This is a genomic window from Kaistella antarctica (assembly GCF_900109615.1).
GTDB lineage: Bacteria > Bacteroidota > Bacteroidia > Flavobacteriales > Weeksellaceae > Kaistella > Kaistella antarctica.
On record NZ_FOIX01000004.1, the window covers coordinates 576,716 to 623,167 of the forward strand.

General features: G+C 36.5%; 36 protein-coding genes and 2 tRNA genes (1 of these 38 running past the window's edge). 18 read left to right on the forward strand and 20 right to left on the reverse strand.

Annotated elements, in window-relative coordinates; translation table 11 throughout:
• Together BMX49_RS14230 and smpB are read right to left on the reverse strand one after the other, a co-directional pair.
• Nucleotides 1-125, reverse strand: partial view of an OmpA family protein gene (locus BMX49_RS14230; protein WP_034719017.1) — the beginning only. It extends 1,357 nt beyond the left edge of the window; the window shows 125 of its 1,482 coding nt (coding positions 1-125); the start codon lies at nt 123-125; its stop codon lies off the left edge, out of view.
• Between the two features lie 77 nt (nt 126-202).
• Entirely contained in the window at nt 203-661 is a 459-nt protein-coding gene (gene smpB, locus BMX49_RS14235; protein WP_034719015.1) for an SsrA-binding protein SmpB, read from the reverse strand.
• Nucleotides 662-837: 176 nt separating this feature from the next.
• Between smpB and BMX49_RS14240 the strand changes: the two genes are divergently transcribed.
• Nucleotides 838-2,460, forward strand: a complete 1,623-nt coding sequence (locus BMX49_RS14240; RefSeq protein ID WP_034719013.1) for an ABC-F family ATP-binding cassette domain-containing protein — start codon at nt 838-840, stop codon at nt 2,458-2,460.
• A 116-nt stretch (nt 2,461-2,576) separates the two neighbouring features.
• On the opposite strand, the gene BMX49_RS14245 is transcribed toward BMX49_RS14240, so the two are convergent.
• Together BMX49_RS14245 and BMX49_RS14250 are read right to left on the reverse strand one after the other, a co-directional pair.
• Entirely contained in the window at nt 2,577-3,386 is an 810-nt protein-coding gene (locus BMX49_RS14245) for a ferritin-like domain-containing protein (RefSeq protein WP_034719011.1), read from the reverse strand.
• Between the two features lie 38 nt (nt 3,387-3,424).
• On the reverse strand, nt 3,425-4,132 hold the full coding sequence (locus tag BMX49_RS14250; RefSeq protein ID WP_034719010.1) for a ferritin-like domain-containing protein: 708 nt from the start codon (nt 4,130-4,132) through the stop codon (nt 3,425-3,427).
• Nucleotides 4,133-4,438: 306 nt separating this feature from the next.
• On the opposite strand from BMX49_RS14250, the gene recJ reads away from it, so the two are divergent.
• Nucleotides 4,439-6,148, forward strand: coding sequence for a single-stranded-DNA-specific exonuclease RecJ (recJ, locus tag BMX49_RS14255; protein ID WP_034719009.1), 1,710 nt, complete (start codon nt 4,439-4,441; stop codon nt 6,146-6,148).
• A gap of 20 nt (nt 6,149-6,168) precedes the next feature.
• Here recJ and BMX49_RS14260 read toward each other — a convergent pair whose 3' ends face one another.
• A complete protein-coding gene (locus BMX49_RS14260; protein WP_034719008.1) occupies nt 6,169-7,320 on the reverse strand; it encodes a hypothetical protein in 1,152 nt (383 codons plus the stop codon).
• Nucleotides 7,321-7,401: 81 nt separating this feature from the next.
• Here BMX49_RS14260 and BMX49_RS14265 point away from each other — a divergent pair, with 81 nt between their 5' ends.
• Nucleotides 7,402-7,923: an NAD(P)H-dependent oxidoreductase gene (locus BMX49_RS14265; RefSeq protein WP_034719007.1), complete on the forward strand. Its 522-nt coding sequence runs from the start codon at nt 7,402-7,404 to the stop codon at nt 7,921-7,923.
• The gene (locus BMX49_RS14270) at nt 7,920-9,761 is read left to right on the forward strand and encodes a cation:proton antiporter domain-containing protein (RefSeq protein ID WP_034719005.1); all 1,842 of its coding nucleotides are present in this window, start codon (nt 7,920-7,922) and stop codon (nt 9,759-9,761) included. Before BMX49_RS14265 ends, BMX49_RS14270 begins: the two co-directional genes overlap by 4 nt.
• A gap of 10 nt (nt 9,762-9,771) precedes the next feature.
• On the opposite strand, the gene BMX49_RS14275 is transcribed toward BMX49_RS14270, so the two are convergent.
• Together BMX49_RS14275 and aroQ are read right to left on the reverse strand one after the other, a co-directional pair.
• Nucleotides 9,772-11,139 (reverse strand): alpha-amylase family glycosyl hydrolase, encoded by a 1,368-nt coding sequence (locus tag BMX49_RS14275; protein ID WP_081864357.1) that lies wholly within the window; start codon nt 11,137-11,139, stop codon nt 9,772-9,774.
• An 11-nt stretch (nt 11,140-11,150) separates the two neighbouring features.
• The gene (gene aroQ, locus BMX49_RS14280) at nt 11,151-11,558 is read right to left on the reverse strand and encodes a type II 3-dehydroquinate dehydratase (protein WP_034719003.1); all 408 of its coding nucleotides are present in this window, start codon (nt 11,556-11,558) and stop codon (nt 11,151-11,153) included.
• A 173-nt stretch (nt 11,559-11,731) separates the two neighbouring features.
• Between aroQ and BMX49_RS14285 the strand changes: the two genes are divergently transcribed.
• From BMX49_RS14285 to BMX49_RS14295, 3 genes are read left to right on the forward strand one after another with little or no spacing between them, the layout of a single operon-like run.
• On the forward strand, nt 11,732-16,738 hold the full coding sequence (locus tag BMX49_RS14285) for a translocation/assembly module TamB domain-containing protein (RefSeq protein WP_051803710.1): 5,007 nt from the start codon (nt 11,732-11,734) through the stop codon (nt 16,736-16,738).
• Complete coding sequence (gene tamL, locus BMX49_RS14290; RefSeq protein WP_034719000.1) at nt 16,738-19,092, forward strand: translocation and assembly module lipoprotein TamL; 2,355 nt, start codon at nt 16,738-16,740, stop codon at nt 19,090-19,092. Before BMX49_RS14285 ends, tamL begins: the two co-directional genes overlap by 1 nt.
• A 16-nt stretch (nt 19,093-19,108) precedes the next feature.
• On the forward strand, nt 19,109-20,065 hold the full coding sequence (locus BMX49_RS14295; RefSeq protein WP_034721196.1) for a YihY/virulence factor BrkB family protein: 957 nt from the start codon (nt 19,109-19,111) through the stop codon (nt 20,063-20,065).
• A 215-nt stretch (nt 20,066-20,280) separates the two neighbouring features.
• Here the strand turns inward: BMX49_RS14295 and BMX49_RS14300 are convergent.
• From BMX49_RS14300 to BMX49_RS14315, 4 genes are all read right to left on the reverse strand, one after another.
• Nucleotides 20,281-20,352 (reverse strand) — tRNA-Glu (locus BMX49_RS14300).
• Nucleotides 20,353-20,374: 22 nt separating this feature from the next.
• On the reverse strand, nt 20,375-20,629 hold the full coding sequence (gene rpsT / locus BMX49_RS14305; protein WP_034718998.1) for a 30S ribosomal protein S20: 255 nt from the start codon (nt 20,627-20,629) through the stop codon (nt 20,375-20,377).
• A gap of 89 nt (nt 20,630-20,718) precedes the next feature.
• A tRNA-Glu gene (locus BMX49_RS14310) sits at nt 20,719-20,790 on the reverse strand.
• Between the two features lie 60 nt (nt 20,791-20,850).
• Complete coding sequence (locus BMX49_RS14315; protein WP_034718996.1) at nt 20,851-22,140, reverse strand: N-acetylmuramoyl-L-alanine amidase family protein; 1,290 nt, start codon at nt 22,138-22,140, stop codon at nt 20,851-20,853.
• A gap of 57 nt (nt 22,141-22,197) precedes the next feature.
• Between BMX49_RS14315 and BMX49_RS14320 the strand changes: the two genes are divergently transcribed.
• Genes BMX49_RS14320 through BMX49_RS14330 form a run of 3 tightly spaced genes read left to right on the forward strand, consistent with a single transcriptional unit; the run spans nt 22,198 to nt 25,659 of the window.
• Complete coding sequence (locus BMX49_RS14320; protein WP_034718995.1) at nt 22,198-24,783, forward strand: putative LPS assembly protein LptD; 2,586 nt, start codon at nt 22,198-22,200, stop codon at nt 24,781-24,783.
• A gap of 48 nt (nt 24,784-24,831) precedes the next feature.
• On the forward strand, nt 24,832-25,212 hold the full coding sequence (locus BMX49_RS14325; protein WP_034718993.1) for a Rid family detoxifying hydrolase: 381 nt from the start codon (nt 24,832-24,834) through the stop codon (nt 25,210-25,212).
• A complete protein-coding gene (locus tag BMX49_RS14330; protein ID WP_034718991.1) occupies nt 25,213-25,659 on the forward strand; it encodes a hypothetical protein in 447 nt (148 codons plus the stop codon). It begins immediately after the preceding gene.
• A gap of 52 nt (nt 25,660-25,711) precedes the next feature.
• Here the strand turns inward: BMX49_RS14330 and BMX49_RS14335 are convergent, their stop codons facing one another.
• A complete protein-coding gene (locus BMX49_RS14335) occupies nt 25,712-27,229 on the reverse strand; it encodes a trypsin-like peptidase domain-containing protein (RefSeq protein ID WP_034721195.1) in 1,518 nt (505 codons plus the stop codon).
• Between the two features lie 302 nt (nt 27,230-27,531).
• Between BMX49_RS14335 and BMX49_RS14340 the strand changes: the two genes are divergently transcribed.
• The gene (locus tag BMX49_RS14340; RefSeq protein ID WP_034718990.1) at nt 27,532-28,446 is read left to right on the forward strand and encodes a dimethylarginine dimethylaminohydrolase family protein; all 915 of its coding nucleotides are present in this window, start codon (nt 27,532-27,534) and stop codon (nt 28,444-28,446) included.
• Nucleotides 28,447-28,626: 180 nt separating this feature from the next.
• Here the strand turns inward: BMX49_RS14340 and BMX49_RS14345 are convergent, their stop codons facing one another.
• Nucleotides 28,627-29,289, reverse strand: coding sequence for a copper homeostasis protein CutC (locus BMX49_RS14345; RefSeq protein ID WP_034718989.1), 663 nt, complete (start codon nt 29,287-29,289; stop codon nt 28,627-28,629).
• A 73-nt stretch (nt 29,290-29,362) separates the two neighbouring features.
• Here BMX49_RS14345 and ctlX point away from each other — a divergent pair, with 73 nt between their 5' ends.
• The 3 genes from ctlX to BMX49_RS14360 are packed head-to-tail and all read left to right on the forward strand — an operon-like array spanning nt 29,363 to nt 30,814.
• On the forward strand, nt 29,363-30,286 hold the full coding sequence (ctlX, locus tag BMX49_RS14350; RefSeq protein ID WP_034718988.1) for a citrulline utilization hydrolase CtlX: 924 nt from the start codon (nt 29,363-29,365) through the stop codon (nt 30,284-30,286).
• 41 nt (nt 30,287-30,327) lie between these two features.
• Nucleotides 30,328-30,546 carry a DUF2683 family protein gene (locus BMX49_RS14355; RefSeq protein WP_034718986.1) on the forward strand — a complete coding sequence of 73 codons (219 nt, stop codon included), beginning with the start codon at nt 30,328-30,330 and terminating at the stop codon, nt 30,544-30,546.
• A 1-nt stretch (nt 30,547) separates the two neighbouring features.
• Nucleotides 30,548-30,814 carry a Txe/YoeB family addiction module toxin gene (locus BMX49_RS14360; RefSeq protein ID WP_034718984.1) on the forward strand — a complete coding sequence of 89 codons (267 nt, stop codon included), beginning with the start codon at nt 30,548-30,550 and terminating at the stop codon, nt 30,812-30,814.
• A 93-nt stretch (nt 30,815-30,907) separates the two neighbouring features.
• Here BMX49_RS14360 and BMX49_RS14365 read toward each other — a convergent pair whose 3' ends face one another.
• From BMX49_RS14365 to nadD, 3 genes are all read right to left on the reverse strand, one after another.
• Nucleotides 30,908-33,124 (reverse strand): TonB-dependent receptor domain-containing protein, encoded by a 2,217-nt coding sequence (locus tag BMX49_RS14365; protein ID WP_034718982.1) that lies wholly within the window; start codon nt 33,122-33,124, stop codon nt 30,908-30,910.
• Nucleotides 33,125-33,459: 335 nt separating this feature from the next.
• Nucleotides 33,460-33,801, reverse strand: coding sequence for a DUF3817 domain-containing protein (locus BMX49_RS14370; RefSeq protein WP_034718981.1), 342 nt, complete (start codon nt 33,799-33,801; stop codon nt 33,460-33,462).
• 77 nt (nt 33,802-33,878) lie between these two features.
• Nucleotides 33,879-34,463 (reverse strand): nicotinate (nicotinamide) nucleotide adenylyltransferase, encoded by a 585-nt coding sequence (nadD, locus tag BMX49_RS14375; protein WP_034718979.1) that lies wholly within the window; start codon nt 34,461-34,463, stop codon nt 33,879-33,881.
• Nucleotides 34,464-34,594: 131 nt separating this feature from the next.
• Between nadD and BMX49_RS14380 the strand changes: the two genes are divergently transcribed.
• The 3 genes from BMX49_RS14380 to BMX49_RS14390 all read left to right on the forward strand — a co-directional run bounded on the left by BMX49_RS14380 (nt 34,595) and on the right by BMX49_RS14390 (nt 40,921).
• The gene (locus tag BMX49_RS14380; RefSeq protein WP_311316294.1) at nt 34,595-36,199 is read left to right on the forward strand and encodes a BamA/TamA family outer membrane protein; all 1,605 of its coding nucleotides are present in this window, start codon (nt 34,595-34,597) and stop codon (nt 36,197-36,199) included.
• A gap of 75 nt (nt 36,200-36,274) precedes the next feature.
• On the forward strand, nt 36,275-38,704 hold the full coding sequence (locus BMX49_RS14385) for a PIG-L family deacetylase (protein ID WP_034718975.1): 2,430 nt from the start codon (nt 36,275-36,277) through the stop codon (nt 38,702-38,704).
• A gap of 552 nt (nt 38,705-39,256) precedes the next feature.
• The gene (locus tag BMX49_RS14390) at nt 39,257-40,921 is read left to right on the forward strand and encodes a sodium:solute symporter family protein (protein WP_034718974.1); all 1,665 of its coding nucleotides are present in this window, start codon (nt 39,257-39,259) and stop codon (nt 40,919-40,921) included.
• Between the two features lie 96 nt (nt 40,922-41,017).
• On the opposite strand, the gene BMX49_RS14395 is transcribed toward BMX49_RS14390, so the two are convergent.
• Genes BMX49_RS14395 through BMX49_RS14405 form a run of 3 tightly spaced genes read right to left on the reverse strand, consistent with a single transcriptional unit; the run spans nt 41,018 to nt 43,681 of the window.
• Nucleotides 41,018-42,157, reverse strand: a complete 1,140-nt coding sequence (locus BMX49_RS14395) for an HpaII family restriction endonuclease (RefSeq protein WP_034718973.1) — start codon at nt 42,155-42,157, stop codon at nt 41,018-41,020.
• Between the two features lie 6 nt (nt 42,158-42,163).
• Entirely contained in the window at nt 42,164-43,456 is a 1,293-nt protein-coding gene (locus BMX49_RS14400) for a DNA cytosine methyltransferase (RefSeq protein WP_246005092.1), read from the reverse strand.
• A gap of 21 nt (nt 43,457-43,477) precedes the next feature.
• Nucleotides 43,478-43,681 (reverse strand): helix-turn-helix domain-containing protein, encoded by a 204-nt coding sequence (locus tag BMX49_RS14405; RefSeq protein ID WP_034718972.1) that lies wholly within the window; start codon nt 43,679-43,681, stop codon nt 43,478-43,480.
• 400 nt (nt 43,682-44,081) lie between these two features.
• Here BMX49_RS14405 and BMX49_RS14410 point away from each other — a divergent pair, with 400 nt between their 5' ends.
• The gene (locus BMX49_RS14410; protein ID WP_034718971.1) at nt 44,082-44,813 is read left to right on the forward strand and encodes a hypothetical protein; all 732 of its coding nucleotides are present in this window, start codon (nt 44,082-44,084) and stop codon (nt 44,811-44,813) included.
• Between the two features lie 320 nt (nt 44,814-45,133).
• Here BMX49_RS14410 and BMX49_RS14420 read toward each other — a convergent pair whose 3' ends face one another.
• Nucleotides 45,134-45,982 carry a DUF2911 domain-containing protein gene (locus BMX49_RS14420; RefSeq protein WP_034718967.1) on the reverse strand — a complete coding sequence of 283 codons (849 nt, stop codon included), beginning with the start codon at nt 45,980-45,982 and terminating at the stop codon, nt 45,134-45,136.
• Between the last annotated feature and the right edge of the window lie 470 nt (nt 45,983-46,452).

The following is a 46,452-nucleotide window of genomic DNA, read 5'->3' on the forward strand; positions in this document are numbered from 1 at the left end:
GCTGCTTTGTGATTTACTCCGTGAGCACCAACACCGATTAACCACGGGTTACTGGTAGTCTGGGCGAAAACAGTAGAGGCAACTGTGAGTGCCAATGCTGAAATTCCTAATTTTAGATTTTTCATAGAATTAAATGATTAAATAATTGATAATGCAAAATAAATATAAATTTTCCTTATAAACAAAGATTTTTGGTCTTTTTTTAACTTTTCTTTAATATTCTGTCTAAATTTCGTTTATTTTCTCTTTCTTTTATGCTTTCGCGTTTATCAAAGAGTTTTTTTCCACGACCGAGTGCAATGAGAATCTTGGCTTTACCCTTATCATTAATATACAATTTTAATGGGATAATAGTATTACCAGCATCTTTCAGTTTTTTTTCAAACTTCTGCAACTCTCTTTTGTGCAGGAGCAACTTCCGTTCCCTTTTTGTTTTATGGTTATAAAAAGTTCCTAATTTATATTCATCAATCATCATATTGATGATATACAATTCACCGTCAATAAACTGGCAGAAGGATTCTGTAATACTCGCTTTTGAGGATCGTAAAGATTTAATTTCTGTCCCCGTAAGCACCATGCCCGCTTCTATTTCTTCAGAAAGCTCATATTCAAAACGCGCTCTCTTATTATAAATCGCAATTGATTTTTCAATCTTCATATTGATGAAACTTTAGTTTTATTTAATGTGTTAAAATTTATAAAATTTTAACACAACACTGTAAATTTTTGGGAGGTTATTTATTACTCTAATATACGGTTTATTTTGTAGACTTTTGGAACTGTGCCCTTAACCCGATTTCTTTTCGTAATTTTGCACCAAATTTACAAAACTATATGTTAACAGTATCTAATTTATCTTTACAATTCGGAAAAAGAGTACTTTTTGACGAGGTAAATATTATGTTTACGAAGGGAAATTGCTACGGAATTATTGGCGCCAATGGTGCCGGTAAATCTACATTCCTTAAAATATTGACCAAACAACAAGACCCTACCACAGGGACCATATCCCTTGAACCAGGTAAGAGAATGTCGGTATTAGAGCAAGATCACTTCGCTTATGACAACTATACGGTTCTTGACACGGTGTTAAGAGGGAACAAAACATTGTTCAAAATCAAAGAAGAAATGGATGCGCTTTATGCGAAAGAGGATTTTTCTGATGCAGATGGAATAAAAGCCGGCGAACTTGGTGTGGTCTATGATGAAATGGGTGGATGGAACTCAGAATCTGATGCAATGACTATGCTTTCCAATGTTGGAATTAAAGACGATATGCATTATCAAATGATGGGCGAATTGGAAAACCAGAACAAAGTAAAAGCGCTTCTTGCACAAGCTTTATTTGGTAACCCAGACGTTTTGATTTTGGATGAGCCAACCAACGATTTAGATATCGAAACCATAGCGTGGTTAGAAGATTTCTTATCGACCTACGATAATACGGTGATTGTAGTTTCTCACGACCGTCACTTCCTGGATACCGTTTGTACCCACATCGGCGATTTAGATTATTCTAAACTTAACCTTTACACAGGAAATTACTCATTCTGGTATCAGGCTTCACAGTTGGCGACAAGACAACGTCAGCAAACGAATAAGAAAGCCGAAGACAAGAAAAAAGAATTGCAAGATTTCATTGCTCGATTCTCTTCCAACGTTGCAAAAGCAAAACAAGCTACTGCTCGTAAAAAAATGATCGATAAGTTGAACATTGAAGACATTAAGCCTTCATCACGACGCTATCCAGCAATTATTTTTGATACGGAGCGTGCTGCAGGTGATCAAATTTTGGAAGTGAAAGATTTGGAAAAAACAAAAGATGGCGAGTTACTTTTCTCTAATATTGACTTGAATTTGAAGAAAGGAGATAAAGTAGCTATTATTTCTAAAAACTCCTTAGCAATTACTGAGTTTTTTCAAATCTTAAGTGGAAATACTGAAGCAGATAAAGGAACATTCAATTGGGGAATTACGACCAACCAGTCCTATATGCCACTTGACAATGCGAGCTTCTTTCAAGAAAACATCAATTTAGTAGACTGGCTAAGACAATATACAAAAAATGACGAAGAACGTCACGAAGAATACATGCGAGGATTTTTAGGAAAAATGCTTTTCTCTGGTGATGAAGCGCTAAAATCTTGTACCGTTCTTTCGGGAGGTGAGAAAATGCGTTGCATGTTCAGTAGAATGATGTTACAGCGAGCCAACATTCTTTTGATGGATGAGCCAACCAATCACTTAGACCTTGAAAGTATTACGACTCTAAACAACTCTTTGGTTAGTTTTAAAGGAAGTATCTTATTGTCTTCTCATGACCACGAAATGTTGCAAACCGTTTGTAATCGAATTATCGAGTTAACACCAAAAGGAATAATCGATAGAGAAATGACCTACGATGAATACTTAGATGATAAGAAAATTAAAGAATTACAACAGCAAATGTATTCTTAACAAATCATTTCTAAAGTAAAAATTTAAAAACCGTTCAATTTCTTGAACGGTTTTTTGTTTAATTTGATGAAGTAGAAAGCTCTGCAAAACTAACTCTCTCTGAAAATATCTTACGATTATGCTATGAATAAACCAGCAATTGCAGCAGCATCAGTTCCTGATAAAATTTCATCAAAAGAAGCTGATCCAGCGGCCGCTCCAAACAAAGTTGATGTATTGAATCCCGCTTGAGTTATATTTTCTTCGCCCGCGTAAACTGCGTCCGTTGCTGCAGGCATATTACCGCCATCTTTTAATTCAATCCAACCTTTGTTGGCTCGCATTCTTCTAACTTGAGACGCATGTCGTGCTTCCACGGAATGAATTTGTAAAGCGGCTTGTAAAACTCCTTTGTTAGAAGCTACATTTCCAGCTTGACCTTTATAAGCTCTTACACCAGTATCTTCAAAAGCTTGGGCAAGAATCATAAATTGCATGTAATTGTTGAAAGGATCGAAAGCGCCACCAACTGTAAAATCGAACATTGGTTTTGTACCTGGCGTAGTTCCTAATGAAGTTAAAGTAGCCTTTAAAAATGCAACGTGCGCAGTTTCATGCTTGCTGATTTGTTGAAAAACAACTTTATCACCTGCCGGAATAAGTCCCGCTTTATTAAGACCCTCTCTATAATACTCGTCTTCTAAATATTCTAAAGTTAAAGCAAGCTGCAGAGCATCTGTTAAAGCCGAGGCCGGCGCAAAACTAGGTGCGGCTGTAGTTTCAGCTTTTGCGGACGTTGCCATGAAAGATCCTAATCCTAAAGGAATACTCGCCAATGCAGCTTTTTTTCCAAAGTTTGCTATGCTGGAGATACCTTCTGATCGAGATGTCATTTTGGTGAAAAATTGATCATCTGACAATTTATCTAATATATTAAGTAAGTTCATAATGTTTTGTTTTAAAAATTAAGGAATTAAGTAGTCGACTAACCGATACCTTGTTCTTTCCACGTAAATGGTGTTTTGAAAAATCCACCCGCAGCTGCAACAATTTCTTTCGGTTCTTTTGCCACATCTAATCCGTTTGCATCGATCACATCATCGCCAGAAAAAGCACCAGTTCCAGGACTAATTATATTTCTAATGGCCGACGCATGTCTTGCTTCTACAGAAACAATTTTTCCGGCAATAACTAAATAATCTAAATTAGTAATATACTTACCTGCCCCATTATAAGCTGCAACGCCTGTATCCTCTAAAGCTTTTGCGGTTGCAAGAATTGAATTTCTACTATTGAAATCAACGCCATCATATTTGAATGCTAACTTTGGTAAAACTTTTGGCGTAGCTGCAGTTAATGCTGCTTTAAAGAAATCACGGTGAATTACTTCATGGTGATAAATATCGGTAAACAATTGTTTTTCATCAGCCGAAATCCCACTGTAGAAATTGTTAACGACTTTCGTGTAAAAATCAGCCTCCAACTGTTCCAGTGCATAAGCATAATTCAGGATGCCGACATCGCCAGTTCCCAAATCAAATACCTCATTCATCGGAAAATCGTAGTCATCATCTCTACAGCCTGCAACCGTAAGTCCTGCCACAAGAAGTCCTACTCCTCCTAATTTTAAAAAATTCCGTCTGTTCGTATCCAAAGTTGTTCCTTTGTTCGATACGTTAATTGTTTTTTCCATAATAAAAATTTTAAGAATTAATGATTGAACTTTTAACTACGACATGTATCCCATTTTAGATTTAGCTTTTAACAAAAAAATCGTTATTCAAAGCTAACCTCCTGATAATCAGCTGCGAAAATTTCACCTAAAATTATAATTTTCTAATCTATTGGCCGAAATATTCACTTTTCGTTATTTAAAAGCCTATATAATTACGCATACAATAATTAAACCGTAATATTTTTGATTTAAACTAAATAATTAATATTCTCAGTCATATGTACCGTTCACGACCTCGCAATTTTTTCTTATTTTTGTAGCATTATGAGTCAAAAATGGATTTACAAAGCGGAACCCGATGAAGATATTGTGGACGGAATTAGCTCGTCTCTTGGTTTTGGAACTTTTGAATCCAAAATATTAGTTCTCCGTGGAATTGATGATTATCAAAAAGCCAGAGAATTCTTTAAACCCAACCTCAACGATATTCACAATCCTTTCTTAATGAAAGACATGCAACTCGCCGTAGATCGTATTGCCACAGCGATAGAGAATGGCGAGAAAATAATGGTGTACGGTGATTATGATGTTGATGGAACAACGGCAGTGGCTTTAATGTATTTATATTTAAGTAAAATTGTTGAAAAAAAATACCTCGATTACTATATTCCAGATCGAAATATCGAAGGTTACGGAATTTCCAAAGCTGGAATAAACTACGCCAAAGAAAACGGATTTTCAGTGATAATCGCTTTGGATTGTGGAATCAAAGCTCTTGACAAAATAGATTACGCCAAAGGATTAGGAGTTGACTTTATCATTTGTGACCACCATTTACCTGGTGAAGAACTTCCGGAAGCAGTTGCTGTTTTAGATCCCAAAAGAAAAGATTGCCGCTATCCCTTCAAAGAACTTTCGGGTTGCGGTGTCGGTTTCAAATTATGTCAGGGTTTAAATACGATTTATAAAATTCCAGAAGCTGAACTTTTTGAACTAACCGATTTACTTGCAATTTCAATTGCTGCAGATATCGTTTCCATGTCTGGAGAAAACCGCGTTCTGGCCAAACAAGGATTAAAGATTTTAAGAAAATCGAGAAATCTGGGCTTACGAATGTTGATTCCGGAGGATAAATTGGCCACCTTCGAAATTTCGAATATCGTTTTTGAAATTGCGCCTAAAATTAATGCCGCCGGACGTATTTCTCAAGGAAAAGCCGCAGTAGAATTAATGGTTTCAGATAATTTGAAACATGCGACTCAAATCGTGAATGACATTGTAAACTTAAATGATTCGCGCCGTGAGCTGGATACGACCAGCACTACCGAGGCACTTCTCCAAGTAGAAACAAGCGGTCAACTTAATAATTTCTCGACCGTGGTTTATGGCCCAGATTGGAACAAAGGCGTCATCGGCATCGTTGCATCTCGCTTAACCGAAAGTTATTACAAACCAACCGTTGTATTTACTAATGGAAACGATGGTGAGTTGGTCGCTTCTGCCAGATCGGTATCTAACTTCGATGTCCATCATGCCTTGGAAACCTGCTCTGATTTATTTTTAAAATTTGGTGGCCATCCTGCAGCTGCGGGTTTATCAATGGAGAAAGACAAACTTGAAATTTTCCGGGAAAAGTTTGAAAAAACAGTTGCCGAACAAATTAAGGAACACCAAGTAGAACCTAGTATAGAAATTGATTCTGAAGTTAATATTGATAATCTCGACAAAGACTTTTTTAATTTCCACCGCAAACTAGCGCCCTTTGGCCCCAACAATATGAAACCTATTTTGGTGTTGAAAAATCAGAAAGTTTCAGGCTATGTAAAAACAATGGGGAAAGAAAACAGTCATCTAAAATTCTATATTAAACAAGATTCCACCGGTAAAAATATCGAATGTGTCGGGTTTAAGCTAGGAAAATATGCTGATGACTTCAGAAATAAAAAGTTTGATATTGCCTTTACCGCTGAAGAAAATCACTGGAAAGGAAACGTGACTTATTTCTTAAACATCAGAGACGTGAAGTTTAATTGATTGCTTTAAACGACCTGCAATTAAAGAGATACTTGTCTTTTAAACTCTTTAGTCCTGTCAAAAAGATAACGATAAGTCGCCAGTTTTCTGGTGACTTTGGTTTCTAAACTCTCCGCAATTTTAATCATTTTGGGATTGAAATCACCAACCCATTGCATTTCATAATCTTCAAAATCAGTGGCTTCACGAAAATGTTTTGTTCCTTCCCAAATCATAAATCCATCAATCCCTTTTCTTTGCCATTCGGGAACAATTCCAAAAACCAACCCAACCATTTTTTTATTCTTGCGCAATTTTTTAATAATTAAAAACAGGACTTTCTGTACCAACCCAAACTTTCCATTAAAGAATTTAATCCACTGATTCAGATCGGGAATATTCATCCACATGGCGATGGGTTTTTCATTTTCGTAGACGAACCACGATATATGTTCATTGATAATGGGTTTCAACGTTTTGAACATCTTTATCGTTTGCGTTTCACTTAACTGTTTTCCCTCACCATGACTTGCCCAGGCTTTGTTGTAAACTTCGGTAAAGTCTTGGGCGAATTTCTCAAGTGATTTCAGTTGAAGCGGCTTTGCGGTAATGTTTTCATTTCGGGAAATTCTCTGATGCATTTCTAAAAAATTATCAGCCACAGGATCATGTATTTTTCGTCCGAAACATAATTGATTGAAGAAGATTTGAAAACCATAATTTTCAAATAACGACTTGTAATAAGGTGGATTGTAATTCATGGCATAAAGTGGTTCCGAAAAACCTTCGATTAGAAGTCCCCAAAACTTATCGCGTTCCCCGAAATTGATCGGTCCGTCCATCGCTTCCATTCCTCTTTCTTGCAGCCAGGTTTTGGCAAAATCGAAAATAAAATCGGCGGTGTCTTGATTATTGATACAATCAAAAAACCCAAAACCACCTGTGGGCTGATTTTGCTTATATCTTTTATTAATGAAAACTGCTATTTTACCGATTATTCTATTTTCTTCATTTTTAAAAATAAATCGCTCACATTCGCCCGCCTTGAAAAATTTATTTTTTTTCAAATCAAAGACACTTTCAATATCTTCATCGAGTGGTCGAATATAGTTTTTATCATTAACGAAAAGAAGCTTTGGAAAGTTAAGAAACTCTGAAATCGATTCTTTTGTAACCACGGGTATTACCTTCATTTTTCAAAAATACCAAAGTTTTTTTGCAATAATTAGGTAAAATTTTATTTTTTTCACTATTTTTAAAAAAATTGAAATTCTGTGAAAAAAACGCTTGCAATCTTTGCCCATCCTTACTTTGAATATTCAACTACGAATATTGAATTGATTAAAGCGTATGAAACTTCAGGGCAATTGACTTTTAAAGATCTCTATGAAGAGTATCCTGATTTTCACATCGCCACTTTTAAAGAACGAAAAAGAATTAGGGAATATGAGCGGCTGGTTTTTCACTTTCCTTTAATTTGGTTTGGATTGCCGCCTTTGCTTCGGCTTTGGATTGATGAAGTTTTTGATATGAGTTGGAAGGCAGAAAGCGACCACCCATTAATGAATAAAGACGCCATCATCATCGTGACGATTGGAGCAACAGAAGACAATTATCAAAAAGAAGGCTTGTATAAAACCACGATAGAAGAATTAATGAAACCCTTGACTTTATCTTTAGAAGTTAACGGAATTGAGGTAACAGAAATCATCGCCATTTATGATTCAGATGATTTGGAAGAAGCAGAATTAAAAAGCACGACGGATAGAATTATAAAATCTTTACAAAAATCATGAATGAAAATTCATTAGCACAAACTGCTTTAATCTTTTTAGGCGCCGCGATTATCATGGTTCCTTTGGTGCGAAAACTAGGATTAAGCGCGGTAATTGGTTTCATCTTAGGCGGAATTATCATCGGGCCTTTTGGGCTGAAATTGACGGGAAGCGATACCAACGACATTATGCAAGCTACTGAATTCGGCGTAATAATGCTGCTATTTTTAGTCGGACTCGAAATAGAACCTCGCAAATTCTGGAAGATTCGAAAGAAAATAATCGGCATGGGTTTAGGTCAAATGGCCATCACCATTGCAATTTTATTTCTTATTTTTTACTTTACCAATTGGCGTACCGATCAAGCATTGGTTGCAGCTTTATGTTTCAGCATGTCTTCCACGGCAATTGTTTTACAAACCTTAAAAGAAAAAAATATCTTTCGAACTGAGGTGGGCGAAGCGTCTTTCTCCATACTTCTTTTCCAAGACATTGCCGTAATTCCTATTTTGGCGCTATTGCCTTTAATTGCTTTAAAACCTGAAAAAGAAGAAGACCTTTTATTGCTGCAATATCTACCAGACTGGTTACAGCCGTTTTCAATTATTTTAGGCGTCGTTGCTTTGATCATCTTAGGACGATATGTATTTGTTCCTTTCCTAAGATATGTTTCGCGATCCGGAATGAACGAATTACTCACTGCGTCTTCCTTATTCTTGGTCATTGGAGTTTCAGAACTAATGCACGCCGTTGGTTTGAGTGCCGCCTTAGGAGCTTTTATTGCCGGTGTAATGTTGGCTACGAGCGAGTTTCGCCATGAGTTAGAAAGCCAGATCGATCCTTTCAAAGGTTTACTTTTAGCAGTTTTCTTTGTGAGTGTTGGGTCCACCATTAATTTCACGGTAATTATGGGTGATCCTATGTTTATTTTCACCACAACCATGATTGTATTGATCGTAAAATTTGCAGTGCTTGTGGGAGTTCTTAAGTTCTTTAAACTAAAACTATATCAGAATTTTCTAGTTGCTTTCGGACTTTCACAAATTGGAGAATTTGCCTTTGTATTGATTAATTATTCGACCAGCCTTTATTTATTCGATCCAAAGCTCAATGCACAATTGATGGCAATTACAGCAATCACCATGTGTATCACTCCGATTCTCTTACTTTTAAACGAAAAATTCATCGAGCCACGAATCCATAAAATAAAAAATGAACCTTCAGAAATCGATCCGAATATTAAACAGCGAAGAATTATCATCGTTGGTTTCGGTCACTTTGGAAGTACGGTCGGAAGATTATTAAGAGTGAATGGAATTGGCGCAACTGTTTTGGATAATGATCCAGAACGGATTAACCTTCTTCGGTCTAAAGGATTTAAAGTTTATTTTGGCGACGCTGCGAAGCCAGGAATTCTTCGGTCGGCTGGTGCAGAAAATGCAGATTTACTCATTCTTTGCTTAGACAGTCCCGAGAAGAATAAATTTATCATGGAATATGCGCGAGAACATTTCCCGCAAATGAAAATATTTGTCCGAGCCAAAAATCGTCTGGATGCTTATGATTTCATTAATAATGGTGTTGAAAACATTTATAGAGAAACTCTTGGAACTGCAGTAAATATGGCGGTTGACATTTTGCAAGCGACGGGAATGCGTGCGTATGCGGCGAGAAGATTAGGCCAAAGATTTATGGTGATCGATAAAGCAATGACGCGGAAATTAGCCAAAGAACAATTAAACGACAAAGTGACCTTTACCATGACCGAATATCTGGACCGCGAAGCCGAACTTTTGGCAGAAGACAGCCATTCTTTCGATGAATCGCAGTGGAATGAGTATGAGGAATACCAGAATTAAAAACAATTAATTACTTTTTAACCAAAACCAAGTAAGACCAAGGCGCAAGTTTTAGTGATGTCTTTTCCGTAATTATATAAGTTTTTGCGGTAAATAATTCCTTGTACGTTCCTTTAAAGTATTTGGTGTCAAGAATAACCTCAACGGTTTTATCGGAAAAATTCAGAATCGGAAGAACAGCATCTTTATTTTTTTCACGGTAAAAAGAAATCACTTTATACTGATGATCATTCACCACGCGAATCATTTCGCCGCCATATTTCCCGTTCCATAACGCTTGATTGTCATGTTTTAAATGAAAAAGTTTGGTGAACAGTTCTTCATTTTGATCGCGTTTCCATTCGATGGGATCTTTCTCAAAGAATTTTAAACTCCGATTCAAACCCGCTTCCTGACCGCTGTAGCAAAGCATCATTCCGTTCACAACACCAGTCATTACGATGGCAGTTTTCAAACCTGGACCGAAATTCAAATGAGGATTTCCTTCCCAAGAATTTTTATCATGATTATCAGTGAACGTCATTCGATAGGCATTTCGGGGAACGGTGTTGACATCGTGCGAGAGATATTCTACCAACGGTGCTAGTTTTTGATGATTAACCGCTTGCCGAAGTTCATTCCACAAAGTCCAGGAATAGGTCATGTCAAAAGATTTTTTGTACAAATCCCGACTCTCCCATTCTGCCAGCATAAAAACAGGTTTTATTTCATCTAATTCTTTTCGTGCATTTTCCCAAAAATCGGTCGGAATAAATCCAGCAACGTCAGCACGATAACCGTCAATATTGGTTTCTTTCACCCAATACTTTAAAGCATCGGTCATGTATTTTCTAAGATCTGGGTTGTCATAATCGAAATCGATCACATCGTCCCAGTCGTACCATGGCGTAGGTTGAAAATTTCCTTCCCGTGTTTTGCTATACCAATCGGGATGTTGCGTCGCCAAAGGATTATCCCAAGCCGAATGATTACCAACCCAATCGATAATCACATACATTCCCATCGAATGGATTTTATCAACCAAATGTTGAAAGTCTTTCATGGTTCCAAACTCTGAATTGATGCCGTAAAAATCTTTGACGGAATAATAACTTCCAAGCGTACCTTTTCTATTTTTCTCACCAATTGGATGAATCGGCATGAGCCAAATAATATCCACTCCCATTTTTTTCAAACGAGGTAAGTGATTTTCGAAGGCTTTAAAAGTTCCTTCTGGGGTATATTGCCGAACATTAACTTCATAAATCGTCGCATTTTTACTCCATTCCGGATGCGTGATTTCGACATATTCTTTCGGTTGATAACGAACATCTTTGGTTTGACTTTGCATCATAACCGATGATAAAGTGATGAGCAAAACTAAAATCCAATTTTTCATCGAATGTATTTTTATATTAAACTTAAAATTGCGAGTCGATAACCTTTCATTCCAAAACCGCTTAAAATACCGTCAGCGTTTGCTGCAGTAACAGATTTTTGACGAAATTCTTCTCGTTTATATATGTTGCTGATATGGACTTCGATTTTTGGTTGAGAAATGTTTTTTAAACAATCGGCAATCGCGTACGAATAATGCGTAAATGCGCCAGGATTTATAATCAAAGCCTCAAAATCATTTTCTTGTAAACGATTGATGATTTCTCCTTCTACATTGGATTGGTAGTAAAGAATTTCATGTTCTGAAAACTCCTGTATCAGCTCGTTCAGATATTGGTCCATAGAAACACTTCCGTAGATTTCTGGTTCACGTGTTCCGAGTAAATTGAGGTTAGGTCCGTTTACAATTAAGATTTTCATATGAACATTTTTACAAAGATATCGTTTTAGTTAAAACAAGGTCTTTTAGGCTTAAAAATTGTTGATGCAATTTCCTTTTAAATTGAGTTCTGAAGCTGTGATGAAATAAAAACCGCAGATATGCTCAATGTCTAATAAAAATGTATTTTTGTTGTACGTTCAAATCCTAATTTATCCTTGTGAATATTTACAAAAAAATATTAAAATACACCGGAATCGTTATCGCTGCTCTATTGGTATTGGTGATTGTTCTGGCTTTAAGTTTACAGTTGCCCTCTGTACAGAATTTCGCCAAAGGAAAACTGGTCAATTATCTGGAGAAAAAGATAAAAACCAAAGTCACTTTAGATCGGGTTTACATCGATTTCCCCAACAGTTTAGTCATGGAAAATCTTTTTCTACAAGGCCAAAAAGTCGACACATTGCTCTTTGCACGAAAAGCAGATGTTGGTTTAAATATCCCAAAACTTCTTAAAAATACCGCTGATATTACGTCTATCGATTTAGAAGGGGTGAAAGCAAATGTCGTTCGAAATGAAAATGGTACTTTTAATTTCGATTATATTTTGGATGCTTTTGCAACTAAAGATGAAGAAGAAACGCCGTCGAAACCATTTATTATTTCTTTAGATAAAATCAAATTAAAGGATATCGGGATTTCATTTATTGACAATCAATCCCGAAATGATATTGAATTGTATTTCAAATCGTTCGACACCAGAGTAAAATCGTTCGACCTGGCAAAAAACTCCTATGCAATGAACGACATCAATATGGATGGACTTCGCTTAAAACTGCAACAGGATTTACTGGAAGAAGTTGCCGATAAAGTCGTAGAAAAAGTAGATTCTTTACAAAAACAAAGTCCTTTAAAATTAGGTTTAAATAAAATTAAACTCACCAATTTCAATATTGATTATGGCGATGACAATACCAAAACTTTTGGTAAAATTATTTTTAAAGAACTCAGCACCAAAATCAATAAACTTGATTTAGAAAACAGTGATTTTGGGATCGGAAACCTTTATTTAAAAAGTGCAGATATTAATGCGAAATTATTTTTGCCGGCCCAAAATGCAAACCCAAAGAAAGCGGCAAGTACAGAAACTTCTACCGAAAAATCTTTAGCGCTTTTACTCAATAAATTAATTCTCGATGACGTAAAAGTTGCTTACGACAACACCGCCATTGCTCCAACCCGAAGTGGAATTGATTTCAATCATTTGAATTTCTCCAAAATGAATTTGGAAATGCGAAATTTTAAAATGAAAGACGGAACCTTTGCTGGAGCCGTTCGATCTGCCGAAATAAAAGAACGTCGTGGCTTGGATATTCAGAAATTTAAAACTGATTTTATCTTTGAGGAAAAGCAGGCCTATTTAAAACAACTTTATTTGCAAACGTCGAAAACGATTCTGCGTGATGAAGTTGTTTTGAATTATAATTCAATTGAACAACTTTCAGCGAATCCGGGTGCGGTAAAAATCGCCGCAAATATTCGAAATTCCAAAGTTGGTTTTTCTGATATTTTAATGTTGGTGCCGACTTTAAGAAATACGGTTCCCTTTAATAAATATCCGAATGCTATTCTTAAAGTAGATACGAGATTGAAAGGAACAGTGAACGATTTACAAATTCAAAATCTGGAACTTTCCGGAATTGATCAATTCAAAGTCAATGCTTCTGGAAACGTTAAGAACGCCATGAATCCGGAAAATCTATATTATGATTTGAATGTTCGGGAACTTTCCTCTTCAGCGAAAACCATTTATAATTTAGTTCCAAAAAATACGATTCCGAGTAATATTACGCTTCCATCTTTTTTCAAAATCGCGGGAACTGCGAAAGGAACAACGCAGATTGTGAATACCAATTTGAAAGTTACCACCACTTTAGGTAATGCCGGAATTCGAGCGTCGGTCGATATGAAACGAAAAGATCAGGAACGCTATGATATTTTGGCCAACTTGCAAAATCTACAAATCGGCAAAATTATTCAGAATAAGGATTTGGGTTCCATCACGGGACAGGTTGCGGTAAAAGGTCAAAGTTTCGATCCGAATAAAGCCAATGCTGATATCAAAGGAAATATAAAATCGGTTGCGTATAACGGTTACACCTACCAAAATATGGCGTTGATTGGAAAAGTAAATCGCGGTGCTTATGTCATCGATCTCGATTCGAAAGATCAAAATGCAAATTTAAAAATATTGGCTTCTGGTAATTTCACCGATAAAGAACCCTCCATTAAAGTAAATGGAACGATTCGAAGATTAGATTTAAATAAACTCGGTTTCTACGAAGATCAAATGATTTTGGCTGGAGATTTAGATGGCGATTTCACCAGTTTAAATCCTGATGCACCGAATGGTTATTTGACTTTAAAGAACTTTGCGATTTCAGATACGAAAGACATTTTCCCATTACAAGAAGTTTTCTTGACGGCCGTTTCAACAGCAGATCAAAATATAATCACGTTACAATCTCAAATTGCTGATGTTGACTTAACGGGTAAATATAAATTGACACAAATTTTAGGTTCGCTTCAAAACACGATCAACGAATATTATCAATATCAAAAGCCAGGAACGAAAATCGAGAAGATAGATCCAAATCAGTTTTTCACTTTTAATGCTAAAATAAAAGATGATAATCTGCTCCGGAAATTTGTACCTGAATTAACAGAATTCGAACCAATCACCTTAACTGGAAATTACGATGCTGATTCCCGAAAACTAGAAGTGAACGGGCAGATTCCGCAGGTTAAGTATGGCGCGAACAGCATAACTGGCGGAGTGATAACCATTAACAATGAAAATGATGCTTTGGTTTATGATTTAAAACTGGCAGAATTTAAAAATGAAAGTATCGCTTTGATGAAAGTCGGTTTGAATGGTGATATTAAAGAGAACCTCATCACCTACAATGCTTCCACCAAAGACGAAAAGGATGCGACTAAATTTCTAGTTGCTGGAAATGTAAAAAAAGTGGGCGACCTCACCAAGATTAGTTTAAATCCTGATGGTCTGACTTTGAACTACGATAAATGGCAAGTTTCCGCGGATAATTTTGTGCAGATCAGTAGCCGTGGGATTCTGGCTAATAACTTTGCAATTTCGAATAGCGGAAGTGAGATCAGATTACAGTCGGAAACGAATGTTCCAAACAGTCCGCTGAATGTTTCCATTAAAGAATTTAAGATTGAAACCATTACGGAACTTGTTAAAAAAGACTCGCTTTTAGCCAAAGGAAATATCAACGGAACGGCGCAACTTCGGGATTTGAAAAACAATATGACGTTCACTTCAGACATTGATGTGACAGATTTATTCGTTTACGGAAGTCCGGTTGGGAATTTAGATATTAAAGCCAACAATCAAAGCGCCGATTTAATTCGGGCAGATATTGCTCTTTCTGGTTTTGATAATGATGTGAAACTGGGCGGAACGTACAACACGAAATCGAGCGGATTGAATATGAATTTGGATATGAATCGTTTCCAAATGAAATCAGTTCAAGGATTCTCCATGAATGCCATTGAAAATGCGGAAGGTTATCTATCAGGGAAATTAAAAATTACTGGAAATACAGACGCTCCTAATATTCTAGGCGGCATTAAATTTAATGATGTCGGTTTAGGAATTACGCAGTTAGGCAGCAGTTTTAAAAATATTAATGATGAAATTAAATTCACGAATCGTGGAATTGATTTCGATGATTTTAAAATTAAAGATGAATCAGGAAATGTAATCGTTATTGATGGCGCCGTGTTGACGAAAACATATAAAGATTTCGCCTTTAATTTAGATGTGAATGCGGATAATTTTAAAGTAGTCGATTCTGAAAAAGACAGTGATAAATTAATGTACGGAGTTTTGGCCATTGATGCGAAACTTCAAATTCGCGGGAATTTAGATTTACCTCAAGTTGATGGAGATTTGGCGGTAACCGATCAAACTGATTTCACGATCGTTCTGCCACAAACTTCACCTGCTTTAGAAGATCGCGAAGGAATTGTAGAATTCATTGATCAGGATCAAATTGCCTTGCAACAAACCATTAAAGCAGATTCTTTAACCGATCAAAGTGATATCAAAGGTTTGGATGTAAACGTGAATATCGAAGTCGTGAAAGAAGCGAAGATTTCTTTAATCATCGATCAGGCGAATGGAGATTTTGTGAAACTTCAAGGTGAAGCGCAATTGACTGGTGGAATCGATCCTTCTGGAAAGACAACTTTGGTTGGCGTTTATCAGGTTGAAAAAGGTGCTTACGAAATGTCGGTGAGTTTGTTAAAACGAAAATTTGAAATCGAAAAAGGAAGTACAATTACCTGGACTGGCGAACCGATGACGGCGAACTTAGATATCACGGCTGTTTATAAAACCGATGCGGCTCCACTCGATTTGCTTCAACAACAATTAACTGGAGTTACTGGAAATCAGTTAAATCAGTACAAACAAAGAATTCCTTTCAACACCTTATTGATTATGAAAGGAGAATTGTTGAAACCAGTTATTACGTTTGATATTACGACTTCGAAAGAGAATAATTCTGTGTCTGCAGAAGTGATTGATAATACAACCGCAAAATTAGATCAACTTCGACGCGATGAATCGGAAATGAACAAACAGGTTTTTGCCTTGTTATTGCTAAACCGATTTATTGGGGAGAATCCTTTCCAGAGTGAAACTGGTTTGTCGGCTTCTACTCTAGCGAAACAAAGTGTGAGTCGGATTTTATCGGAGCAGTTAAATAATCTAGCCTCTGATTTAATTGGTGGTGTTGAATTGAATTTCGATCTGGAATCTACAGAGGATTATTCCAGCGGAAGTAAGAATGAACGAACTGATTTAAATGTTGGTTTGACCAAAAGATTATTTGATGATCGCTTGAAAGTAACTGTTGGAAACAATTTCGCTTTAGAAGGTGACGCCAGACAAAACGAAGAAATGACCAACATCGCGGGCGACATTACGTTGGATTATAGTTTGTCAAAGGACGGACGATACATGTTGCGCGCTTACAGAAAGAACGATTATCAGGTTGCTTTGCAAGGACAGATTATCGAAACAGGAATCGGATTTATCATCACTTTGGATTACGATCAATTCCGCGAAATTTTTGAACGCCGCAAACAAAACAAAGAATTTAAGAAACAAAATACGTCTTCAAAATAATGATCAAGTTGAATACATCTTATTATAAAATATTTGCAACCCTTTCAGTTGCAGTCCTCATTTCGTCTTGTAGCAACACTAAATTTCTACAGGAAGGACAGATGCTTTATACGGGCGCAAAAATTAACATTAAAAATGATACGCTTTCTAAGAAAGAAAAGTCAAATTTAAAAGAAGCGCTTTTAGATCAATTGCGTCCAAAACCTAATTCTTCTTTTCTAGGCTTAAGACCAAAATTATACGTTTATAATATCACCAAAGAACCGACAAAAGAAAAAGGATTGCGTTACTGGCTAAAATATAAAATCGGTGAAAAGCCAGTTTTGCTACAAGACGTCGATCGCGAGTTTAATAAAAAAATCATCGTTAATTATTCGGAGAACAAAGGGTTCTTTAATGCAAAGGCTTCTTCGGATACCATTTCTAAAAATAAAAAGGCACAAGTTCTTTACACCTTAAAACCTGGCGCAAGATATTTAATTAGTCAAGTTAATTTTCCGGAAGATTCTACGGTGATCAATTCAGAAATCCAAGCCATCAAAGACAAAACATTTTTGAAAGCCGGAAATCCATTTGATTTAGACGTTATCAAAGCGGAAAGACAACGTATTGATGAGCATTTAAAAAATCGGGGTTTTTATTATTTCAGTCCTGATAATATTATTGTTCAGGCAGATAGTACCGTTTTGAAAGAGCCGAAAGTCGAACTTTTTGTGAAGTTGAAAAACAATACGCCTCAACTTTCAAAGGAACCTTTTACGATTGATAAAACGATTGTATTTGCAGATTATAACTTAGAAGATGTAAAATTAGGAAAATATGGAATTCCGTACATTACCGATTCGGTTGAGGTTTATAAGGATTTGTACGTGATTGATCCTCAACATAAATTCAAACCGAAAATTTTCGACCGAACGCTTTACTTTGACAAAGGAGATTTGTACAACCGGAAAGACCACAACCTTTCCTTGAATCGATTGATCAGTTTAGGGGTTTTCAAATTTGTGAAAAACGAATTCGTGGTTTCAGATTCGCTGAATCATACTTTTGATGCGTATTATTTATTGACGCCGCGGCCGTTTCAATCGTTGCGTTTAGAAACTTTAGGAAAAACAAATTCGGCCAATTATACGGGTGGAGAAGTCAACCTCAACTGGACACATCGTAATTTCTTTAAAGGAGCAGAACAGTTAAAGGGAGCAATTTATGGTGCAGCCGATGTTCAGGTTGGCGGACCGAAAGATGCCAATAACATTATCCGCTTTGGAGCCAACGCCCAATTGTCTATTCCCAGAATCGTGGCGCCGTTTAGATTTAATTCATCAAGTGCTTACGTTCCAAGAACGAATTTCAATCTTGGTTATGAATATTTGAGCCGAACGGAATTGTACACGCTGCATAATTTCAACACTTCTTTTGGCTATGTCTGGAAAGAGAACGAACGGAAAGAACATGATTTAAAGATTTTTGACATGACTTTGGTCGCACCACAAAAAGTGACAGAAAAGTATCAGACACAAATAGACGGAGATGATTCTGACCCGCTCAATATTATAAAACCAAATCCTTCTCTGCAAAGAGTAATTGACAAACAGTTAATTTTTGGACCGACCTATAATTACACCTACACCAATACGATGTTGCCGAAAAAAAATACTTTCTATTATAAAGGAAGTTTAGATTTAGCAGGAACAATTACAGGTTTGGTCAGTGGCGCAGATGCAAAAGCAGGAAAGCAGAAAGAGTTGTTCGGTATTCCCTTCAGTCAGTATGCGAAGATGGAACATGATTTCCGCTATTACAGAAAAGTGAATGATAAAAGCACCATTGCCACAAGATTTATTGCCGGAATTGGCTATCCTTATGGAAACTCTACGACAATGCCTTATGTAAAGCAATTCTTCGTCGGAGGAAGCAATAGTATCCGTGCCTTTCGTGCCAGAACTTTAGGCCCGGGAAGTTATGATCCAAGAAATGAAGAAGCCTCTTTCTTTTTTGACCAGTCGGGAGATATTAAAATAGAAGTGAATGCCGAATATCGCGCAAATATTTATAAATTTTTGAATGTTGCTGTTTTCGCAGATGCAGGAAATGTTTGGTTGATTAATGAAGATGACGATAAACCAGGTGGAAAATTCTCTAAAGATTTTGCTAAAGAAATTGCAGTAGGTGCCGGAGTGGGTTTAAGACTTGACTTTTCAATTCTTATCCTTCGTTTAGATTTAGCAATGCCACTTCGAGTTCCTTATTATGAAGAAGGAAACCGCTGGACTTTTGACCGAATTGATTTCGGCAGTGGCGCTTGGCGGAAAGACAATTTAATTTTAAATATCGCTATTGGATATCCGTTCTAAAACTATAAAAAAACAAATGAAAAGACTTGCTTTTTTTTGGGAAACGATTAAGGAAACATCTATACAATGGGCTAACTCCGATGCTACCAGAGCTTCGGCGAGTTTAGCGTATTATGCTATTTTTTCTATACCTGGTTTATTAATCATCATTATTTGGATTGCCGGAAATTTCTTCGGTGAAGAAGCCATCAGAGGAGAAATTGCCAATCAATTCGGAAGTATGATGGGTGATGATGTTGCGAAAAGTATTGAGGAATTAATTGCCAGTGCGCTCATCGATAAGCAAAATATTTTCATGAAAGTAGTCGGCGTATTATCTTTGATTTTTGGAGCAACCACTATTTTTTTTCAATTGCAGAAAGCTTTAAACGATCTGTGGGATGTAAAACCCGCACCTAAAAAAGCAATTATTAAATTTCTTTTGGATCGTGCAAATTCATTGGGGATGATTTTGGTCATCGGTTTTCTATTGATGATTACCATGGTTTTATCCTCGGCAATCAGTCTACTCAATAATTTCATCACTTTTAGATTAGGCTTGGAAACTTATATTCTCATGGAAATAGTGAATTACGTGATTGGATTTATTCTCGTTGTGTTGGTATTCGCTTTTATGTTTAAAGTTTTGCCCGATGTTGAAATTTCCTGGAAATCAGTTTGGATCGGAGCTATTCTAACCGCAGTTCTATTCACGCTCGGGAAAATGCTGCTAAGCTTATACTTCGGTGAATTAAAGCCTACATCAGCCTTTGGAAAAGCCGGTACGATCATCTTAATTATGATGTGGATCAATTATTCTTGTATGCTCATTTTCTTTGGTGCAGAATTTACAAAAGTACATGCCTTACGTAAAGGATATAAAATAGTTCCCTCTCGACATGCTACCTGGAGTTCAGAAAAACTGTACGAAGAATCGTTGGAAAAAAAGAAGCCAACAGAGACTAGTGATGATCCGAAAGATCATCTTATTTAAGACCTAATCATCTTTATACTCAATAACTTCTGCATTAATTTGTAGAAGTTTTTTCTTCCCAAAAATCTGATTTAAAAAGATTCTGATTAACTCCATAAATTATAAGATACCAATCAGGAATAGGGTAATTATCTGCAACAGTATTAAAAAAAACTCTGTGAAAGAAATGACAATACTAGACATAAAAAAACTTCCGAATAAATTCGGAAGCTTCGTAGCCCGTAGGGGAGTCGAACCCCTCTTACCAGGATGAAAACCTGAGGTCCTAACCGATAGACGAACGGGCCAGTGCGTCTTTGTAATTTATAATTATGCTAAAGCATTAACGTGCTTAGTCAATTTACTTTTAAGATTTGCCGCTTTGTTTTTGTGGATGATGTTCTTCTTCACCAACTTGTCTAACAAAGAGATTACTGATGGCAACTTTAAAGTCGCTGCAGCTTTATCTTCTTCAGTTCTCAACACTCTCAAAGCTGTTCTTGCAGTTTTGTGGTAGTATCTGTTGATTACTCTTTTCTTTTCGCTTTGTCTGATTCTTTTCAGAGCTGATTTATGATTTGCCATATCTTCTTAAAAACTTGGGTGCAAAGATAATAATCTTTTTTTGATTACAAAATATTTTTATAAAACTTTTCAAAAACTTTCATCTTTAGTAGCCTATAAGGGAATCGAACCCCTGTTGCAAGACTGAAAATCTTGAGTCCTTACCACTAGACGAATAGGCCTTTGCTTTGAGGACTGCAAAAATAGAAATTAAGTTTTAATCCTGCAACCCTAATTCATCTTTATCTAGAAATTTTTTGAATCGTCGCATTTTTAATGCCTTTTTCATCCAGCTGTTTTTGGATTTTCACAGCTTCTTCTAAACTTGAAAACTTACCGTAAGTGTAGTAGAACTTGCCATTTTCTTTCGTCCTATTCACATCTTTTAACGTATTCAACATAAAGGAGTTGGAGCTCAATTTCTGATCACTTACCGCCACTTCCAAAGTATAATAACCAGTACCTAATTTTTGGTTAGGAACAAAAGAAATGGACGACGCATTTCGGAAGCCGGCATCTTTTGCAGTTTTCAAATTATTATCGCGCACAGAAGCCATATTGGTTACGCTAAAGTAATATTTATATAGATCGTTCTCCTTTATCGTAAGAATGTAATTAAGGCCTTTTAAAGCTGGATCAGTGGGAACGTACTTGGTCTGAGACGACATCAACAATATTCTAAAATCATTTTTCAAGGCGATTTCGACGGGTTTTTCAACTTCTCTTGTTGGTGTTGGTGCACCACCATTTCTTTCAATCGCTTTTTTATACACAATTATTGCGTCATAAATACTCTGCGAAACCTCATTTTGACCTCTGTCAGACGCCAAATAGGAAGCTTCGTCATAATTACTAACGAACCCCGTCTCAATCAATACGGACGGCATTGCATTTAATCTTAAGACGTGAAGGTTCTGTTGCTTCACCCCTCGCGAAAATCGATTATCTTTCTTTACAAAATTGCCTTCCACATAACTTCCGAAGAGCAAACTGGTTTCCAAATACTTGCTTTGCTGAATTTTCAATGCAATTAAAGATTCTGGAGATTTTGGATCATACGTAGCAAAGGTTTCCCGGTCTTTTTCATCTAAAAAAATTACATCATTCTCGGCTTTTGCAACTTCTAAATTTGTTTTATTTTGGTCAGGACCTTGTACAAAAGTTTCTGTTCCGTAAGGTGAGGTTTTGGTACTTGCATTAACATGTATAGAAATAAATAAATCAGCTTTGCTTCTATTTGCTAGAGTTGTTCGTTCGGTTAATGAAGGAAATTCGTCAATCTTCCTCGTGTAAATTACTTTGTAATCCTTATTTTTTTCGAGCATTCTGCCTAATTTGAGCGTAATGGCTAACGTGACATCTTTTTCTCTCACGGTTCCCAGATCACCGTAATGCCGATTTGCACCGTGGTCGCTGCCTCCGTGACCAGCATCCAGAACAATGGTGAACTTCTTTTGTGCGCCACTAATCAGGAAGAACATTACAAAAAATAGGGAAAAATATCTTTTAAAGGAAAAACTATTGGTAATCATCTTTAGATTTTAAAAATTGTATTAATTTTGACGGCAATATATAATAGATAAAGCGCTTTGGTCAAAACTGGCTTCAAAAATATACTACAAATCTTAATTATCCTAATTTTTAACAATTTTTTAGCATCTCTACATGCTCAAAATTTGGCTGAAAATAAGATAGTTAATGATACCATATCCAAATCTGATACCGTTGTTCTAAAGAAGGAACAGCTGGAGGCCGTTGTAAAAACTAAGGCTGAACGCATCCGCAACGATATCCCTAAAAAGATGACTTACCTCAACAAAAATGCGCAGGTAAAATATCAGGATTTGACGATTGATGCAGATTACATTTCAATCGATTGGGATAAATCACTGCTTTTTGCCAGAGGAGAGTTAGATTCTTTAGGAAAGATCACAAAACCTGCGGTCGCAATTCAAGGTGGTAAATCTTATGAATATGACGAGTTCACGTACAATATCAAAACGCGCCAGGCAATCGCCTTTAATGCCAGAACTGAAGAAAGCGAAGGTGTGATCGTGGCTGAGAAAACCAAAAAATACAACGATTCGGTCTTCTTCATGAAAAGAGGGAAATATACGACAGATGAATATTTCATTAAGAAAAAAGACACCATTGCCGATTACTATCTACTCGCTCCAAACATTAAATTAATTAAAGGGAAAAATAAATCACAAGTCATTACTGGCCCAATTCAAATGTATATTGAGCAGGTTCCGACGCCTTTAATTATGCCCTTTGCAATTTTACCATTTTCAGATAAAAGAAGCGCGGGAATTTTAATTCCGAGTTTTGGGGAACGAGAAGATGTTGGGTTTTTTCTAAATTCTCTGGGTTATTATCAACCGATTGGGGAACATTTTGATTTAAAAATTCTGGCAGACATCTACACCAAAGGAAGTTGGAATATAAAACCAGAAGTTAATTATAAGAAAAACTATAAGTACACCGGGAACTTTTCTGCAGATGTCGGCACAACGGTGAGAGGAATTAAAGGATTAGATGACTATTCAAAAACCGGAACGTATCGAATCGCCTGGCGACATCAGCAAGATTCTAAAGCCAACCCTTTCCTCAATTTTTCTGCGTCCGTGGATGTGGTGAGTAATAAATTTTACAACAATACCGTCAATAACAATTACGCTTTTAATCAAAACAACCTCAACGCCCAACAAAATTCAACCGTGAGCGTGGTAAAAAGATTTTTGACTTTGCCGATAACCATTACAGGAACTTCTTCTTACTCCCAGAATTTCTCAACGGGCTTGGCTGATTTAAAACTTCCGGTTATGAATGTAGCGATTAACCAGTTTTATTTATTCAAACCAAAAACCGGAATTCGACAGGGTTTATTAGAAAACATCACTGTTAACACGGGTTTAAATTTAAACAATTACGTTCAAACAGATGAAGGCGAATTGTTTACCAAAGCCATGTGGGAGAAAATGCAGACCGGACTTAAAAACAATATCACTTTAGGAACGAATACTACGATTGCTAAATATTTCACATTCTCGGTTTCTGCCAACGTGGATAATGCTTTAACAACGAAAACGCTGACCCGTAACTACAATCCGATCACCAATAAAGTAGAAGATATTCTGAATAATAAAATCGCAGGTTATTCTTCCTTCTCAACTAACACAAGTTTGCAAACAGTCTTATATGGAATCTTGAATTTCAAAAAAAACTCTTCGATTCAGGCAATTCGCCACATGATGACGCCACAAATTGGATTCAGCTATTCACCTGATTTCTCTGCTGCTAGTTTCGGATATTATAAAAATTACTTTAACGACCGCGGCGAAATGACGCCCTATTCTATTTTTGATCGTGGAATTATTGGTACTCCAAACTCAGGATTGGTGCAGGCATTGAGCTTTTCCATCAATAATAATTTGGAGATGAAAGTAAAGTCTAAAAAAGATTCTACCGGAACTAAAAAGCTGAAGATTTTTGAAAGTTTAAATTTCAACACCAATTACAATTTTGCCGCACCGAAGTACAAATGGTCCATGTTTACCTTTAATGGTCAAACTACCCTCTTTGAAAAGTTAAATTTGAATACCAGCTTAACTTTGGAACCGTATCAAATTATTTTTGCACCGGGAAGTGATATCGGAATAAGAACAGAAAACTTTGGTCATTTCAGCGTGCAAGGTTTCAATGCGCAACTTTCTTATCCGTTGAGTGAAGCCATCTTTGGTGAAAAAGAAGCCCTCAGCAAAAAATATAAAACGAAAGGCGAGATTCGAAATGAAGATTATTATTTCGATGATGATAATTACTCCCATTTCAACCAACCTTGGAGTTTAAACATCAACGCGCAATACGGTTACACCAGAAGTCTAACACGTTTCGGAAACAATGTTGCGTCTTTGGGATTGGACGGAAGCTTAAAACTTTCACCATTTTGGAATATCACTGGGAACCTGTATTATGATATTGTCACTAAAGAAATCGCGACCACACAGTTAGGATTCTCGCGAGATCAACGAAGTTTCACCATTAATTTTAACTGGATTCCTTACGGACAGTATAAAGTGTATGATTTCTTTATCGGAATTAAAGCCAACATTTTGCGCGATGCCGTGAAATATAAGGACCGAAGCTTCACGCAACCAAATGCGCCGTTTTAAATTTTAAATACTTAAACTTAAGTTTTATATTTGCCAAAAATCAATCCTATGAAAAAGATCATCTCTACTTCGAAAGCGCCGTCTGCAATTGGACCTTATTCCCAAGCTAATTTTGTAAATGGAGTGCTTTATATTTCTGGCCAGATTCCGTTCAACACGGAAACTAACAAACTCGAAGAAGGTATTGAAAAAGCGACGCATCAAGTGATGAAAAACTTAGAAGCGATTCTTACGGAAGCCGGATTAACATTCGGTCACGTGGTCAAGGCAACCATCTTTTTAAAGAACATGGATGATTTTGCAGCGATGAATGACATCTACGCTTCTTATCTGGTTGCAGACAGTTATCCAGCGAGAGAAACGGTTCAGGTATCTTGTTTGCCAAGAAACGCGGACATTGAAATTTCTATGATCGCACATCAATTTTAAATGAATTTTTTACGAAATACTTTTGCAGTGCTATTAGGTCTTGCGGTGGCAGCCTTACTTATTTCTTTGGGAGTAAGGTTAAATTCTACGTGGATTACCTACGATGGCTTTTCGGCTTTTCAAAAATGGGAATCGGTTCTGAGATCGATGGAACATAAACCTTATTTCTTTGTCGCGCTGTTAATTTCTTCAGGAATTGCCGCAACTGTAGGAGGCGTTGTGACGGCGATTACGGTCAAGTACGCGAAAGTAGCTTATGCAATTTTGATTGGCTTTATTTTGCTTTTCATTGCAATGCTCGACATTATAATTTTCCCGTATCATCCAACTTTTTATAAAATCTTAATCTTTCTAACCTTCTTTCCATTTGCCTGGATGGGAGGAAAAATCACAGAAGTGATTTATGAACGGAAGAAGCGACGACACAAGAAACTGCTTAACAAATAAAAAAAACGCAACAAATTAATGTTGCGTTTTTCTTTTTTAATGCAGAGTTCAATTAAGGCATTTTAAAACCTCTTGTGGTAATTCTACCATATTCATCTACATATTTTATCTGGACATTTCCAGTGTAAGTCTGTAATATCTTTTCGATATCTTTCTGCGAGTTGACTGGTTTTCCATTAACTTCAATTACGATGTAATTATCAACCACTCCGATTTTAGAAATTTCACTTCCTTCCAAAACATTCTTCGCAATGACGCCACTATTCAAACCGTAATCAGTTTTAAACTTTTCACTCAATGGCTCAAACTCAGATCCGATTTTTTCAGTAACCGACAAATCAGCTTTGCTTCGTAGTGAAGTTCCTCCTTTTTGATCTTTTAATGTAACATTAACCACGTTTTCTTTTCCATTACGAGTATATGCTACGGCAACTTTATCACCAGGTCTTTTACTACCCACGGCAAATGAAAGATCGTAGTAACTTGAAATAGGGGTATTATCAACCTTTGTAACAATATCGCCGTTTCTTAAACCAGCATCTTCGGCACCACCTTTTTCTGCGACTTCGATTAAATAAACACCATTACCTGATTTGAGGTTGGTTTTTTTCTGCTGATTGTAGGCTGCAACTTGTCTTTGGTCGGATAGGTCTAAAGGGACAACGCCCAAAAATCCTCTCTGAACCAAACCATATTTCTTAATATCCTCAACCACTTTTCGAGCTAAGTTGGACGGAACGGCAAAACCATATCCTTCGTAATAACCAGTCTTAGAGGAGATCGCAGAGTTAATACCAATTAGTTCTCCGCTTGGATCAACTAATGCTCCACCAGAGTTCCCAGGATTAATGGCGGCATCCGTTTGAATAAAACTTTCAATCGGTGTCCGCGATTGTTGACTCAATAAATCAATACTTCTACCTTTTGCTGAGATAATTCCCGCAGTAACTGTTGAATTTAAGCCCATCGGATTTCCGACCGCTAAAACCCACTGACCAACTTCTACGTTATCGGAGTTTGCAAAATTAAGATAAGGCAAACCTTTTTCTTCAATTTTTAAAAGGGCGATGTCGGTGGTTGGATCGGTTCCTACTAAATTAGCAACGTAAGATTTCTTGTTGGATAGAACAACTTCAAGTTTCGTTGCACCAGCAATTACGTGATTGTTAGAGATAATATATCCGTCAGGAGAAATAATTACACCCGAACCCATTCCACTGGGCATGTCTTTGGGCGGTTGTTGCTGCTGTTGCTGCTTTGGATTATTTCCAAATGGGTTACCGAAAAATTGGTCAAATAGATCTTGTTGGCTCGTGCGTCCTTTGCTCGTGGAATAATTTTTAATACTCACTACCGCCGGAACGGTCATTTTGGCTGCTTTTACAAAGTCATCGCCAACACCTGTCATATTAAAGGAGGCATATTTTGCATCGCTATTCTTCGGTGCGAAATAAGAAAAATCTGAATTGTTGCTTTTTTCATTAAAGTAATTAATCGCTCCAAACGTGGTAGCGCCCGACATTAATCCTACAACTGCATACGGAATCAGTTTTTTTAAAGTATTTTTCATCTTCATATATTAGTTAAACGTTGATTTGAATTATATAGTAAACAAATTTAATGCTAAATGAGTATTCACTCAAAGCGGTTTGTTTCAACTTTAACTAAACATTAACAAGAATTACCACATTTTAAACTTTAAATAATAAAACTACTATTACAAAGGGTTTTCTTTAACACTTTATCTGCCATAATTCCCGCAGCTAAAACTTTAAATAAAAAGACCATGGACAAGAAAAACTTCGTTATATTTGAAAGGTGTTCAATTACATAATTCTTAATTTTCTTCAAAATTCGAAATAAGCATATCTTATGAAACTCAATATCAAAAACGAAACGAGTCGCCTTAAATCTGTTGTCTTGGGGCAACCAAATTCTTTGGGAGCTGTTCCTACGTTAGAGGAAAGTTATGACGCAAAATCTTATGATACGATTCAAAAAGGAATTTATCCTACTGAAAAAGATATCATCCATGAGATGACCGAGTTCGAAAAAATATTGAAAAAGTACGATGTAAAAGTTTTTCGTCCAGAAATTATTAAAGATTACAATCAGGTTTTTGCCAGAGATGTAGCTTTCGTTATTGAAGACAAGATGATTATTTCTAATGTTATTGCGGATCGCGCGGATGAGCAGGAAGCTTATCGTAAGATTTTCGAAGAGGTAAAATGGCGAGACATAATTAATTTGCCAGACACGGCTCACATCGAAGGTGGCGACGTAATTGTTTGGAATGATTTCATTTTTATTGGAACTTGTTTTTCTGAAGATTACCGAAATTTTAAAACAGCCAGAACCAATGAATATGCGATTAACATTCTTAAAGAATACTTTCCGAAAAAGAGAATTCTTGATTTTGAATTAAAGAAAAATGACCGCGAACCTTATCAAGGGATTTTACATTTAGACTGTACGTTTAACCCGATCGGAACTGACAAATGCATCATCTATAAAAATGGATTCGTTGACGAAAGCGACTATCTTTTAATCCTCGATATATTCGGAGAAGAAAATTGTTTTCATGTGACGGATGAAGAAATGTTTGAAATGTATCCGAATATTTTCTCGATTTCTCCAGAGATCGTTGTTTCCGACCAAGCTTTTACTCGAATGAATGATCACTTGAGAAATGAGTGGGGAATGACGGTTGAAGAAATTCCGTATCGTGAAATTTCAAAAATGGGCGGATTGCTGAGATGTTCTACTTTGCCTTTGGTGAGAGAATAATTTAAAAAACACTACCTCTCTAAAATTTTTTCACCCCAAACGTGACAAAAAAAAATCTGAAAATGAGCTGAGCAAAAGTGTGCGAAAAATCCAAACTTTTATTCAATTCATTTTTGCAATCTTTTAACTTGATGAATATCAAATCGACCTTTGTGTCGTGTGCGGTTACAAAGATAGATTTTAAGAACTCAACTGTTTCAGCTTCTTGATCGCCTCTTCGGTCACAAAAGTGTCATATTTTAAAATGGCTGAAGAATGAAAACTCGTTCCTCCAGTAAATTTTTTAAGCTCCTGAATATTTTCTGCCCTTACGCCGCCGCCAATCAAGATCTCAATTTTATGCGTGTATTTCTCAATTAAATCTTTCAGAATCTCTTTACCTTCCATAGCTGTCTTTTTCCCGCCAGAAGTTAATACTGTTCTGAAACCCAATTTAATTAAAGTCTGAATGGAATGATTTAGATTTTCTGTTCGGTCAAAGGCGCGGTGGAAAGTACACGGAGTTTCGCCAGCCAATTCAATTAGTTCCTTATTTCTGGCGACATCGATTTCATTGTCAGAAGTTAAAATCCCAAAGACAAAACCATCTGCTCCGCCAGCTTTAAAAACAATGATGCTATTTTTCATTTCTAAAAATTCCTCGTCAGAATAATAAAACGGTCCACCTTTCGGACGAATCATTACATAAACGGGAGTTGGACTATGACGTTTCAAATGTAGAAATTCGTAAAAATCTGGAGTGGTTCCGCCCTTCTCGAGATCATGGCAAAATTCAATTCGGTCCGCCATCGATTCAGAGGCAATTTCGGCAGAAGTAATTTCAAAGCAGGCAATTTCTAACATGGGTTTTTTATTATCTATAAATTTAAGTAATTTTGTCTGATAAAGGATTACTCCTTATTAAATCTTATCATATATGCAAACAGCCAATACCGTTCTGATGGTAGAACCGATCGCTTTCGGATATAATTCTCAAACTGCGGAAAACAACTATTTTCAAGTCGAACAAAAAGAGGCCGACATTCAGGAAAAAGCCCTCGCAGAATTTAATAATTTTGCCGAAAAACTTCGCGAAAAAGGAATTCAAGTGATCACCGTGCAAGATACGTTGGAACCGCACTCGCCAGATTCTATTTTCCCAAATAACTGGGTGAGTTTTCATGAAGATGGCAGAGTCGCACTTTATCCTATGTTTGCCATGAACAGAAGAGTGGAAAGGAGAATAGATATTTTAGAAACCATAAAAAATGAAGGTTTTCTTATTAATGAAATCGATGATCTATCGAACTCAGAAGAAAATGAAAAATATTTGGAAGGAACCGGGAGCATGATTTTCGATCACGATTATAAAATTGCATATGGATCTGTTTCGCTTCGATTAGACGAAGAATTATTTAGAGATTTCTGTGAGAAATTTGGGTTTACGCCAGTGGTTTTTCATTCCTTTCAAAATGTTGGAAATCAGAGATTGCCTATATACCACGCCAACGTGATGATGTGTGTTGCTGAACAGTTTGTGGTAATCTGCCTCGACTGTATTGATGATGAACTGGAGAGAGAAAAAGTGCAGGAAGTCATTAAATCAACTGAAAAAGAAGTCATTGAAATTTCGGAAGATCAGCTGCAACAATTTGCGGGCAATATGCTGCAAGTTCAGAATGAAGAAGGAACTCAATATTTAGTCATGAGCGAAACGGCGTACAAATCATTAACTACAGAACAAATTGCCCAAATAGAAAGTTACTGCGAAATCATCTACTCAGATTTAAATACGATTGAAGTAAACGGCGGCGGAAGCGCGAGATGCATGCTTGCAGAGGTTTTCTTACCGAAGAACTGATTTTAAAAAAAACCTGTACATTTATTTATAATTTTATTATAATGGAAACACAAAATATTTTTATTTTAGAACCCAGTACTTCAGAAGAAGCAAACGCTTTGAAAGCTTTTGCCACTGCTCTGAAAATTAAATTTGAAATAAAAGAAAAGTCGTACAATTCTGAATTTGTCGCTAAAATTCAGGAAAGCCAAAAACAAATTCAAGAAGGAAAAGTCACCCGAGTAAAAAAAGAAAACTTAAAAGAGTTTTTAGGAATTTAATATGGCTTACCATTTAGATTTCACCGACCAAGCAAAAGAAGATATTTCAAAACACCAAAAGGCAGGCACTAAAACGGTATTAAAAAAAATGCTTTCATTTTTTGAAGAAATTATCGAGCATCCTTATACTGGAACTGGCAAGCCAGAACCTTTGAAACACAATCTTTCTGGTCTATGGTCTCGAAGAATTTCGAAAGAACACCGGCTTATATATGAAGTACGAGATAATATCGTATATATCCTTTCTGCTTACGGACATTATCTATAAAATTAAAATGTATTTCACTGTCTGAAACTAAAGAAATCCACAACTTACCGTTGTGGATTTCTTTCGAAAAAATATAATTGAGAAGTAGGAATTCTATTTCGTTCTGGACTTAATTTCTTTATCTGCACTGTCGATATTACGGACTTTTTTCACTTTTTGATTTCCGAAATTATACACAATTGAAAAATCGAAACCGCCTTTGTAAGGATTCTGATCTACATAATTATAATTCCCATTTTCCTGGTTATCCTGAATAAGGATGGTGTAAGTATCCAGAACATCTTCCATGTTGAGCGAGAAAGTCCAGTTGTTCCATATTTTTTTGAGGGATAAATCTAAACTCATCAAGTTGGCAAGTTCGCCTAATTCCATCTGTTGCTTATCCATATAAAAATAATTGACGCCCATAAACCAAGTTTTATTTTTATCGAGTTGGATGTTATTGTTGGTTTGAACTAAAAGACTGGTCGATTTTTTATGATTTTCATATACCGGAAACATTTCACCCGTTAAAGGATCTTGGTTCAAACTTCCGTTATTAATATTTCGTTGAACACCGATGTTGAAATTCGAAGTTAAGTATCCTTTAAAAAAACTTTTCTGCATTCCGAGCATCGCATTCATCTGTTGGTTGTCTCCGAAATTGGTGCGAATATATCGAAGCTGATTTTTTCCATCAATCACGCCTTGCAACGGTACTTGTGTAATTTGATCTTTGACTAAACGGTGACTCAGAATTAAAAAGTAAGAACTTTTATACATATAAGTCAACTCTTGTGAATACACTGACGAAGCTTTAACAAAAGGATTATTTTGGATATAATTAAATTCTGTCAGAATGTTTTTTATGGGATTCAATTCCCAAAAACTAGGCCGTTTCATTCTGCTCGAAAATGCATAGGAAAGATTATTTTGCTCATTAATTGCGTAGTTCATGCTGATATAAGGCAAGAATTTATCATAATCTCTTTTGATATTTCTAAGGTTAATATCCTGCGCGTTATCAGATTTCCCTTCGCTTTTGGTCAATTCATATCTCGTGCCCACTTTTCCTGAAAATTTTGGAGAGAATAGTTTTTCAACGGTAAGGTAAGCACCAAAAATATTTTCGTCATACAAGAAATGATTCGGCTCATTTTCTTCAAGGTTTGTGATATAATGAAAGCTTTTATATTTCGTATCGTTATCCGTTTTTGTATTGTTAAAGTTGCCACCGACTGATATCGTCAAGTCTTTTTTGAACTTCTGAATATAATCTGCAGTCGCTGAAAAGTTATCGATGAGTTGTGGTTGCTCCTGTGATATTTTCAAAATCTTACCGTAATCATTTCCGTTTTCGTCTGAAGCGATGGTAAAATTGTTTGAACTTTGAAATCTTCTGTATACCAATCCAGCGGCGTTCAAGTTTAGCTTACTTCCTAAAGAATCGGTCTTTAATTCATAATTTAAGTTGAGGGAATTATTATAGGAACGCGCATCTTCTTTACTTCTGGTCCAGGTGTAATCGGTAAAATTATTAATTAGATCAGTGTTAGCATTAAACAAATTGACGGTAGAATTGTAACTTCTGTTGGCTCGAGAATTATAGGTTAAAGCCAAACTGTTTTTATCATTAAATTGGTAATCGATGTTCAGGTAACCGCCAATATTTTTATTCGGATCGGTCACTCTTCCTTCAGATTGATTGGTCGCCTGGCTGTTTCCATTTCTTAAAAGATAATATTGTTCTTCAATATTTTCGCTGATGTTGAAATTAGAATTTATTCCCAGTTTATCTTTGCGGTAATTTAAACTTAAACCAGCGCTGGAAGAATTATAGTAGCTCTGGCTATTATTCATTCTCATATTTCCATTCAAACCATTGGTCGCTTTCTTTTTCAGAATAATATTAATAATTCCGTCGGAAGATTCAACTTTATACTCGCTTCCCGGCATTGTGATCACTTCAATTCGCTGAATATTTTCAGCAGGCGTATTTTTTAAAAATATCACCAAAGATTCAGCGTCCATCTGAGTCACTCTTCCATCGATATAAATAATGGCGTTCGATTTTCCAGCAATTCTCAAAGTTTTATCGTCGGTCGTAGAAACCAGTGGAGTTTCTTTCAAAAGTCCGAAAGCCGTATTTCCTTTTGCGACTGGCGAAGCTGCCACATCATAAATAAAACGATCTGCTTTTTTTTGAAAGACCTGTTTGGTCAACACCACTTCTTTAATATCTTGAGTTTTGGTGGAATCAGCTTTTGGTTTCTCTTGTGCAATGGCAGCAAAACCAGTAAGAAGCGCGAGTGAAATAATTAGTTTTTTCATGGTTTGAGTTTTTAAAAAAGAAAAAGAAGGAAGCGCAGTTATTAGTTTTTAGTCGGTCAATTAGTTTTAGTTTCTGGCACTCCCCTCTTTTCTTCGGTCATTAGTTTTAAGACATTAGTTTTATCTGACAAATATAAATAATAATTTTAGTAATATGCAATACAAAGTAGTGTATTATTTCCTATTAGACATTTAAAACGTTAGCAATCAGCACTAAAAATTTTAAATTGGTAATGTTATTTAGTTAAGAACAACTCAAAATTTAGAAACATTACATTAGAAACAAAAAAAAGAGTAGAAATTTCTACTCTTTTTCTATTAAATTTTAGCCGGAACTATTCCTCCCGATCAAATCTTGCTAATTTTTTATCGACCCAAATGGTAGCGAAGGGAAAGAAGCCCGCCAGCAATGCAAAGACCGTATCTTCATCATCCCATTTGTAAATTTTCTTCGCGTTAAAGAGCAATAATAAATAAAGCGTAAAAAACAATCCGTGAATATTACCAATGATAATTATATAGATTGTGGGCAAAAGCCCGTCTCGATCATATCGAATCCATACCATTGCACTGAAGAGAAATAACCAAGAAATTGCCTCAGCGAGACAAACCTGTTTAAACCATTTTTCAATTTGCTCCTGGCTATATTTTGCAAAAAAATTTTCGATGAAATTCATAGAGATTATTTAGTAAAACCTTTAAATAAAGTTAATTTGCAAATTTAAGGATTAAAAAATGGGATTAAAAATATTTGCTATTTATAAAAATTACTTCCATCCAGATACTCAAAAACTTCCGGCGGCAACATCGGTCGCACGTTCTTTCCATCTTTAATCATATTCCGGATTTCCGTTGCAGAAAGTTCAATAATTGGTGCTTTTATAACGGAAACATTTTCATGTTGCAAATACTCATGGTCTATTTTACCTTCTTCGAAAATTCGTGGATAAACAATAATCTGATGATTTTTAATTAAAGTTTCTGCGTTCTTCCATTTTGAAAGTCCATTCAAATTATCTTCGCCCATAATTAAAGCAAAAGAATAATCGGGATGCTTCTCGTGCAAATAAGTCAACGTATCAATGGTGTAACTCGGAATTGGCAACGAGAATTCCACATTTGAAGCACGCAGTTTAGGATAATTCTTTAGGGCAAGTTGTACCATGTCCAAACGGTTATGATCTTTCAATAAAGATTTTTTATCTTTAAACGGATTTTGCGGACTCACCACAAACCACAGTTCATCCATATCCGTATTTTCGATGATATAATTTGCCAAAATTAAATGACCAATATGAATAGGATTAAAACTCCCGAAAAATAAACCAACTTTTTTCATAAAATAAAAACGTAAAATCCTCACTAACCTGAATTAATAAAGGAAAAGAATTAATTTTATAAAGATAAAAAAATATTGCTCAACCAATACTAAACGCCGATTAATTCAGTTCAAACAGAGAAACAATTTCATTGAAAATCCTAATTAACATGCTGCTTCTTTTTTCCTGTGTTTTTTTTAAAGCACAAGTCAAAGAGTATTGGCTCATCGACGTTCAGACCAACAAGAAAACACTGGCCAAAGATTCTGCTTCTGCCGTGAAATTCTTAGATTCATTAACTCAGAATTATTACTATTTCACTGATGTCAAAAAAGTAAGCAAAGAAGGCAATGCTACCGAAATCTTTTTTGATAAAGGAAAAAATTACAATCAAGCGCAAGTCCAATTTTCTGAGGAGATTGCACAAAACACCAAACTTCCACCAGAACTTTTTACCAAGAATTTAGATTCTCTTAAAAAGTCAATCAGTGAAAAATATCGAAGTCAAGGCTTTGTCTTCAATCGCGTGAAGTCTCAATTTAAAGGAATGAGAAATGACATTCCACAAGTTGAAGTGTCAATCATCAAAAGCGATCAACGGAAAATCGACGGCCTTGTATTTAAAGGTTATGAAAAAGTTCCGAAACGTTTCGTAAAGAATTTAGAGAAAGAATATCTCGGCAAAAATTATCAAGAAAACACCCTGGCCCGATTAGGACAGTCATTGCAAAATCACCCGTTTATTTTGTTAGAAAAACCGCCACAAACTTTATTTACTAAAGATTCGACCAGCATTTTTCTCTTCACTCAAAAGAAAAAATCAAATAGTTTTGATGGCGTCATTGGTTTTGGAAACGACAAAACAGAAAAGTTCTCCTTCAACGGAAGTCTTAATTTAAATTTCCGAAATATGTTTAATGGGTTTGAAACCGTCAATATTTTTTGGCAAAGAAATCCCGACAAAGGCCAAACTTTCGATTTACAAACTGATATTCCGTATCTGTTTAAATCAAACATCGGTGGGAATTTTAAGGTTAACATTTTCCGGCAAGATTCTACTTACGCGAATGTGAAACTCACGCCAGCCTTTTACCTTCATTTAAAAAGCAATCAAAAAATCGGAATCCGCGGAACTTTTGAAACATCCACCGTTCTCGATTCTTTATATGTCCAAGGCAAGGATTATGATAAAAAAGGAATTGGACTTTGGTACGAATACACAGAGCCCTCGGAGGTTGAATTGTTTTTGCACAAAACTAAATTGCGAGCTGAAGCAGATTATATTATCACCAATTATTCTGTGGAAAATGTAAAGGCCAGTCAAACCAATTATTTCCTCTCAGGAGAACGAAATTTCCAAATTAAAGGAAACAACTATCTAAACTTAAGAGCCGAAACAGCGCTCTTAAACTCGAAAAATACTTTTGCCATCAATGAACAATTGCGTTTTGGTGGCTGGAATTCCTTGCGGGGTTTTAATGAAAACTCGCTATACGCAGATTTCTATTATTTCGGAACTGCCGAGTATCGCTACTTAGTTGGCAACCAAGCCTTCTTCGATGTTTTTGGTCAATACGGCGAACTGCACAATAAAAACTTAGGTTTAAAACCTAAATTCTATAGCTTCGGCGTGGGCTTCAATTTTATTCTACCAATCGGCTTAATGAGTTTTCAAATCTCCAACGGCAACGAATTCGGCAATCCAATCAAGTTCGGCGACACCAAAATTCATTGGGGAATATTGAGTCGGTTTTAAAATTAATTCTCCTTTAATTAAGATGGTTTTTTCATTTATACGCTAAAATTTATAATAACTTTTTATCTTTAGCCTATGATAAAATTTTTAGTTGCGGTATTTCTTTTAATCGCGCTGCAATTCTCCGCACAATCCGTTTCAAACAGTTCTTCAGAGATATATGATGATTTACTTCGGCTGCAAAATAATACCACAGTTATGTATATTGCCGCCCATCCAGATGACGAAAACACCCGAATCATTTCCTGGCTCACACACGAAAAACATGTCGATGCAGTTTATTTATCTTTAACCCGAGGCGACGGTGGCCAAAATTTAATCGGCACAGAAAAAGGAGAACTCTTAGGATTACTCCGCACCCAAGAACTTCTGGAAGCCAGAAAAGTCGACAAAGGAAGACAATGGTTTACCCGAGCTTTAGATTTTGGCTATTCTAAAACGTCCACCGAAACCTTGAAGTTCTGGGACAAACAGCAAATTTTAGCCGATGTCGTTTGGGCAATTCGCAAAAACAAACCCGAAATAATCATCACCCGTTTCGATCCAAATTCGAATGGAGAAACACACGGTCATCACACGGCCTCCGCAATATTGGCAATGGAAGCTTTTGATTTGGCCGCCGATCCAAAAGCATTTCCCGAGCAGTTGAAATATGTGAAAGTTTGGCAGCCCAAGCGACTATTTTACAACACCAGCTGGTGGTTTTTTGGCAGCAAAGAAAACTTTGAAAAATCTGATAAGACCGGTTTATACTCTATTAATGTTGGTACCTATTTCCCAATTCTCGGAATTTCAAATAATGAAATCTCCTCAAAAAGCCGAAGCAAACATGCCTGTCAAGGTTTTGGGATGGCTTTGGAAAGAGGTTCCGATTTAGAATATCTTAAATTTCTGAAAGGAGACAAACCAAAAACCAACGATATTTTTGAAGGTATAAACCTATCCTCAGAAAAGGGACCTATTAAAACGCACCAAGAAAAATTGATTGCCGACTATCAATTTAATAATCCACAGCTTTCCTTAAATACATTAGTAGAACTTTACGACTTACTCAAAAAGGAAAAAGCAGATGTATCAAAATTAAATCAAGTAAAAGATTTGATTTTAAAAACCCAGGGAATTTATTTTGAATGGACTACGCAAAATGGCTTCGGAACTTTAAATCAAGAAATTAACACGCGACTTGAAATTACCAATAGAAGCAATAAAAACATCAACGTCGCGATTTTGGGAAGCGGCACAAAAGAAATCGCTGCCAACGATTCGTATAAAGCTACCGAGAAATTGAAGCTGGATGATGTACAATTATCCAATCCTTATTGGCTGCAGCAAACACCGAAAAACAATTTGCATGTCGTCAATAATCCAGCAGACATCGGCCAACCAGAAATTTTAAATCCTGTAAAAAAAGCTATTACCATTAACTTTGATTCTGCAAAAATTGATTTCGAGATTCCTTTAAAACAAAAAACAGTCGATCCTTCGATTGGTGAACAGTACGAACCATTTTACACTGTTCCATCTTTCGTGGCAAATTTTGACCAGGAAAATTTTATTTTCAGCAACCATCCCAAACAAATAGCGGTTGAAGTGGAAAGTTTCGTTACCAATTCATCAGCAAAGGTTTCCTTAAAAGGCAGTAAAGACTGGAAAATCTCTCCACCACAAACAATTGAATTCAAAGAAATTGGCGAGAAGAAAAAAGTTCTGTTTAAGGTAGAACCAATTTCAAGAAACGCCAATTCCTCCCTCGAAGCTATCCTAGAATCTCAGGGAAAAACCTACACCCAATCTTTAAATGTGGTCGATTATCCACATATCGACAGACAAATCTGGCTGAAGACTGCGCAGGCAAAAATTCAAAATTTAGATTTGAAAATCCCAGCGGTCAAAATTGCCTACCTCAAAGGTTCTGGCGACGAAATCCCTTCCTCTCTCCGCGCCATCGGCTTGCAAGTGGATGAATTGGATTTAAAAAACTGGAATCCCTCACTCCTAAAAAAATACGATGTTCTTATCTTAGGAATCAGACTTTTTAATACACAGCCTGAAATAACTTTGGTTAACAAAGACATTTGGAAATTCATTGAAAATGGCGGTTTGGTTATCAATCAGTACAACACCAATCGAGGTTTACTCACCAATGAAATCGCGCCTTTCAACTTAAAACTGGGAGCCAATCGAATTTCTGAAGAAGATGCAACCCTAAAATTCTTACTTCCAAATCACCCTGTATTTAATGCTCCCAATACCATCACCCAAAAAGATATGGACAATTGGGTTCAGGAAAGAGGCTTATATTTCGCCGACGATTGGGATCAAAATTTAATTCCACTTTTAGAAGGAAACGACACGGGAGAATCTCCGCAAAAAGGAATCTTACTCGCCGGAAATTACGGCAAAGGAACTTATGTTTACACCGGCTTATCCTTCTTCCGAGAATTACCCGCTGGAGTTCCAGGCGCCTATAAATTATTTATGAATATCTTGGCGCTGCGGAAATAGTTGATAGTTGATAGTTGATAGTTGATAGTTGATAGTTGATAGTTGAAAATACGATAGAGATTTTAAACTTTTGTTTTCAACGGTTAGCAAAAATTACTTATCATACAGCTTGTCATTCCGTAGGAATCTCTACCGCAAAATTTTCAATAGATGAGATTCCTACGGAATGACAAAAACCTGGGTAAACAGCAAAAATCTACGCCCTCTCGTTCTCAAAACGAGAGAGCTCTTTTTAATTGGTGACTGAGCTTGTCGTGGTAGTTGAGCCTGTCGAAACTAAGCCACCAAGTAAAAAAGCGGGAGTAGAAGGCATAAATGAAAGTAAAGCGAATGCTTTAATTGAAATTTACGAACGTAGTTCTGGGCGCCCAAATAAAAAACAAATTCATCATCCGTGAAAATCCGTGAAATCTGTGCGCCAAGAATTACAAATAAATGTGATAAAACAATGAATCAAGAAAAACCCACCAACTGGAAAAAACTCTACATCGCGCTACTGCTCATTACAGCCGTGATGATTGTCGCCATGCTCCTCTTTCAAAACTATTATAAATGAAGACATTAGATTGGGCAGTGCTCATATTCGTCCTATTATTCATCGTGATCTACGGGATTTACAAATCCAAAAAAGTAAAAACATCCGAATCCTTCCTGGGCGGCAAAACCAACCCGTGGTGGATGGTCGGTTTGAGCATCATGGCCACCCAAGCCAGTGCCATCACCTTTTTATCAACGCCCGGACAAGCCTATCACGACGGTTTAGGTTTCGTGCAATTTTATTTCGGCTTGCCTCTCGCCATGGTTATTCTCTGCGTTTGGGTCCTGCCCAAATTTTTCAAAATGAATGTTCTAACCGCCTACGAATATTTAGAAAAAAGGTTCGGACTATCTACCCGAATTCTAACCGCCATCCTCTTTTTAATCCAACGAGGTTTGGCTGCCGGGATTACGATTTTCGCGCCCGCCATTATTCTCTCTACCATTTTAGGTTGGAATCTCATTTTAACCAATATCGTCATCGGAAGTTTGGTCACCATTTATACTTTAGTTGGTGGCACCGAAGCCGTCAGCCAGACCCAGAAACAACAGATGATTGTCATTTTTATTGGGATGTTTTTAGCCTTTTTCCTGATCGTTGATAAATTACCATTAGATCTAAATGATGCCCTACTCTATTCCGGCTCCATGGGTAAAATCAATCCCGTCAGTTTTGAATTTGATATCAACAGCCGCTACAATATTTGGTCGGCCTTTCTGGGTGGAACTTTTTTGTTCTTGAGCTATTTCGGCACCGATCAAAGTCAGGTTCAAAGATATCTAACCGGAAAAAGTTTAAAAGAAGCCCGCCTCGGTTTGCTCTTCAATGGCTTGTTCAAAATCCCCATGCAGTTTTTCATTCTCTTTATCGGCGTCATGGTTTTCGTTTTCTTTCAGTTTGAAAAAACGCCTTTAAATTTCAATCCACTTTCTAACCAGCTTCAGAATAACACCGAATATCAAGCCTTGAATACTGAGTTTGACCAACTCCACGAAGCCAAAAAACAAAAAATCGCCGTTTGGAAAACCGATCATTCCCCAGTTGTAATGTCGGAATTGAAAGAGCTTCAGGCAAAAGAAGTCGTCCTCAGACAAGATGTAAAAAAGCTAATCAATAAAGTCGCGCCCGACATTGAATCGAATGACAAAGATTACGTCTTCATCTACTATATCCTCAACTATTTGCCTACCGGAATTATCGGTTTATTGATCGCCGTAATTCTCTCGGCGGCCATGAGTTCTACGTCCTCCGAACTGAATGCCTTAGCCACAACCACCGTCGTAGATATCTATAAGCGGAATTTCGCCCCCGATATTTCAGAGAAGAAATACTTAAACGCCTCCCGACTTTTCACCTTAATGTGGGGAATGATTGCCATTTTCTTCGCCGTGAATGCCAGTTTATTTGAAAACTTAATCCAGGCCGTAAATATTATTGGCTCCTTATTCTACGGCGTTATTCTCGGCGTCTTTGCCATCGCCTTCTTGTTCCCAAAAATTGGCGGAAAAGCCACCATGTGGAGTATCGTCATTGTAGAACCCATCATCATCTTGCTTTACTTTTTAGATGTAAAAGAAATTATTCAGCTCGAGTTTCTATGGCTGAATCCGATTGGGTGTTTGCTGATGATTGCGAGTGCGAGTTTGTTGGAGGGTATGTTTAAGAACGTAAGAATATAAAAAATGGACACCGAATTTGGTGTCCATTTTTTTATCGCTTAGAAAGTTTATTTCTGAAATTATGTATCTAAACTTTAAACATAGACGAACAAAATATTATTTTGTAAATCTAACTTGTAAATTAAGTTTAAAATAACATTTATCATTCTCTTCATATAGCCACCCATAATAAAATTTTTTTCCTGAAAGAGGATCTGCATTTCCAGGATTATTTTCATCCTCACCTGTTCCTGGTTGCTCAAGGAAAGTGTTATTTAGTAAATAATTTCTGAAAAGATTTATATCATATACATGAAAACATACTAAATCGCCATCTTTCTTAACGACTATTACACCGCCAAATGAATCGTACTCACCAAGCCAAGGTGTTTTTGTTGTCATGCCCATTGCAGAATCCATTAAAAACTTCTTAAGTTTATATTCATACATTCTTTGTAAAGAATTTGCGCCTTCATAAAATTTTAATGGATCTTCATCTTCTAAAGTATTTACAATGTCAATAAGAGCAGACTTCTTATCTCGATATCTATAAAAAAGTGCCCACGCAATTATCTCAGGCATATCTCCATCAATCATCTTTAAATTTAGTCGCAGTTGAGTAGACTGGATTCCAGAAAATTTCGGAATATATCCTTCTGTGACCATCCGTCGTATCCTATTCGTAATTTTAGGTGTATTATATGTCTCACGATTAAACGTGGAGATTAAACTTTTATCAAAACCTTCTAATTCATAAATAAAATTTCCCTCTATATCTGGATTAAATAATGTAGACTTGCTACCAATGAGGCTTTTTATGCTAAATCCTAAGTCTGCTTCTTTTGCAAGCCTGTGATCATAGATTCTCAAACGCAAATCTGCTTTGGAGTTTGCTCCAGCTTGAACTTTTCCAATTTGTAGTTCATCGAAATATGAGTCCACCAATGGAAGTTTAAAAGTTTTTCCGGATCCAGCTCGAATACCATCTAATAACAAAAAAGAAAGATCCTGAAAATCAGAATATGATTTTTCTAAAATTAATGTTTTTGCATCACCTTCTATCTTGAATACTTTAACACCTTCATTTCGCTCGAATGTAAGATCATAACCAACATCTTTTTTATAAGCTGCAATTACGTCATACACGTTTTTAGTATCTACGTTAAGATTAATATCTGACTGAAATAACTTACCATCAGTCATCAATTTAATTAAAGCATAAATTTCACTCCACTCTCCTTTGTTTCCGGTTAACATATATTTCTATTTTGATATTAGCTTAATAATTTCATTTGCAGTAGCTTGAATTGCAGGAACTGCAACAGAATTCCCAAATTGCTTGTACGCAGAAGCATCAGCAACTGGAATTAAATAATCATCTGGAAAACCTTGTAATCTTGCCCATTCTCTTGGAGTCATTTTTCGAATTCCTTCACGATTGACTGTTCCTTTGATATGTGTTGTTGGTGTAAAATCAGTAATTCTATGATCTAAAACTAAGTTCCGTTCTCTACCCATACCGCCAACTACAATCGCATTACTTATTTGGTCATCAGGAATAATTGCATAGCCAAAACCATTTCCTTTACTTTCATGACGTTCCTTATGATTTATTAAAGTTTGGAGATATTGCGTAGAAAGAAAATATTTAGTTGGTGGAACCTTCTCTTCCTTAATATCCGCAAAAGTTACCTTTTCAAGTGAGGGTTTTGGATATTCAAAACTTTCAATTCCCAAGTCATTTCTAAAACCAACGATATAAATTCTCTCTCTGTTCTGTGGAACACCAAAATCTTTGGCGTTTACAATTTGTGGTTCAGGAACAAAATAACCAAGATCATTTCGCAAAACATTTAAAATTGTAGCTAACGTCTTCCCTCCGTTATGACTTCTCAAACCTTTTACATTTTCTAAGAAAACTGATTTTGGTCTTTTTCGTTTAATGATTTCAGCTACATCGAAAAATAATGTACCTCTTGTATCTTCAAATCCTCCACGCTTTCCTGCAATGGAAAATGCTTGACAAGGAAAACCTGCACACAACAAATCAAATTCATCTGGTATATAAGTCTTCGTTTCTTCTTTTGTAATATCACCGAAAGGTCTTTCGCCAAAATTTGCTTTATAAGTTCGTTTTGCTTCTTTATCCCATTCACTTGTAAATACACATTTTCCTCCTAAATTTTGCAAAGCCAAACGAAATCCCCCAATTCCTGCAAACAAATCGATAAATGTAAATTTTGGATTTTTAACTGGTGGAAATGGCACTTCTAACATTTCGAAAAGTCCCATTTGTAAAGCCTCTTCCGCAACTATAGTGGTAATAACATTTTCAGGATACTTATTTTCTAAAATCTCTTTAGTGAAATTGATAGCATCATCTTTAAAGAAATTAGAAATCTTTTTATTTTTTAAACTGTGCAAATAGTGCGTAAGAATAGCCTCTTGATTATTTTCAGGTTCTATTAATTTTATTCTAAACTTTTTATCTCCAACTGTTTCTAAAGATATTTTTTCTGTAAACTTCATTTCGAAATCTTTTTTCTCTTTTTTCATTTTTTAAAGGCTGTAGATATTTTAATCAAAGAGATCTTTAATACTAATTTCTAGTGCCACAGCTATTTTCTCAATCAATTCAATAGAAACATTGGTCTTACCTTTTTCAATTAAATGCATGTAAGCTCTATCTATATTTGCTTTTAATGCGAGCTTCTCTTGTGACAAAGATTTCTCTATTCTCAATTCATTAATTCGCTTTCCTAACTTTTCTTTAACATTCATAATGTCTTTTTCAACTCATGTAAATTTTAAATTTTGTTGTCAATACTACAACTGGCAATAAGCCACATTACCCCTGATGCCGTAATTATTTTTACGCATAAAGAAGATTTCGTAGATGAAGCAATTTTTCTAAAAAGCAAAATCCTCATTAATCAATCGATTAACAAGGAATTTAATTTCTACTAATATTATCGTGATTTTGCGTTGACCGATGTCCCTAATTTACAATCCGTGATCCTTCATCACTCCACAATAACACAGCATCATTCACGCATGAGTAATTGTAAAAACCGTCATCATTCATCTCCTTAAAAATATTCATAAAAAAGGGTTTATTAGCGGTAGTTTGTAAACCTTTTTCTTGTTAATTTCACTTCTAACAAATTAAAACACAATTACCATGGCCTCAACATCCGAAACAGGGCACGCCAAAAACGTCGCCAACTTTCAAGACCTTATCGAGTTTATTACCGGTTACGGAGCAATTTACAACCCTTCAAAAACCAATCTCAAACTGCCCCAAATGGTTGCTCTAAAAGCAGCCGCCGACACCAGTATTGCCGACGTCATCCCCAAAAACACCGACTACAATACCAAAGTTAATTTGCGCGCTGCCGCTTTCAGCGACGTCCGCGGCCTTGCAACTCGCCTTATTGCGGCGCTCCAAGCCACAGATGCTTCTGACGAAACCATCGCCGATGCCAAAACTTTTAATAATAAAATCCAAGGCAAAGGGTCTTCCACGCCAAAAGCACCGTTGGATCCAAATAACCCACCAGCCAAAACCATCTCCGCCAGTCAGCAATCTTATGATCAACTCATTCAGCATTTATCAGGGTTGAAATCAATCTTAGAAGCAGAACCATCCTATGCTCCCAATGAAGTCGACCTCCAAATCGCCACCCTCGACACCAAAATTGCCGACCTTATCCAGACAAATGATGCCGTCCCACCAGTCTATGCCGCCGTAAACAATGCCAGAATCGCCCGCGACAAAATCCTCTACACCGACGAAAATTCCCTCTTCGAAACCGCCAAAGACATAAAAATCTATGTCAAAGCCCTCTTCGGTTCAACCAGTCCCGAGTTTGCCCAAGTAAAAGGCATCCAAATAAAAAAACCAAAATTATAACTCACCCTCTCACTTCCAAATCAAAAATCAGCCAGTTGCATAATGGAAAAAGATAAGGCACTTATTCCCTCTCCTTTGGAGAGGGTTGGGATGAGGAAAATGACACCACCCGCAATTCCGATACGACCACCCGCCAAGCCGATACGACCACCCGCAACTCTGATACTACCACCCGCAACTCTGATACTACCACCCGCAAGTCCGATACGACCACCCGCAAACAGAAATCAGGCGACCACAAAAAAATTACTACAACAGCAAATCACAAACAAAAAAAGGGACACCAAATTGGTGTCCCTTAATTATATAGTGTACTGAAATTATTTCTTACTCCACTTCGCAATATTATCCGTATTGATTTTTACGTAATCCTCGTTACCATCTTTCTTGGCAAGCGTTAGCGACTTGTTCGCCGTGGCAATTGCTTCCTTTTTCATTCCATTCGCTGCTTCAATTTCCGCCTGCAACTTCAACATATAAAAAGTGTCCGGTGCCAATTGATTCGCTTTCTTACTATATTCCAACGCCTTCTTCAAATCCAATTTCTCTTGAAAATAATAACCCGCAGCTTGATTGTAATCAGATGCTTTAGTGTCTTTCTTTGCTAAAGTGGTAGCAATAGATTCCAAAACTTCCTTCTTTGAATCCATCATAATAGGAACTTTCACCATCGTGTTCTCCCAACTCATTACAAGATTGCCTTGATCAGTTTTCAAATCATCAAACCCAATCGTAAAAGTCTCCACAGAATTGGCACTTTTCATTGCTTTCACTTTAGTCTTCGCTGCAATTTGATCCGATTTCAATTCTTTCGGCGCACCCCATTGTTCCGTATCCTTATAAAGAACCACTTCCCAATCACTCATTCCCGGAATCGTATACAGCGCATATTTCCCCGCAGGAATACTTACTCCATTAAAGGTGGCGTCGTTTTTAAAAGTAATATCGGTAGACCCATTTGCACCCGTTCTCCAAACCACATTCATGGGCACCAGATTCCCAAAAACCTTGCGGCTATTTGCAGACGGTCGCGAATAATCAACCGTAACTTCAGACAGTCCTATCGTTTGCTTCACCGTAGCAGCCGGACTTGGCTGTGGCGTTTTAACTTGGGCATTCCCCATTACGATTGCACCTGTTAACACCAGAGATGAGATTATTTTTTTCATTGTATAAATTTTAATATTTTCAATTTCTAAATTTACTTTTATTTTCAGGACTATCCAAAAACATTCCCGCTTTCTACCTAATCCACCAAAATTAAAACCCCAAGCAGTTCACTCACCTCCAATTTAAAATTCATAGCTCGCAAAATAAGGAGCATCATCATTTTAGCTTCTTACAAAACCCGTCGCGCTATCCGCTATATCTTTTTTGCCAGCACTTTAGTTTATAACATCAAAACCCCTCCAGCAAAAAAGGATACCGCTCCCATCGCGGCTATAACTTCAGAAAGTAATAGATACCAAAGACCAGAAAAACCATAATCCCACTTCCCCACCAAAAATCCAATCCACTAATCACCCATCACCCATCATCTAGGTTTTCGGTCACAAAAAAAGCTCATCAAAATAAATTGATGAGCTTGTTCTCCGCCGTGGCGGATTAAAAAAGACTGGCGGCGACCTACTCTCCCGCG

Bases quoted from the DNA above. Each gene is read 5' to 3' on its own strand.
- BMX49_RS14330 (WP_034718991.1), top strand. From the start codon at position 25,213: ATGAATTTTTTACGAAATACTTTTGCAGTGCTATTAGGTCTTGCGGTG.
- BMX49_RS14410 (WP_034718971.1), top strand. From the start codon at position 44,082: ATGGCCTCAACATCCGAAACAGGGCACGCCAAAAACGTCGCCAACTTT.
- BMX49_RS14365 (WP_034718982.1), bottom strand. From the start codon at position 33,124: ATGAAAAAACTAATTATTTCACTCGCGCTTCTTACTGGTTTTGCTGCC.
- BMX49_RS14385 (WP_034718975.1), top strand. From the start codon at position 36,275: ATGATAAAATTTTTAGTTGCGGTATTTCTTTTAATCGCGCTGCAATTC.
- BMX49_RS14325 (WP_034718993.1), top strand. From the start codon at position 24,832: ATGAAAAAGATCATCTCTACTTCGAAAGCGCCGTCTGCAATTGGACCT.
- BMX49_RS14315 (WP_034718996.1), bottom strand. From the start codon at position 22,140: ATGATTACCAATAGTTTTTCCTTTAAAAGATATTTTTCCCTATTTTTT.
- nadD (WP_034718979.1), bottom strand. From the start codon at position 34,463: ATGAAAAAAGTTGGTTTATTTTTCGGGAGTTTTAATCCTATTCATATT.
- BMX49_RS14395 (WP_034718973.1), bottom strand. From the start codon at position 42,157: ATGTTAACCGGAAACAAAGGAGAGTGGAGTGAAATTTATGCTTTAATT.
- BMX49_RS14295 (WP_034721196.1), top strand. From the start codon at position 19,109: ATGAAAAGACTTGCTTTTTTTTGGGAAACGATTAAGGAAACATCTATA.
- BMX49_RS14270 (WP_034719005.1), top strand. From the start codon at position 7,920: ATGAATGAAAATTCATTAGCACAAACTGCTTTAATCTTTTTAGGCGCC.
- BMX49_RS14340 (WP_034718990.1), top strand. From the start codon at position 27,532: ATGAAACTCAATATCAAAAACGAAACGAGTCGCCTTAAATCTGTTGTC.
- BMX49_RS14245 (WP_034719011.1), bottom strand. From the start codon at position 3,386: ATGAACTTACTTAATATATTAGATAAATTGTCAGATGATCAATTTTTC.
- smpB (WP_034719015.1), bottom strand. From the start codon at position 661: ATGAAGATTGAAAAATCAATTGCGATTTATAATAAGAGAGCGCGTTTT.
- BMX49_RS14370 (WP_034718981.1), bottom strand. From the start codon at position 33,801: ATGAATTTCATCGAAAATTTTTTTGCAAAATATAGCCAGGAGCAAATT.
- BMX49_RS14400 (WP_246005092.1), bottom strand. From the start codon at position 43,456: ATGAAAAAAGAGAAAAAAGATTTCGAAATGAAGTTTACAGAAAAAATA.
- BMX49_RS14420 (WP_034718967.1), bottom strand. From the start codon at position 45,982: ATGAAAAAAATAATCTCATCTCTGGTGTTAACAGGTGCAATCGTAATG.
- BMX49_RS14275 (WP_081864357.1), bottom strand. From the start codon at position 11,139: ATGAAAAATTGGATTTTAGTTTTGCTCATCACTTTATCATCGGTTATG.
- BMX49_RS14335 (WP_034721195.1), bottom strand. From the start codon at position 27,229: ATGAAAAATACTTTAAAAAAACTGATTCCGTATGCAGTTGTAGGATTA.
- tamL (WP_034719000.1), top strand. From the start codon at position 16,738: ATGATCAAGTTGAATACATCTTATTATAAAATATTTGCAACCCTTTCA.
- BMX49_RS14250 (WP_034719010.1), bottom strand. From the start codon at position 4,132: ATGGAAAAAACAATTAACGTATCGAACAAAGGAACAACTTTGGATACG.
- BMX49_RS14360 (WP_034718984.1), top strand. From the start codon at position 30,548: ATGGCTTACCATTTAGATTTCACCGACCAAGCAAAAGAAGATATTTCA.
- BMX49_RS14345 (WP_034718989.1), bottom strand. From the start codon at position 29,289: ATGTTAGAAATTGCCTGCTTTGAAATTACTTCTGCCGAAATTGCCTCT.
- aroQ (WP_034719003.1), bottom strand. From the start codon at position 11,558: ATGAAAATCTTAATTGTAAACGGACCTAACCTCAATTTACTCGGAACA.
- BMX49_RS14355 (WP_034718986.1), top strand. From the start codon at position 30,328: ATGGAAACACAAAATATTTTTATTTTAGAACCCAGTACTTCAGAAGAA.
- rpsT (WP_034718998.1), bottom strand. From the start codon at position 20,629: ATGGCAAATCATAAATCAGCTCTGAAAAGAATCAGACAAAGCGAAAAG.
- BMX49_RS14240 (WP_034719013.1), top strand. From the start codon at position 838: ATGTTAACAGTATCTAATTTATCTTTACAATTCGGAAAAAGAGTACTT.
- ctlX (WP_034718988.1), top strand. From the start codon at position 29,363: ATGCAAACAGCCAATACCGTTCTGATGGTAGAACCGATCGCTTTCGGA.
- BMX49_RS14405 (WP_034718972.1), bottom strand. From the start codon at position 43,681: ATGAATGTTAAAGAAAAGTTAGGAAAGCGAATTAATGAATTGAGAATA.
- recJ (WP_034719009.1), top strand. From the start codon at position 4,439: ATGAGTCAAAAATGGATTTACAAAGCGGAACCCGATGAAGATATTGTG.
- BMX49_RS14260 (WP_034719008.1), bottom strand. From the start codon at position 7,320: ATGAAGGTAATACCCGTGGTTACAAAAGAATCGATTTCAGAGTTTCTT.
- BMX49_RS14390 (WP_034718974.1), top strand. From the start codon at position 39,257: ATGAAGACATTAGATTGGGCAGTGCTCATATTCGTCCTATTATTCATC.